Genomic DNA, 57,671 nt, shown 5'->3' on the forward strand with positions numbered 1-57,671 from the left:
GCCGGTAGCCAAATTCTCAATTGTTCTATTACAGATAATCTGCTTAGAAAAGCAGGTTATTTATTCTTCTCAGATTACTTGAAAACTGTAAAGGCGTAAACTTAGGAACCGCCGTATACCGGACGGTTCGTACGGTGGTGTGAGAGGTCGGGGAAATTATTTAATTTCCCCTCCTACTCTATTTGTAGGATTATACGAGGTCTTTCGATGAATCTGCTTATTTGCTGCTAAATAAGGTATAATTAGAAATATTATGCGATTGGAGAGACTTTTATGTTAAATATGAAATGGTTTTGGAGACAGTTTATTTCAGATTGGAACACCGGATTTAAGTCACACATGAGAACTGTCATTCTTTTTGTCGTTTTCAGTACATTATGGATTTTTGGCTCGGACTATTTTTTCGCTGTCCTGTTTTCTGATTTAAAGGTCTATGCGATGATTCAGTCCAGCAAGGGAATGTTATATGTCATTGTGACTGCAGTTTTTTTGGTTTTTCTATTATATACCGATTACAAGCGAATCACTTATTATATGGTTAATGCAGAGAGAAAGAGACTTCGATTGGATAATCCTGTAAAAGCAGGACTAAGATATACCTTCCGCCTGATCAACGAACTGATGACGGACGATCAATCTGACATCAAATCAAGTTCAATCGACGTATTCAAGGAGATATTCGAGCACTTGGAAGGTGTGGATATGGGCTCAGTGTATGTGGTCACCGATAAGAACGTGGAATACATACACACTGTTGGTTATGATATGGACCTGTTGAACAACTTGCCGTTTTTGCATGAAGAGTTTCAAGTCTTCAGCTTCAACCACAGCAAAAACCTGTCGCAGGAAAAGCAAATCAGAAAAATCCTGGGTAAATCAAATTACGAAAAGTATTCCAAGAGTTCGTCAGCAATTGCTGAGTCTGTAAGTGTTGCTTTCAGACTGGAGGACGACCTCTATTTAGGAATGAGTTTTGACATCAGTAAGATGCAGTTTGACACAACAAAACACGGATTTTCAGAAAATGAGATAAGAGAACTCAAGGAACTTCAGATTTTGCTTAATGCGACAATTGACATTAGAAAATATAACACCGAAAAGAAAGTGATTCAGAAGGATATCGTGAACACCTTTATCCATGCGATGGAATATCATGACTTTTCGAGTGAAGGACACTCTCAAGAAGTGGCGGACCTTAGTCATAAGATAGGCGTTGAATTGGGACTTTCTCAAAGCGAGCTGGAAGATCTGAAGTGGGCTTCGCTGTTACATGACATAGGCAAGCTGGTGATTCCTTTTGAGATTTTAAATAAGGTCATGCCTCTTACGACTGCAGAACGGAATATCATCAATGAACATGCTAGCGTAGGAGCCAGTTTTTTAGTGGAATCTGAATCGGTCAAGCATATCGCAAAGTTTATCAGACATCATCATGAACGATATGATGGTACCGGCTATCCCTCAGGACTTGAAGGGGTTGGCATACCGCTGATTTCAAGAATAATTTCTCTGACGGATGCCTGGCATGCGATTACAAACTCTAGACCCTATAAGGAAAAGCTTGAGTTTGTGGATGCGATCGAAGAGATCGAAAGCTGTAAGGGCACACAGTTCTGTCCTGAGGTTGTCGATGCGTTTTTAAGAATAATCAATGAAAAAGATAGATGACCGCGATGTGACGGGTCGTCTATCTTTTTTTAGTAGTTGTCCTTATCTCTGATGAAGTTGCTTGTACTTGGCTTGACTGCGGGGTTTTGATCAAGGTCTTGAATTTCCTGTTTTAAATACAGCATTCTGTCATCTAGCTGAGCGATCAGGTCGGCGCACTCTTGCAACTGCCCTTGAATACTGATGGGGGCTTTCTCTCGGTACTTGTAATAGATCTTATGTTCGATACTTGCCCAAAAATCCATACCGATGGTTCTTAGTTGAATTTCTACACGTGTAGGGACTGTACCGCTGCTTAGAAAGACTGGGTATTCGATATGCACATGAAGGCTTCTGTAGCCATTGGATTTTGGGTTTTGAATGTAATCTTTGATCGCTACGATTTTGATGTCGGATTGGCTTTCGAGCAAGTCGACGACGCGGTAGATGTCAGCTGAAAAGGCGCATATGATACGGATACCGGCGATGTCGAAGATATGCTCCTTTGCATTTTCAACGGTTGGTGCATGCCCCAATCTAACCAGCTTTTCCATGATGCTTCTTGTTTTTTTGACTCGGTGACGGATATGCTCTATTGGATTATAGTCATGGATGTTTCGAAATTCCTCATCCAGAATATTGAGTTTTGTCCTTATTTCTTCTACAGCGAACTTGTGGACAAGAAGTAAATCTCGCCAAGGCTTCATATCATCGGTCATTAATGTATCATACATCGCAGATCTCCTTTAGTCACAGGGATAGGAATTTATTTACTCATCATTTTTTGACGGCTCTGCTCGCTGAAAATGAAAGCGACTAGCTTCTTTTTTTCAACGGGAGACAGCTCCTCAAATGCGATTCGAAGTATAAAGGAAGCCTGATTTTCATGATTGATGGTTTCAAGCACGCGACCTTTAAAGGTGTATTCAAAAAGATCCAAGGTGACGATGATATCGAGCGTCTGACCTTCTTCGATTGGAGTCTGTATCATGCACCTCATGCCACCTGCGCTGATATTCTGAGTAACACCTTCAAGCACCTGATCGCCTAGCGCTGCGATCTTTACCTCACGTAAGATCGGAAGCCTGAAGTCTTCTCGTCTTTGGGTCTGTTCGATGTTATCGCTAAGCGAGACCACTAAAACAACTTCGTTGCCGTTTCGGTCCACTTGAGTGATGTGGCCGTTCATGTTTAAAATTCCAGTGGTTTCCTTTTGGGTGGTCAAGGAAACCGGCTTGTTGCTATAAAATGTTTGCTCGGCAGAGGTGAGTCTTGCGTTGATGACGATCTTATCGTTGTCGATTATCGTTTCAAGAGCGCTAAGCAGCGTATGTGTGTCACCAGAGTTTGTTCCTATATGTAATTGAAGCTGGTCACCTGTTTTGAGCATGCGTTTAAGGTTTTTTTTCATAAGTCTCCCCATTCTTTTTTCTAGTTATATCTTACATTAAATTGGCTTGTGAATCTATACAACCGACTAAGATTGAGCGATGTTTTAAACAAATGTTCACTATTTTCAGACTAAAATTTATGATAATATAGAATTTGAGGAAAAGGGGGTACCAAAGTGAAAAACATTGAAAAATACGCAGACCTGCTGGTGCAGGTGGGCATAAACATTCAAAAGGGTCAAACGCTTGTGATAAGCGCACCGATTGAAACCGCTGACTTCGCAAGACTTGCCGCTAAAAAGGCATATGAAGCAGGTGCGAAGGAAGTTGTAATGAGATGGCTTGATGAACAGTCGGCTAGAATGAGATTCGATATGGCATCCGACGAGGTATTCGACGAGGTAGCCGATTGGATTAAGCCGTTCTTTGACGGATATGCCGAAATGGGAGCCGCATTTTTAACGATCTCGGCATCTGATCCTGAGATGATGAAGGGTGTCGACCCAAAAAGAATGAGTAGGCAGCAGAAATCGTCTTCTCAAGCTTTACTCAATTACAGAACAAGAATGATGAGCAATAAGAATGTATGGTGCGTCGCTTCGATTCCTACTGAAGGATGGGCGGTCAAGGTGTTCCCAGGTGTTCCAAAAGAACAGGCGATCGACCTTTTATGGGATGCCATCTACAAGGCTGTCAGGGTGGATCAGGATGAGCCTATAAAGGCTTGGAGAGAGCATCAGGCAAATCTAAATGAGAAACTGGAGTTTTTAAATGGTCATCAATTTGAAAAACTGATTTATAAAAACAGTATCGGTACCAATGTGGAAGTGAAACTTCCTAAAGACCATTTATGGTTTGGCGGTGGAGACGAGTCTGTAGACAGCTATCTGTTTGTAGCTAATATGCCTACGGAAGAAGTGTTCACAATGCCTGATAAGGACGGCGTCAATGGTAGGATCGTTAGTTCGATCCCGTTAAACTATCACGGAAACCTTATTGAAGAGTTCTGGTTTGAATTTAAGGATGGTTTAGTGGTCGAGTATGGTGCTGCTAAGGGAGAAGATGTTCTTGCAGAGCTGCTAGCGACTGACGAAGGTGCTAGAAGACTTGGAGAAGTAGCTCTTGTTCCTTATGATTCACCGATTTCAAATCAAAAGATCCTGTTTTACAATACGCTATATGACGAGAATGCATCATGCCACTTTGCTGTAGGTAAGGCGTATCCTACTTGTATCAAGGGTGGAGAGGACATGTCAAAAGAAGAGTTGCTTTCAAGAGGAGCTAATGATTCCATTACCCATGTCGATTTCATGATAGGCACACCGGACTTGGAGATTGTGGGCATCAAATCGACCGGCGAATCGGTACCGGTGTTTATCAACGGTAATTTCTGTTAATGTTAAGGCATCTTCTTTACAAGGGAAGATGCCTTTTGACTAGGGGCGAAAATGGTGAAAAAATATGTTGCAGGTAAACCTGGACTGCTAAAAAAAATGAATAAGACAAGTATCATCAAATTGATTGTCAAGAATGGACAGATTTCAAGGTCCATGTTGTCTAAGAGGACAGGACTTGCGCTGCCAAGTGTGATGCGCTTAGTGGATGAGATGATCGAGGACAAGCTGATTGTCGAGATAGGAAAAGGATCTTCCACAGGTGGAAGGAAACCCAGCCTTTTGACAATCAACAGCCACTATGGGTATCTGATTGGTATTGAAATAGCGATAAAATGTTCTGTGATTATCACGGATTTTAGCGGGTGTATCCTCGCAAAATGGGAATCCGATGATCTTGGTACTTCGACTCCTGAAGAGGTGCTTGAAAAGCTTCTATATCAGATGGAAGTGCTTATTGATACGTGCAAACTTAATCATGACCAGATTCTGGGTGTTGGCATAGGAACTCCAGGATCTGACTTTAAGCATACGATCGATAAGAAGCGTGCAATTCTAAAAGGATGGAATACCATTGATATCAAAGGCTATTTCGAAGAGAACTCATCTTTTAAAATCGTAACCGAGAATGTTGCCCGTACAAGAACTCAAGCCGAACTTTGGTTTGGCCATGGTAGGACACTTGACGATTTTATCTATGTCTTCATCGATCAAGGTGTAGGAATAGGTATTGTCAAGAATGATTTGATCCACAAAGGTGACACAGGAGTGGCCGGTGAGTTCGGTCATACTACCATTGCCTATAAGGGCCGTGAATGCTACTGCGGTAATAAAGGCTGTTTAGAGATGTATGTATCGGCAGGTGCGATCATGAGGGCATTAGAGGAGAAAGGATACGATATTAGCGATCTGTCCTTTGACGGTTTAGTGGCTGGAGCGACCGATGACAGAATCCTGGCCGAGTTGCATGAATCCGGATCGATTTTAGCAACGGGAATCGCCAATCTGATCAATTTATTTAATCCCCATGCCGTCATACTTGGGGGAATCGTGCCACAAAGCAGTTCGATTGTGGTCGATCGGATAAAAACTCTCTTAAAGGAGCTTGTCTTTTCAAACGCGGCCAGACACACACCTGTCTATGTCAGTGAAATGAACCTTCGGCATGAGTGCTTGGGCAGCATCGCACTATTGCTAAGCGATTTTTTTTAAACACAGATAAATTCTGTGTTTTTTTATTTGATTTACAGTTAACTTATGATAATATGGGTTTGTTACATAATGTAACAAAGCGTAAATAACACGGATTGTCTCTTTGGAAAGTTAAAAAAAGGAGTAATGATGAAAAGATCGGATATAAATAATGCATTACAGTGGTCAAGGAATCTACTGGAAACTTATCAAATAAAACTACCGCCTTTTGGATACTGGACGATGGAAAAGTGGAACGAGAAGGACCCTGACGTCATCAAGTCGATTAGGGATGTGATGTTGGGGTGGGATATCACTGATTTTGGACAAGATGATTTCAAGCGACTGGGGGCTGTGCTGTTTACCCTTAGAAACGGATCGGTAAGCGACCGCTCGCTCGGCACACCCTATGCTGAAAAGCTTATCGTACTAAGCGACGGGCAAAGACTCCCCCTACATTGCCATAAGAGTAAGACGGAGGATATCATCAACCGTGCGGGAGGCGTTTTGGCAATTAAGATTTACAATTCAACACCGGATGGTGATGTTGATCACAGTAGCGATGTAGAGGTCTATCTGGATGGCGAGAAGCATTTGGTCAAGGCGGGAGAGGAGCTTAATCTGAACCCTGGCGAATCAATCACCCTAAAGCCCCATATGTATCATTTGTTCTGGGCAAAAGAAGGCTGTGGAGACTTGATCTGCGGTGAGGTGTCCAGCATTAATGACGACCGTACGGATAATTACAATGCGGAACCTGTAAGTAGGTTCACTAAAGTGGTTGAAGATGAAGCGATTCTGCACCCCTTATGTAACGAATACGAACATGTATTGAAGGAGAGAAATTAATGGATATTACTGCTATCGGTGAACTGTTGATGGATATGACGCCCAAAACAGATGAGGGTGTTACTTGTTTTGTGCCTAATCCCGGTGGGGCACCATGCAACTTTCTTGCGATTGCCAGTGTGACAGGAGTTTCCACCAGGTTTATTGGTAAAGTCGGTGATGACCGGTTTGGCGGTCTATTAAAGCAGACACTCGATTCTGCTGGAATATTGACCGATGGTTTGGTTTTGGACGCACGATATCCGACAACGCTTGCTTTTGTGCACCTCAATGAATCCGGTGAAAGAAGTTTCAGTTTTTATAGAAAATACTGTGCCGATGTATCGCTTGAACTTGATGATGTCGATCTTGAAACGGTTAAAAATACCAGAGTCATGCATTTCGGTTCACTTTCGTTTACGGACGAACCGATCAGGTCTACGGTACTTGAAGTGGTTAAGGCGGCCAAAGAATCAGGTGCGGTCCTTACCTACGATCCCAATTACCGTCCTCTGCTTTGGGATAATCCTCAAACGGCAGTGGAGGGTATGAAGCTGGGGCTTAGGTTAGCCGATATCGTCAAAGTATCGGACGAAGAAGCGCTTCTGATTTCAGGAAAACCGACTTTGGAAGAGGCGGTTGACGTCTTACTTTCTTATGGTGTTAAAATGATCTGCATGACCCTTGGTGGTGAGGGGGCGGCTATCTATACCAACAGCTACAGACGGCATATCGGCGGATTTGAATCAAAGGTGGTCGACACCACTGGCGCGGGGGATGTCTTCTTTGGCGCGTTTGTCAGTTATCTTGCCAAGAACACGACGTTTGATTTTCCTATAGGAGAAAGCCATGTGGTGAAAGCTGCGACATATGCGAATGCCGCGGCATCCTTGTGTGTGGAGTCTTATGGCGGAATACCTTCGATACCTTCATATGATGCGATTTTAGCTCGAATGAGCAATGGATGAACGCCATACTCTATTAGAGATTGATTAGAGAGATTAGAAAACGTTAAGATGAATTGATAAAGCCTTCATTACGGTGTAACATGTAATTGAGGAGATTTCATAATAGGTCACAAGGGATATTGCATAATAGATATTGGTATGCTAAAGATACTACTCTACTAGATACAGTGTGATCTTCTTTTGAATGTAATTATGCAATTTCCTCAATTAACAAGATGAAGAGAAGGAGTGAAGGCTGCTATGAAAACACATACAACTACAGCTCATCAAGCTGAGCAGGAACTAAATGCGTTACTTGGGCATGAAAATAGGATTTATAAGCCATGGCAACTTGAAAATCATGTGCTTGAACCGGTACGGCTAAAGGCGACTACGGATGAGATGTTGATGTTGACGTATGCCAACGCGTATGTAAGACCGCATTTTGAAGTAGATGAAAAGCGCGTGACTGTTCCGAATTTGGTATGTAAGTTGAATGGAGCTATTCATGGGTTTGTTCTTGATATGAAAGTAAAAGAGAAACAGCATCCCAATCTAATCACGATCTATTACGACTTTGGAAAGATGAATAAAAAGCCAAAAGCCGGGCACCTTAACAAAAAGCCGAAATGGTTTGATGAGATGTTGGGAATCAATGTCGATCAGGCGCTTCAGGCGGACTTATCTGGAATCAAGCATTTGAAACCCGCGTATCAAAGGACCTATCTCGAAGCGATCAACCGAGTGCTCAAGATTGTAAAGTCGAGCGCTTACAAGGGTGAGGCGCCTTCCAATAGGGAAGTGCTTGAAACCTTACTGTTCAATAGCAGAAAAATCGGCGATATGTTCCACGCGTTCGACTATCAGTACATGGTTCCAAAATTCTTAGTTGTCGATAAGCAAAAAAAACCCGCGTCACCTTATGCGGCAATCCGACTGATCATGATGAGCGTTTTGGGCTTTGATGTGTTTATCGCATCGGAAGACGCATATAGCTCAATTGAAAACTATGTGACGGAGGATGTCATCGATATCCACTATCTTACAGAGAGGGAGTTCGCTTATTCCGAAGTGCTTACGATCAGAAAGAAAAGAGTCAAGATGTTACTTTGGACGGCGCTTGCAGCAATTGTCCTATCGTTTATCTTTTTCGCTTTAAAAATTTACTGATATTTTCTAGAACGACTCCAAATTGATGGGTCGTTCTTTCATTTTTTTGTTATACTGTTGATGATAAGAAAGAAGGTAACGATGTTCAGAGATAAGATTCATTCAGCAGAAACCATCATACTTGTAGCGCTATTCACCACATTCATGGGGCAGATCTATATCAAGCCGTTTGCATCGGATTTTAGGTTGACCCTTGCGGTGGTCGTACTCAATATTGTGATGTTGACGTTCAAAGACATCAAGCCGATGTGGACGGTCAACACGGTTGGTGTGATGATGCTTCTTGTCAGAAGCACGGTGTACGCATTTACACACCAGGTTAGTTTTTTAGAGGGAATAAGCAGTTATTATCCTGTGCTTTTTTTCTATTTTTTCTATAGTGTTTTCTTCATCGCTTTCGATGTCAGAAATCGTGTGAAGAATCCAGTCACTTTGTTCCTTAGCTTATGGGTATGTGACAGTATTCCCAATATCATTGAGCTTGTTGTCAGACAGGACTGGCAATCGATACCTCTTGAGTCGGGCATCTATACCATCGTCACGATCGGTCTTGTTAGAACGGTCTTATCGGTACTGCTTGTCTATATCTCGATTTATTACTACGATATGGCAAAAAAGAGACAGAACCATCAGATTTTCGTCGACAAGATCGTCTTAATGGCCAACCTGAAGACGGAGCTGTTTTTTTTGAAAAAGTCGAAGAATGACATCGAAGACGCTATGAGAAGGAGCTATCAGATCTATCAGGATTTGCAGGAAGACCAGAACAAAGAAGCGGTTCTGATGGTCGCTAAGGATATTCATGAAATCAAGAAGGACTATACAAGGGTCATAGCGGGCCTAGAACGGTCTGTTTCTTCTGCGCCAAGATATGACATGTATCTGTCAGAGGTTGTCGACATCGTATGCGATGCGAATAAGAAGCTTTCTGATGCGGAAGGTAAAAAAATCAAGTTTACAAAAAATGTTTTTAAAAAATTGAAATCCTCCGAGTATTATGCGATTATCTCTGTGCTTAACAATCTTGTGGTTAACGCGGTGGAGGCCATAGATGAATCGGGATTAATCTCGTTGACGGTTTATCAGGAAGATGATCTGCTCAAACTAAAGGTAGAAGATTCGGGTGCCGGTATTTCTGATGGAGATTTGGGTATGATTTACTCGCCTGGTTTCTCAACAAAATACGACGGCATCACAGGCGTTATGAATTCGGGTGTAGGGCTGACCCATGTCATACAACTTGTCGAGACTTATTTTGGCGGTAGTCTTGAAGTGAATAGTGAAGTGGATCGAGGTACGGTCTTTACTGTAAGCCTACCTCTTGCAAACACACTTGAGAAGGAGAGAAACGGTGAACTATAATTTTTTTATTGTCGATGACGACCCGTCCGTACTTGCCATATTGTCAAAAATAATTGTAAACCGGAATCTTGGCGATGTGATAGGAACAAATCAGACCGGTGATTCAGCTGTACAAGAAATAAAATCATTGAAACCGGATATTGTGATTATCGACCTACTGCTTCCTAAAATCGACGGAATCACCCTTGTCAGGCAATTGAAGGATTATGATCCCGATCTTCCGCTTATTATGATCAGTGAGGTTCAAGCAAAGGATATGGTTTCAAAGGCATATGAAAGCGGTGTTGAGTTTTATGTGAATAAGCCCATCAATGTGATCGAAGTTGTCAATGTGCTTAAAAGAGTCGATGAGAAGATCAGTATGAAACAGGTGATTTCTTCATTTAAGAATGCCTTTCAGAGCATAGGAGCACTTGACGGATTTAGTGAAAATCCAAAAGAACAAAATCAGATTGTCGATCAGGCAAGGTCTATCTTAGCGGAGATCGGTGTTTTAAGCGAGGCTGGGGCGAAGGAACTTTTGATGATCGTTGAGTTTATCTACGGTATTTATGATAAAAAGCCCAAACGGGTGATGGATTATCGTATGATTGACCTATACGAGGCGGTACACGAGCGATATGAGAGCTTAAACGAAAGTGTACAAACCCGTACGATAGAGCAACGAATTAGAAGGACAGCCGCACAGGCGATGACCACGATCGCACAAATGGGTGTGGAAGATTTTGAGCATCAGTATTTTGTCCGTTATGCCCACTCACTTTTTGAATACAAGGAAGTTAGGCAAGAAATGATGTATATCGAAGGCCAGTCCAGGGATAGGGGCAAGGTCAATATCAAGAAGTTTGTCACTGGGATTATGCAAGAACTCAGATACAACAATCAATAGTGAGAAAATTAAAATTAATTTCGTAACATTTTGTAACATTTTGTCGAATAATGTCGTGTAACTGATTTCATTAAGGAGTCAGTTATTTTTTTTTATTAACCAAAGGGGGAAACACATGAAAGGCAAAGGCATAACGTTCAAGATTTTAGTCGCAATGGTACTGGGTATCGTGACAGGTCTTATTTTGAATCCAATGGCAGAAACGGTGATTGTGAAGGATTACGTCGTCGGTTTCGGACTCGTATTATTGGGATCCATCTTTGTGGCACTGATCAAAATGATGGTAGTTCCACTAGTGTTTGTTTCGCTCACAAACGGAGCGGCTCAAATTGGCGACATTAAGAAGTTGGGTCGAATCGGTGGAAAGACTCTAGGGTTCTACCTGTTGACTACTGCAATCGCTATTACAATCGCCATCATCTTAGCTTCTATCTTCTTACCGATGAGCGTTGATCCGATGGATGTAAGCAGTTATACGTTTGAAGCAAAAGAAAGTCCTGCATTTGTATCCGTTCTGATCGGTATGATTCCAACAAATCCGATTGATTCGATGGCAAAAGGCAACATGCTTCAGATCATTATCTTTGCACTTATCACAGGTACTGCGCTTAGTATGTTAGGTGACAAAGTAAATGGCATTAAAAAATTACTTGAAGAGTCGAATGAAGTGATTCTTAAAATGGTAATGCTGATCATGAAGTTCGCACCGATCGGTGTGTTCGCTCTGATTGCTAAAACGATCACACAACTTGGCTTTGATGCGATTCTTGATTTAGGAGCATACATGCTAGTTGTGGTTGCGGCACTGTTTGTGCATGCGCTATTCACTTACCAGGGTATGCTTTATGCGATTACAAAACTAAACCCAATACAGTTCTTCAAGAACTTCGCACCTGCAATGATGGTAGCCTTCTCTACATCTTCAAGTAGCGCGACGCTTCCTGTGACAATCGATACGGTTACAGAAAGACTAGGCGTAGATAGAAAATTGGCATCCTTCACCTTACCGCTTGGCGCGACCATCAACATGGATGGAACAGCGATCATGCAAGGTGTAGCGACTGTATTCATCGCAATTCTTTACGGTGTTGACTTGAGTCTTGGTGATTTCATCACAGTCATCGTCACAGCGACTCTAGCATCGATCGGTACTGCGGGCGTTCCGGGTGTTGGCCTGATCATGCTTTCGATGGTGTTAACACAAGTCGGATTACCTGTTGAGGCTATCGGCTTGATTCTTGGAATCGATAGAATCCTAGATATGACCAGAACCGTTGTCAATATCACAGGTGACGCGGTGTGTACGCTTATCGTCGCTAAAACAGAAAATGAGTTCGACGAAGCTGTCTATTACAACAACAATTCTCAATCGACAGTGAGTCAGGAAGTCGCATCATAAAACACGAAAGAGTCCGAAAGGGCTCTTTTTTTATGTTAAGAGAACCTTAAATTTGACGTCCGTCCATTTACAAAGGGTGGAATTGAAGTACAATAGGTATAGTAAAAGGGGGATTTTATGGAGAAACTTACTGTAGGACAGTTATTTGATAGGGCGATGGACTGGTTGAGGAAACATCTGACATCGCTCATTATTTTTAATCTAGGGTATTATGTGGTAGCATTTATCGTACTTTATATCTTTTTGCTTATTTTTACGATTGCCACGATTGCAACTAGCAGTGTAAGTAGCTTTGGATTCGGCATAGGCACTAAGTTGATGATAGCGGTCCTGGTGATTTTTGTACACGCCGTGGTACTAAACGGCAAGGTAGGAATAGCGAAGATCGCTTCATCTGAGTTGACCTTAAAGACGGTGAAGGCAAGTGAGGCGATAGGCAGTACCTTTAAGCATACCTTCAAGACAATCGGGCTTGTAACGGTGATGGATTTGCCGCTTATTGTAGTCTTATGGGTCTTTGCAGAACAGTTGATCAGTGGAAACCTCATAGAAGAGATATCCTTGTGGGTAGAAGTCTTTATCGCTTCATTTAACGATACCTTCTTCGGTACGGTCGTCTTTGCTATCGCGCTTACGCTCGGGATCTTGCTGCTGAACCTTTTGATGGCGGCTTATCTTGTATGGTTTACATTCGCTATTTATGAGATGTGCCTTGAAAATCAATCGATCAAAGGGGCGATCAAACGAAGTTTTAAACTGGTTAAGGTCAGATACAAGTCGATCTATCTGATTACTATCTTGATTTTACTGACACAGATGACCATACAGTACGGCATTAACGGAATCGGTCAGGGTGCGAATCTGATCAGTCAGTTTGCAGGTGAGATCTTGCCGCTCGATCAGCTGATTGGTTTGCAGGCGATTGTAGGTCTCAGTCTGATCATCGGCTTTGTGGCCAATTTCATATCAGGAACCTTTGGAGCCTTGGCAAGCCTGTCTCTTTATTGGCAGGTCCGTGTCACGCATGACGGCTATGATTTGTCGTATGAAGCAAAAAAGTTACAGATACAGTTAAAAAAAGGTGCCACAAATGAACAGGTTTTATGACAAACTAGGCGAGGTGGTCCTAAAACCAAAGTACTGGTCGCTTACCAATCCTGTGGCCGGGTTATGGTACAAGCTTAAAAAAGGTAGTATCAACTTGCTCAAATCCTTTTTTGAACGCATAGGAGAATTTGATTTTAGTGTCGACCAATTGGAAGGTATGGGGACTATTGTTGCGGTGATCGCCGCCTTGACCTTGTTTGCCATTGTGATAGGACTGATCATCTTGATTATGGGGTTATTTTCAAAAGAAGAACGGATTAAAAGAATTCTTGGTGAAACGATCGACGAGAACACCACAGCCCTGTCGATTCTCAATCAGTCGCTTATCTATAAAAGTGAAGGAAACTACAACGAATCGATTCGACTTTCCTTTATCGCCCTCCTCTTGCACTTGAACGACACGAGGGTGATCAAGCTGAGAGAGCCGTGGACCAATAAGGAAATCACGCTGGCTGTTGAATCCAGCGGTTTTAAGGAGAAAACTGAATTCAACACGTTGGCTTTGGCATTTAATCACTGGCACTACAGCGCGGATATCGCCACTGAAAAAGACCAGTTGATTTGGGATGGAACTTTCGATCGGGTTTGGGAGGACATTCAAAATGGCTAAGAAGAAAAGAAGCAAGGTTTCGGATTTGCTGTTTGTCATGGTGCTGATTCTGATTGCGATCACAGTGAGTGCCATTTATGGATGGAAGACGACTGCCTATTCGATTGATGGATCGGCCTTATCCGCTCAAAAACAAGGACTTAGCATTTGGAAGGATACCTTGATGCAGATGGGCGTGGATGTAAGCGTGAATGTGGATCCAGTGACGCATGACGATGTGCTGCATCTTGTGGTCAAAGGTGACGATGTCGCTGGGCTGAATACGATTATCGAAGCCATAGAAGAACTTGAGGACGATTACATACTGATTGATATGTCGACACTCAATAAGCTCTTTAACGAGAGTATATCGGAGAGTTCAGGGAGTTATACGATCGTTAATGGAAGGTATCTGCAAAACAATGCCATCGCCTTTGAAAGAGAGCGGGCATATGATATCACTGACATCGTTCTTGGCGACTTAAGCGCTTCAAAGACAATCGTATTCGAGGAGTCGCATATCCAAGATAAAGAGAGCGCTCCCAACTGGCTTTCTGTAGTGCCTGTGTGGATGAAGCTTGGCCTTTTGCAACTCTTCTTTGCCTTAGTGATGTACTTTTGGTACAAAGGCAAGAGGCTTGGTAAGGCGGTTGTCGACTTTGACGAAGTTGAACGGACTCAGGACGAGTTCTTTTGGGCGGCCAGCCGCTACTATGAATATACAGAGTGCGGCGATAAAATGCTTTTCGCCTATCAGCGCAAACTCAAAAGCCTGCTTCCAAATGATATGAGGCCTAGGGTGATGATTCTTGAAAAATTGGGTGTCAAATCGGTTGATGCTATCATGAGAATCCTAGAACTGAGTCATGAGGATATGTTGACGATGAATGAAAAACATCTTCTGAACACAATTGAAACTGTGAAGGATACGATAAAAAAACTTGCTGAAAAGAGGTTGAATAATGATTAATGTGAATATGGATGAACTGATTCTTGCTATTCAAAATGAAGTGAAAAAGGTGATCGTATCACAAGACGATGCGGTCAACGATATCTTGGTGGCCATGCTCTCAGAAGGTCATGTACTTTTAGAGGGTGTGCCAGGTCTTGCCAAAACGCTGATGGCGAAGGCTTTTTCAAAAGTGGTGGGAGTCGATTTTAAAAGGATACAGTTCACTCCGGATTTGTTGCCTTCTGACATTACAGGGACCAAGGTATACGATCTGACGACTCAGTCGTTCAATGTCGAACCGGGACCGATTGTTACAAACTTCCTGCTCGCTGACGAGATCAATAGGACTCCTGCAAAAACACAAGCTGGTCTACTGGAAGCCATGACGGAAGAACAGATTACGATTTCAGGTACCACGGTGAGGTTGCCAAAACCCTATATGGTTGTCGCTACACAAAATCCGCTTGAGTTTGATGGTACCTATTCGCTGCCAGAAGCGCTTGTGGACAGGTTCTTGCTGAAAGTATGCATGGATTACCCAGCAGAAGACGCAGAAGTACAAGTCTTAAGAAAACATCACAGCGGGGAGCTGAACAGTCATAACTCGATTGAACAGGTCGAGGTGGTTTGCACAGCCAACGAGCTGATACACTGCCAGATGGCCTGTGCCAAGGTAGAGGTAAAGGAAGAGCTGTTTGAGTACATGACAAAGATCGTTCGTGCGACAAGAGAACATGAGGCAGTCGATATCGGCGCATCACCTCGTGGTGCGATAGCACTCCTGAACGCATCGAAGGCTCAGGCGCTCATTCTTGGAAGGTCGTATGTGATTCCTGAAGATATCAAAAGGGTCTCAAAACCGGCCTTAAGACATAGGATTTTTATTAAACCCGAAATGGAAATAGAAGGTGTCCATGCCGATCATGTCATTTCTGATATCCTCAGTGCCATTGATGTACCAAGGTAATCGGGATGAATGTGACTAAAAGAACCGGGATGATCACACTTGTACTAACCGCTCCTCTTTTACTGGCTGGAATCTTGGGACTTGGCTGGTTTGCTTTTATTGTGATGAACGGTACGTTTTTGTGTGTCCTTGTGATCGATTATCTGATCTCGAGAAAGCATATCAGGTATAAATTGACTAGGGTAAGTTCCACTACGTATTCACTACACGCAAGAGAGCAGATGGGCTTTGAGTTTGAGAACAGGTGTCCTTATACGCTTAAGTTCGTTTTAAGGGATGAGAAACCTGATTTTGGACTGCAGTACCACTGTAATTATATTAATGGTCAAGTCCCTGCGGGTGAGGAAAAGCGATTCTTTTATGAGATCACACCAAAAAAACGCGGTGACCACAAGTTTAACAAGGTTTGGGTTAAGAAGACGTCCATGTTAGGACTGCTTGAACTGCATGATGAGTGGCATCTGCCCTTTGAAGTTCAGGTGTATCCCAATGTGAAGAAGTTGAGCAACTACAAAATGCGTCTTGTGAAGAGCAGACGATTTTTAGAGGCCATGAGACCCACAAGACTTAAGGCGAAAGGACACTCTTTTGAAAGCCTTAAGGAATATACTTCCGGTGATGATTATCGGTCGATCAACTGGCAAGCGACGGCACGTGCGATGCATCCGATAGTCAACGAGTATCAGCTTGAGAACAATCAAAGGATCTATCTGATGCTCGATATAGGAAGAACCATGAGCTATACCGTCAAGGGCTTTAGAAAACTGGATTTGGTGATCAACACAGCTGTCGTTCTTTCTGATATCATCAATCAAAGCAAGGACCTTGTCGGGCTGACCTCGTTTGATCATGAGGTGGCGACGTCTTTAGTACCCTCAAAGGGACCGATGCACCGTAAGAGGATTGTGGAAAGCCTTTATAAGGTAGAAGCTTCAATGAGTGAGCCCAATTATCAGCAAGCGTGGCTGTCGGTCTTAAAACGTGAGAAGCATCGAAGCATGATGATCCTCTTTACCGATTTTGAAACGCTTCAAGATGTGAATCGATTTGTTGAAGCTTCAGCGATCGTACTCAAAAAGCATGTGGTCATCGTACTGATGATTGAGGATGAGTCGATAAAGCAACATTCACTCAATGATAAAGAGAGCATTTTTGTACAAGGAACCGCGCTTGAACTGATGCATGAGAAAAAGAAGATTATAAAAAAGCTTGCAAGTCATGGCGTTTTTGCAGCAATGTGCAAGCCTGAAACGATTGAAATGACTGCGATTAATCATTATCTAGAAGCGAAAGCCAAGTTGACTGGGATGTAAAAGGTGATAAAAATGACCGAAGAACAATTCATTATGAAACATCAAGCGACATGGAAGAGGCTATCGGAGCTTGAAAAAGTGTTCAAGCACACCAAAAAATCTAAAATCGCGACAAAGGATGCGGATGATTTTTTAATGCATTACAGAGATGTGAGCCACGACCTTGCATTTGCACGTACCCATTTCCCGGGCAGCCGTACAGCTACTTATTTGAATCAACTGGTGGCATCTTGTCATGGCTTGCTTTATAAGCGGGAGAGAATCACCTTTAAAGGTCTTGTGCATGCTGTAGGTACAAAGTTTCCTTATGCGCATGGAAAGTTTGGACCACAAATCGTTTTGGCGGTTGTCATCTTCCTAATCGGCGCTACGGTTGCTGGTGTGATGACGGCGATCAATACTCAGTGGGCCGCCTTTTTCTTACCTCAGGCTTTTATCGATTCGGTGAGCCGTGGAGAACTTGGCGGGGGGGATTGGAATTATCCCTTGATGTCCTCTGTCATCATGACAAATAATATTTTAGTCGCCCTTAAGGCGTTTGTATTTGGAATCTTACTTGGAGTTGGGACCGTATATGTCTTGTTCTATAACGGCGCGATGCTTGGAGCGTTGACGATACTGGTCTACAGATTTGCCGATCCTTTTGTCTACTGGTCCTTGATCCTACCCCATGGCATCATCGAGCTTCATGCCATCTTCATCAGTGGTGCGGCAGGACTATTGCTTGCCAGGGCGCTTTTGATGCCAGGCCTTCTGAAACGCTCCCATGCGGTGATAAAGGTCGCAAAAGAGTCCATGCTTCTACTGCTTGGTGTGGTGCTTATGCTTGTTTTGGCTGGACTTATCGAAGGCTTTATCACCCCGCTAGAGCTTTCTGCAAGTCTTAAATACCTGTTTGCGTTTGTTACAGGGATGGGGTCTTTGTTTTTAAGTTTAAGAGGCATAAAGCTTTGGAAAGAGAGTGGAGAATGAGAAAATTACAAGTCATAACCCCTGAGCAAGTGTCGATCGACTACTCGATTGCAGATCTTGGATCGAGAGTGGGGGCTGTCGTGGTGGACATGCTGATACAGATGGTCGTAGTCATTGCCCTCGTGATGGCGGATCTGGCGATCATGACGTATTCCCCAGAGTTTTGGAGCGAGAAGTACGGGTGGGTGATCGGACTTAGCATCCTAGTCTATATGGTCATCTCCTATGTCTATTATATCTGGGCCGAGATCAACTTTGACGGACAGACGATCGGTAAAAAAATGATGTCCATCCGTGTGATCAGGCTTAACGGACAACCTGTCGGCGTAAAGCATATCGTGATTAGAAATCTGTTTAAAGTGTTGATCGATTCCATGGGATTTGGCGTATGGATGATCATTTTCAATAAGCAGTCAAGACGAATTGGAGATTTTGTGGGCGGTACCGTGGTAATTCATAAATTGAGTGTCGCCGCGCCAGAAATCATGGCTTTTGAGCCGCAGCCGGAAGGCCTTGAAAGGTTGCTGACAAAGGAAACAATCGACCTATATAGGCGGTATTCAGGTAGGAAGAATGGTCTGAATGAGAAGACTGACCTAGAAGATGAAGTAAAATCCTTGATGCTCATGCAGTGCGGTGACGATCACGAGTTAATCAGCAAGGTAGAGTCGCTATTTTAGGACCAGCCGGTAACAGGCAATAAAAAGGCAATAAACAGGCAATAAAAAGGCAGTGTATGATTGACATACACTGCCTTTTGAGTTGTCTTTAAAAATCTTCAAATCCGTTCACTTCTTTTTTTACAGGTTGTGATTGCTTGCTAAGGTAGGTGTAGAATACGCCGTTTGCAACAAACATATACGGAGTCAGCCAAAGGTAGCCGATACCGAAAGAAAGTGATGCAAGAATGATCCATCCGATGAAGGAGAGATTTAAAAGAAAGAGCTTCATCTTGTAGCCCATCATGATTTCCTTACTTCTTGAAAGAACTTCCATCGCAGTCAGTTCTGGCTCGTTGATCTTTACAAAGAAGACCATCGAATAGCTGTAGTATGCCATCATCGCGGGAATACTTAATAGGATCATCAGCGGGAAAGCGAAAAAGATCATCGATGCGCTTCCGAAGCTTGCTCCGACTGCGAACACGATCATCGGTATAAATGCGAGCAGTGACCACAAAAGGATGAAGACCCATCTTAACAATCCGATCAGGAATGCTTGACCGAAATCCTTGAAGCCGTCGAACATGTTTTCGATGTCTGCGTCGCCGTCGTTGATAAGGGTTAGGATCATGGAATGGATTCCAAGTGCCAGTGGACCGCTGATCGCTATAAGTGCAATCGATCCGATAAGCGGGATGAAATTCATGAACATGGTTATTGCAAAGTAGATGACGACAACAAGTATCGCTTTACCCCAATTACCTGCAAGTTTACGTTTTGCTTCTAGCTTTATGTCGCTAGACAGTACAGTACTAAAAACGTCCATTTCGACCTCCGATTGGTTATAAGTGCTTAATAAGTTCTATACTAGTTTAACCGAGCGGACTTGCCTAGTCAAAGGGTTATGGGGGATTGTAATCTAAAATTAAGGTTTCAAGTCATAGCTTAATACACCATCAGATGATAAACTGTACTTAACACTGTTGAAAAGGGGAGCGCTATGAAAAGAACATTTGCCTTATCGCTATTGGTTGTCATCGGTCTGTTAGCCGGTGCGTTTTTTAAACTTGTTTTCGACGACACCCTAAATAGTGGTGATATTTCGACTGTAGTACTTTACAAAGACGAAGAGGCGGTCTACACGTTTGACAAGAGTGATTTTGAACTCTGGTCGACATGGATCAACGCGGTGAGACTGATGGAACCCGCCACTGAGCATAATACCCGCGAGTTTGACTATAAGATTGTTGTAAGCTTAGGAGACTCTAGAGGTGACGAAAAAGAAATCGTACAGGAATTGTCTGTCGATTTTGATACCGGTACCGTCGGGATACAATCTGATGACAAAGAGGTCGGCGTGGACTTTTCACTACCCATCGTCGCTTCTTTTTTATCGCATCAGGCGATGAGACCTTATTATCCGGATTATACTGCGCCCAATCTGGTCTTGACCTATGGCGATTTGACCGTAGAACCATATCGGTTAAAAGAGCAATGGACCTATAGGCTTGTGAATGGACAGTATGTGTCTTCAGAAGCGAGGGAGCAAGCGACTGCCTATTTTGAGACTTTGACGGTTTCTGAAAAACATAGCGTCAAGGTGATGGAATCGGGCACGCATGGTACCATCGAGGTACGCGCCGTCACAAGTGATGGTGTAGTAGAAATCGAACTTTCAGAGGACGGATCCTTTGTACCTTTGGTTAGCGACGAAGCGGTGGACTATCAACTTATGTTGATTTATCCTGAGAATGATTTGGGCCTGCCTGTTGGAGAAATAGCTTACGACATGTCGATTTATGTGCATGTCAGTCCAAAAGTGCATTTATCGGATATGAATCTGACGCAAGGAGGCTTATTGAGAGTTCAAATAGAAAATATCAAGCCAGATCAGACTGTGGAATTTGATCAAACTATCGTTGATGAGGTGATACAGTACCGGATTGACAGGACAGTCTATGCGATGATACCTTTTATCTACTGGGTGGAAGACGGGCAGTACCCATTTATTATCAAGTTAGGTGATGGGGAGCAATCCTCTGTCATCTATGACTCTGTCCTACATGTGACGGACCGGGCGTTTTCTGTGCAAAATCTGACGGTGGATATAACAGTCGCCGCTGCAACGAGAAATGATGATGCCTATACCGAGTATCATGCGGAGTTTATGCCTGTCAGACAGACAAGTCATGACAAGCAGCTCTGGGATGGTCCTTTTATCCAACCGATCGAAGGGCGCTTGACTACCGATTATGGCACCAGAAGACGTGTCAACGGCGAACTGACCTCGTACAGGCATAATGGTATCGACTTGGCGGCACCGACTGGTACACCGGTAAAAGCCAGCAATAGCGGAAAAGTTGTTTTTTCGAAAAAGTTGATATTAACCGGCAACACGGTGATGATTGACCACGGACTTGGTCTTTTCACCTATTATCTGCACATGGACAAGCGCAATGTAGCGGTCGGTGACTTTGTGACTAAGGCGGATATCATCGGTGAAGTCGGGTCCACAGGTTTTTCGACTGGACCCCACCTGCACTTTACAGTATCATATCATTTAACAAATATTAATCCGCTCACGTTCCTTGAATGGGATGGCGAGTGGCCGAATTGATGGAGGAATTATGAATAGGGTAGCAGAAGAAATCAAACAGGCAAGAATCAAAGCGGGATTATCTGAAAAGGAACTGGCAAAAAAATGCGGACTGGCAGTAAGCTACATCATCCAGGTCGAATCTGGTAAAAAGATCGTAAAAGAGGAGATCGCTGAAAAGATACTGACGGCTTGCGGTAAGGAGCTGTCTTTTGTCAAGGTTGAAAAAGAACCTGAGCCAGAACCTGTCAAGGTGGTGGTTGAGCAAGTAAAGGCACCGACGAAATCGGTATCTCCAAACGCCCAGTGGTCGGACGCATTAGCCGGTGTGATCAGAAACTATCCTATCTTACGTGGTAAAAAGGTCGTAGGAGAAGAGCAGCTTGTGATCGCAGGAAAGAAGTTCGACGGTTTTCACCCAGACGACATCGTGTTTTTTGAAGCAATGGAAGACGACAAGAACTTCAGGCTTTTGAATAGGGATGTGATGATGGTTGGAATCACAGAATCTGTGGTGAATAATCAGCCCTACTTGATTGAATACTATGGCAAGCAAATGGTCAGGAGACTACGAAAAGAAAACAATAAGGGTCTTGTGATCATTCCCGGCCTAAATGGCGGGTCGCAGGAATCGGTGAGCCAAAATGACATAAAAGTCATCGGTCGCATACTAAAAGTAAGCTTTAAAATTTAGATTCAGGGTAAATACCTATTGGATACCTTTTGGGAGGTGCTAATATGGGAGTTCCTTATAGTGTCGACTTTTTAAAAAGCATGAAAGAAGGCGTTTATGTGGTCAATCGTGAACGCCAAATCACATTATGGAATGATTCTGCTCGAATTCTAACAGGCTTTTCAGAAGCTGAAGTGCTTGGAAAGCAGTGTTCTAAATACGTAAGGTGTCATGTGGATGATTCTGGAGAAAACTTGTGTGAAGAAAGTTGCCCGTTAAAAGAAGCGATGGTTACCGGAAAGCAAGTTGAAACTACTGCGTTTTTAAAACACAGGGATGATCATCTGATCAAGATGAATATCACCGCAGTCCCTTATCATAATAGTCAAGGATTTCTAGAAGGGGTCATCGAGATTTTCTCTCCTTTTGAAGAGGAGAAGTTCGATGCGCGCATTGAAGGATTCAACGAAAGGGTCAGATATACCGATCTTGAAACGGGGATGGTCAATCGAAATTTCATGGATGCCCATTACATGAATCTCTTAAATCAGAACTCAGTCAATTTCGAAATGGGGCTAATCCTTGTAGATGTGGCCTTTATTGAGGAATTTGTAAAATTGGAGGAACGCGAGCATGCGTTTGAGCTGATAACGAGACTTGGTGAAATCATTCAGGGAGTGGCGAACGGGCATGCGGATACCACTGCGGGCAGATGGTCTGAAAAAAGTTTTATTCTTATGCTGAACAATAGTCATCCGGAGCATATGAACCATGTGAAAGAAGAACTGGAAAGACGTATCAGGGTAGAAGTGTTTAATGGCGGTATGGACTCGGTTGAAATGACTTTTCAACTGATGACAACAATGATATCATCTGATGAACCACTCGAAAAAGTAGTGGACATCCTTCATTTACGTAGTGCCAAACTATATCAATGATCGATAGTAAAATATAAAAGGAACGTCCGAGGACGTTCCTTTTTGCTTGCCGCTAAACGGCTTCGATCATTTCTTTTTCGATAACTTGAGGTTGCTCCACTTTGGATTTGTAGAAGAGACTTTGAATGGCCACTGATAAACCAAGACCGATGACCAGTAAAAGGATAAATCCTATTTTTGAAATGTCAAAGTCTTCTGGAAGCGCTCTAGAAAGAATCACACTGATGCTGTTGTTCAGTGCGTGGATAAGGATACCCGCCCAGATACTGCCAGAGAAATATACAGCCAGTCCGATATTGAGTCCAAGGAAAAACGCCATAAAACCCTGTACCAGGTTCATATGATAAAGACCGAAGAGGGCTGCCTGAATGACAAGCACCGCTGCGATCGGCATATGTCTTTTTAGGTTTCTCATGATCGCCCCGCGGAACACGATTTCCTCTACGAAGGGTACGACTAAGCCGATGATGAAAAGAGTAGTCGGAAAACTCATGTTCATGACAAGACCCGCTACCGCTTCTGCTCCCTTGGGATCTTTTGCTGCCATGTCAAAAGTGCCGTTGATTCCTAAGGATAACATGTAGCCTGTTAGTGTGACTGCAATAGAAAGTCCAATGTGTTTTAAACTGATTTTTTTTAAGGTGTAGTCATTTGTAAAGGATTTGCCTTTTGCAGCCGAAGCTACAAAGAAAATAAATTGCGTTAAGATACTCGCCAGTCCGACAATAAGGGTTAGCTTGCTAGCGATACTGTTTTGTAAAGTTGCTTCGATAAATTCCTGTGACGTTCCTGACTGTGCGAGTTTGACAGCCATTTGGATCGCTAGTCCCATCGTTACGACAACCTGCATGACAACAGGTATGAGTAGGATCAGTAGTACTTTGAAAATAAGTTTAATATAGCGCATAATGGCCTCCTTTGGTTTGTTCTTTTGTAGGATAACTTCGATAGGACTAAAAGTCCATCGATTCCGATACGATTTAAGGTTAAATTAAGGTTGAAGGCGAAACCAGCACGTCACCCATTAGATGGACGACTATATTATTACTGTTCTATTTGTTATAATAAGTAAAAATGGATTTAGGGGGACAAAATGCAAACTGCTGTGAATAAAGAGGCTTACCATGAATTATTGCCACAGATGCTATGTAGGCACGGACTTATCACCGGAGCCACAGGGTCTGGTAAGACAGTCAGCATCAAGGTGCTCGCAGAAAGCTTTAGTGAACTAGGCATACCTGTATTTTTACAGGATGTGAAAGGGGACTTGTCCGGATTCATCGAAAAGGGTGTGGCGAGTGTTAAGTTTAAAGAACACCTTGAGCGTGTCGGTGTGGGTGAACCCGACTATCAAACGTATCCGACGGTGTTCTGGGATGTATTTGGAGAGCTCGGTCACCCGATGAGGACGACGATTTCTGAAATGGGTCCTCTCATGATGAGCAGGCTTTTAAAGCTTAACGACACTCAGATGGGGATTGTCTATACCGTGTTCAAGGTCGCCGACGACCAAAAGCTCCTACTTTTGGACTTGAAGGATTTCGTGGCGCTGCTTGATTATGTCAGTGCCAACCGCAAGGAACTGATTACAGACTACGGCATGATCACGATGCAGTCCGTAGCTGCAATCAAGCGCAAGCTTCTGATGTATGAACAAGACGGTCTGGCTTGCCTTTTTGGTGAACCTGCGCTGGATATGGCGGATTTGATGAAATGTGATCATGGAAAAAAGGGTACAATCCACGTTTTAAACGCGAAAGAACTGTCACACAACCCGAGCACCTATTCCGGTTTTCTCCTGTGGATGTTATCTGAATTGTATGAGCAACTTGAGGAGGTAGGTGAGCTTGAGCTGCCAAAGATGGTCTTCTTCTTTGACGAGGCTCATCTTATATTCAATCAGGCTCCACCTTACCTGCTAGAAAAAATCGAGCAGGTCATCAAACTGATCAGGTCCAAGGGTGTCGCTATCTTTTTTGTGACTCAGAGCCCTGCTGATGTTCCTGATGAGGTGCTTAGCCAGTTGGGGAATAGGATTCAGCATGTTCTGAGGGCTTATACGCCAAAAGAACAGAAGGCTGTGAGGGTTGCAGCGGATTCATTTAGAGCGAATCCGAAGTTTGATACCGCGACAATAATCACACAGCTTGGAGTCGGTGAGGCACTCATCAGCTTTTTGGATAAGGCAGGGGTGCCTAAGCCTGTGGAACGGGTATGGATGATGCCGCCAAAATCAAAAATCGGTTCGAGTGATGAAGCGTCGATATTAAGTAATATGAAAAATGATCGTATCGGTAGCAAGTACGATAGTGCAGTAGATAGGGAATCGGCTTTTGAGCTACTAAAGAATAGAATTGTTCAAAAGGAAACCGAAGCGCTTGAAATGACTCGAAGTAACAAGCATCAGTCCAAAACTAGAAAAAGAAGGACGGATACGCCGATGGACAAGATGCTAAAGTCCGCTGCGACCGCGATAGGATCACAAATCGGCAGAACTATCATCAGAGGAATCATGGGTTCGCTATCAAAAAGATAAATAGGTGAAATGTGCTCTGATGTCTGCTATAATTGAGTTATATAAAAACTGTTCGAGGGGGCAATTATGTTAGTTAAATGTGAGAAATGCGGTAAGTTTTTTGGTGCGGATGACAGCAGTCAGACACTGTGCTCTGCTTGCAGTACAGATGTATCTAAGGCTCAAAAAATATTTAAGACAGGTGATATAGAAGAACAGAAGTTCCTGCTTGCCAGAGACGTGGTCTACGACCATCCGGATATCGCTCCGGACGCTCTGATTGAACAGGTATCTGAAGCTGGTCTTGAGCTTTCGATCAAGGATGTACTGACTTATGTCAGAGACGGCCGTCTGACCATGAAAAGCGTTGAAGGCGGAGTGTTCTGCGAAGATTGCGGTAAGAAGATTTTTGGCGGTAGATTGTGTTCGTCGTGTAAATCGAAACTGGAAAAGGCGATTACCAGCAAAAACAAGAAAGATGCTGGAAGTACAAGAGAAGTCGATGGTGGCAGTCAGAGCCGTAAAAAAGCAGGTATGCACACTAGATCGGACGATTAAGCGAGGATAGCATGGACGAATATGTAAAGTCGATCAGTCAATTAAGAATAGATCGTACCATCGAAGCGCTTAAGAAGAACAATATGAACGCTTACTTCGTTGAACATCATGAAATGCTGGTGCAATTATTGAAAGACTTGATTCCTGAAAAATCCACAGTCGGCATCGGAGGTTCGATGACTCTTTTTGAGACTGGAACTGTCGATTTTTTAAGAAGTCATGACATCAACTTCTTGGATAGGTATCAACCAGACTTGACTCCTGAAGACATCAAACAGATCTATCGCGATTCGTTTAGCGCCGATATTTACATGACATCGAGCAACGCTGTGACAGAAAGCGGAAACCTATACAATGTTGACGGTAGAGGCAACAGGGTGGCAGCCATGATTTATGGACCTGACAAGGTGATAGTCGTTGTTGGAAGCAATAAAATCGTTCGGGACGATCAAGCTGCAATTTTAAGAAACAGGGAGATAGCCGCACCTGCCAATGCCAAGCGGCTAAGCAGGAAGACGCCATGCAATCACTTAGGATATTGTACGGACTGTGACAGTCCAGATCGAATTTGCGCCAACTTCGTATTTATGCGAAAGCAAATGGTCAAGGACAGGATTCATGTTTTGATTTTAGATGAGCAGCTGGGATATTGATCGAATGAAAAAAAGAGTCGCTATCTGATGAAGATAACGGCTCTTTCTGTTTTTACGCTATGTTTACTTGAACTTGACAGCCGTGCCGTAGACGATAACTTCTGCCGCGCCCTGCATGATGGCGCTTGAGGCGTACCTTATGTTTACAACGGCGTCCGCGCCTAGAGTGGCCGCTTCTTCGACCATCCGCTTTGTCGCGATCGCTCTTGCTTCGTTCATCATTTCATTGTAGGCAGTAAGCTCGCCGCCGACCATTGTCTTTAAGCCAGCTAGAATATCTTTACCCATATGCTTTGATTGAATAGTTGAGCCTTTTACGATAGTCAAGGTCTCGAGTTCTTTGCCACTGATGTATTCAGTATTTACTAAGATCATCCTTATCCTCCTTGTCGATTTCTTTTAGTCTAATAATCAATGTATAGATGATTGCTGCGATGAAGCCTAAGCCGATGGTTGGTATTAGAAGAACCAAAGCCTTTTCAATCCAGGCAGTTCCGTCACCGAAAACCGATAAGGGAATTATCAGATATAAGGTGAAGTAACTGATCATGATGATTGAGATAATAACAGGAATTGCTTTTTTCATAATCAACCTCCTTAACATTTACTATTATACCCAATTATATTCTATTGTTACATTAATATTTAATGAGAATAGTCTAAATAATGGACTGATCGTCCGTATGGAAAAATTTTTATGGTATAATGGATTATCACGGACGTTTAGTCTGTCTAAATAATTTACATCAAAGAATGAGGGGTGACACTTTTGTTACGTAAAGATCTAATTCAATCAGTTCTAAAAAGAGCACTAATCACCGGTGGTGATTTTGCCGAAATTTTTGTCGAAGACACTGTCACAGGCGCTGTGGCAATGATTGACGGCAAAGTGGATTCACTAAATTCAGGACGATCATTTGGCGTCGGTATAAGAATATTCAAAGGTCTTAAAAGCGTATATGCCTATACGAATGACGCGAGCGAGACAAGTCTGCTCGAAACAGCCCAGAAGGCTGCTACGGTTCTTGGTGAACTAAAAGAAGACTTAGATATCAATCTGACACTTACTGAACGTATACACACAAACGTTCATCCGATCCTTACTGTACCGTCTTCTGTCTCTTCCACTAAAAAAGTCGAGATGTTGAGAAGACTTCATCATGCCGCTAAAAATGAATCAAGTGAGATTGCACAGGTAGTGGCTAGAATGCTTGATATCGATCAGAAGATCATGATTGCGAACACAAACGGACTCTTGACTGAGGACCGTAGAATTAGAACGCGTGTGGTCGGTCAGGCGATCGCATCAAGTGCTACAGAGAACCAAGTCGGATTTGAAGCTCCCGGTAGACATATGGGCTTTGAACTCTTTGACAAGGTAGTCGATGTCGAAGCCCTAGGAAAAGAAGCTGCAAGAACTGCAATAACAATGCTGCACGCAAATCCGTGTCCTGCTGGGAATATGCCTGTAGCTATCGAGAACGGTTTTGGAGGCGTCATTTTCCATGAGGCCTGCGGACATTCGCTTGAAGCGACTTCTGTTGCCAAAGGAACTTCTGAGTTCACAGGCATGATCGGACAACAAATCGCCTCACCTGTAGTTACGGCGATCGATGACGGTACGATACCAAATGGATGGGGTTCACAAAATATCGATGACGAGGGTAATGTGACCCGTAAGAATGTCCTTATCGAAAAAGGGATCCTAAAGGGATACCTGATCGATACGCTAAACGGAAAACGTATGGGTATGGAAGCTACTGGAAGTGCGCGTAGGGAATCTTATAAGTACGCACCGACATCGCGAATGACCAACACGTATATAGCGAATGGTGAGCATAGGAATGATGAAATCATCGCGTCGATGGCAAATGGACTTTACGCTAAAAAACTGGGTGGCGGATCTGTCAATCCTGCAACAGGCGAGTTTAACTTTACGGTGCTTGAAGGGTATCTTGTAAAAGACGGAAAAATCACCGAACCGGTCAGAGGTGCAAGCTTGATAGGCAAGGGTTCTGAAGTACTCAAGAAAATTGATATGGTGGGACAAAACCTTGAACACGGAACAGGCATGTGCGGCTCTTCAAGTGGAAGTATTCCAGCACACGTAGGACAACCACTGGTACGTGTTTCTGAAATGATCGTTGGCGGAAAGTAGGAGGAATATCATGACTGAACAACTCTTTATAGATAAAGTATTTGCTCTAGCTAAAGCCGAAGGTTTTGATGCTTGGGAGCTCTTTTTTGAAACGGGCTCTTCGCTTGAGCTTCAATCATTTGAAAAAGAAATTATTAAATATTCGGATAGCACCACACGTGGTGTGAACTTTAGGGGTACTATCGGAGGCAATCCAGGCAGTTGCTTTTCGGAGATTCTTGATGAAGAGGCCATCGTCATGCTCGTCACTAGAGCTAAGGAAGCTGCTCTCTTGATTGAGTCGGATGATGAGGTAATCATCTATGAGGGTGGAAAACCCTACAAAGAACTGAATCTTTACAGTGATTCACTTAAATCGATCGACAACACAAGAAAACTAGACCTCGTCCTTGCTGAAGAGGCAAATGCGATGGATACTTGTAAGATAGACAAGGTATCGGGATCCTACTACGGAGACGGTGAGACGAGTTGTCGTCTTGTCAATTCCAAGGGTCTAGATATCACCTATAAGAGAAATCAAGCCTATTCGTATATCGGTGTCATCGCAAGCGATGAAAACGACAAGTATTCCGCATACGAGTTCAAGGTCGACAATGATTTTGAAGCGCTTGTAAATGCCAATAACGGAGAAAAAGCGGTTGAGAAGGCTGTAGAAAAAATGGGTGCCACTCAAGTGGGCACTGGTGAATATCAAGTCGTGTTTTCAAACGAAGCGTCATCCAGTCTTCTTGGGGTCTACCTATCTGCTTTTAGCGCGGAAGCCGCTCAAAAGGGAATGTCACTCCTTAAGGGTAAAATTGGTGAGACAATCGCGTCACCACTGATCACGTTGATTGACGATCCCCATATGGAGGGTGGTCTTAGTTCAACACCCTTTGATGGTGAGGGTGTTCCGACCTTTACAAAGTCGCTCATAGAAGAAGGCGTGCTAAATACCTTGCTACACAATTTGAAAACTGCAAAAAAAGACGGTGTAGAGACAACTGGTAACGCTTCTAGAGGAAGCTTCAAATCAACGATTGGCGTATCTTCTACAAATGCGTTCATAAAGCCTACTGACATGACAAAAGAAGCGCTGTTGGAGCAGGTTGGAAACGGTTTGTTCATCACAGAGCTAGATGGTCTCCATGCAGGAACAAATGCGATTTCTGGAGACTTTTCACTTGGTGCCAGAGGTTTTGTCATCGAAGGTGGAAAACTGGGTCATCCTGTGAAGCAGATTGTCTTATCCGGGAACTACTTTACGATGCTTAAGGACGTGACTGCTGTCGCAAACGACCTACAGTTTAAAACAGAACCGGTAGGCTCGCCTGCGATTCTTGTGAATAAGCTATCTGTTGCAGGCAAATAAGATTAGAATCTGATTAAACAAAGATACTTGCTGTGAAATTAGGGTATAATCAAATAAACTGGTACAGAATGGAGGTTTACAATGAAAAAGTTTTTAAAAGGAATTGCAATCGGTGCCGCAGGTGTAGGATTTGCCGCTAGCGCATATAAGACGGTCATGACAAAAAAGAGAATGGAACCATATCAAGACAAACTCGTATTTAAAGGGGAGTCTATCTCATTTGACGGACAGATATTCCAGTATGCTTCCTATGCTGCCGCATTTACAGGTCTCTCTATTGATTTTACCGGTGCGGACCTGCAAGGAAACATCGGTCGTCTTGATCTGTTTGGCGATAGTTCAGGCATACAGGTAATTGTTCCTGACAATTGGTGCGTTGAGGCCAAAGGACTTGCAAGGGCGTCTGGTGTGAACAATTCAGTAGAATCAGAGGCCAAAGTCAACCAACCGGTCTTGTATATCCATTACGACCTGAGAATGTCCGGACTTGACATCAGTTATAATAAGGCTGATGATGAGGATGAAGAAGAAGTTGAAATGATAGAAGAATAATCGATAGAGTAGACCGGATTACTGGTCTACTCTACTTTTATTATCGGAGGAACTATGGAACAGCAGCGTTTTTTTGAAATGATATATCAGAGGACCGGTCTTGAGTTGACCCTGACACAAAAGCAGATTATCACCTCACAAAAACCTGTGATTCAGGTGCTAGCCACCGCAGGTTCCGGGAAAACGACGACTGTTGTCTCTAAAATCGGGTACTTGCTGGCAGTGGATCAGGTAAGGGCCAATCAGATACTGGCGCTGACCTACTCAAGGTCTTCTGCAAAAGATCTGAAGGATCGGCATATGGCTTTGTTGGGACAGCAGGTGCAAGCGGTGAATTATTCAACACTTCACGCGTTCGCTTTTTCTGTGTTAAGGAGGGTGTATGCCAGAAAAAGGCAAAAGTTATCCCTTATCGACAGTGAAGAGAGCACCCTTAACAAGTATGCTATGATGGCGGATGCCTACAAGAAGACAAATGGCTCTTATGCGACTAAAGAAGTGCTGGACGAGTTATTCTCAGAAATTTCCTATGTAAAAAACGCCAGAATCAAACCCGAAAGCTACGGAGCGAAGACGACGGCTTTTTTGAAGCTTTTTACTACCTACGAAAAACTTAAAGTCGAACACGGAGTCATCGACTTTGACGATATGTTAAGCAATTGCCTGCTTGTTTTTGAGGAGCACCCAGAGATTGTTCGAATTTTAAGAGACCAGTATCGGTATATCGTTTTGGATGAAGCGCAGGACATCAACTGTGTTCAAGTAGAGTTGATGAAGGTGCTTTCAAAAGATGCGAAGCAGCTTATTGTGATCGGGGATGACGACCAGTCGATCTATGGGTTTAGGGCGGCTGATCCCAGCTATCTGATCTCGCTTGTAGCTTGTCATGAGGACGCGGTATCCTACGAACTTGGCTGCAATTACAGATGCCCGAGCAATCTTGTAGAAGAGGCGAAGAAACTGATTGTAAACAACTCACACAGGCTTGAAAAGGGAATAGAATCTTCAGATCAGAGACAGGGTATCATCGAACGGGTTCCTGTGATCAAAAGCGGTGCCCAGTATCGGTTTGTCCTGGATGGGCTGATCAAGGAGAGTCCTGAATACCTGCTCGACACGGCTATTCTTTTTAGGAACAACTACAGCATGGTTCCTATCATCGATCTACTCATAAAGGCGAAACTACCAATTTATATCAAGGAGCCTGTGACCACTTTTATGAATCATTGGGTGGTCAAGGACATCTTCATGATCCTAGATCTGATTGAGGACAGGTATGACCTTGCCCTGCTTATCAGGGTGCTACCCAAGGTGAGGATATTTGTCACCAAAGAGGCAAAAGCACGTATTTCGAAGTCGCAGCTGAGTGGTAGCGCCTTTGATTTTTTGAAAAATCAGTTGTCAGGAAAAGCAAGGACCGCATTATCCGACCTTGTCTATGAAATGAACGGATGTGAGCATCTTGAAATTCCAGACAAGATCGAACGGATCGTCACCCTCATGGGCTATGGTGAATACATGAACGATAGGGCGGACCGTGGTAATTACGGGCGGTCGATTCCGCAGACAATCGTACATGGCTTAAAGCTGATTTTGGACGGAGTAAGCTCTACCCAGCAGGCAAGGGAAAAGCTTCAGTCGCTTGTGAATGAGATGGAGCAGCTAAAGTATTCAAAAAAAGGCAGCGGTATTTCACTCCTTACGATGCACGGTGCAAAAGGGCTCGAATTTGACAATCTATTTCTGATCGACCTTGCGGATGACATCATCCCCATGAAGAACACCCATTTTGAAGATGACCTTCTTGAAGAGGAGCGAAGACTCTTTTATGTCGCGGTGACCAGAGCGAGAAAACAGCTGAAGCTCATCTATCCCGCCCATAATCCTTCAAGGTTTATCTTAGAAATGCAAGGGAAACCGGTTAAACAGGCAAAGCATATGCTGATCAACGCACCTAAAGGAAAAGTACATGCTGACTTTAAGAGGACAGGCACCTTTGTTACTGGCTATCACGAGCTTGAAGAGGGATTGACCATTATTCATCAGGTGTTTGGAACCGGAGTAATCAACAAGATCGTAAAAGACGATATCAGCCTGATGTTCGGTGACGACATCAAGGTGTTCAGTCTCGAACTGCTGGTCGACGGACGGTTGCTGAAAAAGTAATCGTTATGGTGATAGTAAAAGATAGGCGCCTCCTATAATGGGTATATTTATTCAAAATCCGTTAATTAAAAATAGAAAAAGGAGAAAACCGTGATTGAATTACCTGAAGCTGTAGTACTTGCAGAGCAAATCGAGGAAACCTTAAGTGGAAAACGGGTGGTAGACGTAGTGGTGAACCAGTCCCCCCATAAGCTGGTATGGTTCAGTGATGATGGAGCGGAGTATGTCAAAATGCTCGAGAATCATGTGATTGACAAGGCAACCTCCTATGGTGGCATCGTTGAAGTCGTTCTGGGGAACACTACTCTTGCTATAAGCGATGGGATCAATATCAGATATCTGCTAAGGCATGAGAAACTCCCATCAAAACATCAACTCCTTTTAAGATTTGACGATGAATCCGTTCTGGTGTTCTACGCACAAATGTACGGCGGTATTCTGTGTGCGGAGGACAGAGCTATCGACAATCCCTACTACCAGCTAGCGAAAGTGAAGCCATCTCCATTGTCGGCTGCGTTTGATCTGGATTACTTTATGGAAATGGCTGCTTGCGACCAGCAGCAAAAGAAAAGCCTTAAAGGACTTCTTGCAACGGAACAGAGCATACCTGGCCTTGGCAACGGCGTTCTACAGGACATACTGTTCAATGCGAAACTACACCCGAAACGCAAGGTGAACACCTTGTCAATAGGTGAAAAGGAAAGACTCTTCCATTCGATAAAGACCACTCTGCTGGAAATGGTCTCTATGGGGGGTAGAAATTCGGAAAAGGACCTTTACGGAGATGTATGCGGCTATCAGACAAAACTGAGCTCCAAAACCGTCAAACAACCCTGTAGCCTTTGCGGTGGAGTCATCGTAAAAGCAGCATACATGGGGGGGAGCATCTATTACTGCGAGACTTGTCAAAAGATCTAGGGTAATATAGTTGAAAAACAGATGCAACAGAGCTGAAAATCAAGCGTTACAGATTACAATTACCTTAAATCACGCCCATGGCGTGTTTTTTTTTGTAAAATAGACAAGGAAACAACTTCAGCGATAGGTCGGACAAAGGAAGGCGCTAATGGATGAAATCTTTTTAAAACTTATCAGACTGCTACCCTCAGCGACTCGTTAATAATAAATTTCCAAACGCGTTCCAGATGGTATCAGCTACCGTAGGGAGACTTGATTTGGTTTAATTGACAGGAGGATGTTATGAGTTTTAGTTCCCATGAAATTGTTTTTGTGACAGCGAATAAGGGCAAAATCGCTTATGCGAATGCTTTGATTGAAGGCGCCGAGGTTGTTCAATATGACGCGGAGCTAATCGAACCGAGAAGCGATGATGTGAAAGCCATCGCAAAAGAAAAGGTGAGACAGGCCTATGCGCTGACTCAAAAGCCATGTATCGCGATGGATATCGGTTTTTTCATCGAAGCCTTAAACGGGTTTCCAAGGGCCTATGTGAATCCTGTGCTCGAAACGATCGGTATTGAAGGAATCATCAAGCTCATGGACGGTGTGGACAACCGAAGTTGCGAGTTTAGGGAGTGCCTTGCATATTACGATGGTGATCGGTATGAGTTTTTTGAGAGTATAGGAAAATCAAAGCTTTCCACCGAGATCAGGGGAACTGAAAACACTAATAAGCTGTCAGACCTCTGGTATATTGTTGTCCCTGAGAAGAGCGAGAAGACACTTGCTGAGTTTTCGGATGCCGACTTTGAAAAGTTGAAGGAAGTTCAACAGGAATCCAGTTTGAGCCTATTTAGTAAATGGTATCGCAGGGTATATCAAGTCGATTCAGCCCGAACTTGAATTAGGTGTGCCGAAGTATCTGCAACTCGATTAAGTGTAAATACGATAGCGGCTGACGGAAAGATATCAGCCCTTCTCGACTCCATACGGAGAACATTGGGTATTAGTGGTATAGCGGATAAAGGAGGAGACGTGATGAGGAGTAAAGGTGAGTTGATCAGCCAACTGGTTGAGATGGGTCTTGAACCGACCGATGTCGTCATGATCCATAGCTCAATGAAAGCGATAGGAGAAGTAGAGGGTGGAGCGCAAGGTGTCCTCGATGTATTGATGGACTATTTCAAAGAGGGTTTGCTGCTGCTGCCGACCCATACCTGGGCAACGGTCATCGACTCGCAACCCGTGTATAATCCGGCGACAGAACCTTCTTGTGTTGGAATTCTCAGCAATCTGTTTTTGAAACGCGATAAGGTATACCGTTCATTGCATCCCACCCATTCCGTGGCTGCCTTTGGAAGGGATGCCAAAGCGTATGTTCAAGGAGAAGAAAGGTTTCATACACCTTGTCCGCGCGAGGGTTGTTGGGGAAGGCTTGTTGACAGGCGTGCGAAACTACTGTTCATCGGAGCGACACTTAAGACCAATACCTTCATCCACGGCATTGAGGAATGGATGATGATTCCCCAGCGCCTGAGCGCTTCGACCCATACCATGTATATCGACCTTAAGGACAGACGAATTGAAAAACACATGAACAGGCATGATACACCGGGCATTGACGTTTCTAAGCAATATGACAAGGTTGAACCGCTCCTTTTAGCCAGAGGAGCTGCGACTATCGGCCGCTTTGGTCAGGCCAAGACCTATGTGCTTGACGCCGTGAGAACCTATGAGCTTGTGTCGTCGTTACTCAAAGAACAACCAGACACGTTCGCACACGTCGGACCGCTTGAGAATTGGGAGCATATAAGATGAAAATTGAACGAATAAGCGATTTTGAAAGCTTTTGTACGGAACTGAGTAAAATAGGATTTTGCTTAAGCGGCGACAATGGCGAAGGGGTATTTTCACTCGAGCCCTACTATGCTGAGGATATCGAGTTCCATACGGGCGATGATGAAAAGGACCCCTGGCAGTGGAGAATTCGCGCAGTAAGGGAGAAGGATTCGATCAGCTATGGCAAAGTATTTCTTAACAAGTCAGGGTGGATCACTAAGGAATGGATTCCTCATTTCATATCGATGCGAAGAAAAAGCATGTCGATGGACAAGCTCTATAGTGACGGTCTGATTCCGGCGATGGACAAGGCGGTCTATGACCATATCGTAGCTAACGTTAAGTCCTCCTTGATCGACCTGCAGTTAAGATTCGGTAAAGAGAATAAATCAGAAATCGTCAAGAGTCTAGTCAATCTTCAGATGAAGCTGTTGATCACCACTTGTGATGAGACAACCAAGATATCAAGCAAGGGTGAGCCCTACGGATGGCCTTTAACAGTATTCTGCACGATAGAAGAAAAGTTTGGTGAAGAAGTGCTCGAAGAAGCGGAGAACCTTGACCCGAAGGTCGCCTATGATGATATAGTCAAACAGATCAGGCTGCTTAAGGCCGATGTAGATGAGAAGAAAATGTGCAAGTTCATCAAACGGATGCCATAGAGGAAAACACGGCCATACTTTTTTAAGAAAGTATGGCCGTTTCTAATAATGGCTGACATTTGATATTACCATTTTTTATGTAAGAAGTGCTATTTAACAGTAGATGCTTTTATTATAATAAGGAAGTAAGTTTTTAAGTAAGTTTTTTAAAGAGAGAGAAAGGGGTCTATATGTTTAAAGAGATAAAAGAACTTTTGGAGTGTCCAGCTTGTCATGGTGAGTTGACATGGATGATTCAGGAGCATACAGAAGAACGAATTGTAAATGCACAAATCAAATGCACGGAATGCCATGCTGATTATGAAGTGAAAGATGAGATAGGGATGTTCTTAACGCCTGATTTGGTAAGAAACGACTTATGGGAAAAGGTGGATGGCGTAATCGTCAACTTTTTTAATGAAAATCCAGACATTTTCAAAGAACTTGAAAATGCCGATCCTCATACGATGAATGGCACTGATTTATGGTACCTTGCCTCCTATTACGAATCGAAGGAAAACTTTGACAAGTCCCAAGCCTTGTTTGACATAGCATTTCCTAAGATTTATGAGGCCGACTATTTAAGCGCATGGCGTTCTGGGATGGATTATATCACAGACAGCTTGCAGCCTGAGAAGATCATGGTGGACATCGCTTCGGGTAAAGGGTATCTTGTAAGACGGACGCTTGAGAAGACGACAAACAAAGTGGTGGCTACCGATTTTAGCCCGACCGTACTTGTTCGAAACAAAGCTTATTACAAGCATTTAGGGCTGTATGATCGGTTGAGTTTGGTGGCGTTTGATGCCAGAAGAACACCGTTCAAGAATGAATCGGTGGAACTTATGACGACAAACCTCGGATTATCGAATATCGAGAATTCGGGTACGATCGCCAATGAAATCGACCGTATTTCAAAATCGAAGGTGATGTTCTATTTGGAGTTTTTAGATGAGTCGGACAAAGCCCATGTCGATTTTTTAAATGAGTATAAAATGGCAGATATGAACCTTCGCTCTAATTGCCTTCAAGTTTTTGAGGATAAGGCATTTACGATCAGTTTTGACAATGATATCGAAGTGTTAAAGTCGCCTACACCAAAAGGAAACATAATCGAGGGTGTCGGAATTGACAGTTTACCGCTGCATCCAATCAAATACAGCTGTTGCGTGATGGTCGGAGAAAAGTAATTTTAAAAGAGGTGTCGGATGAAACAGTATAAGAAGGATTTTATCGAATTGATGATCGAATCTGGTGTGCTGACTTTTGGTGAGTTCACGACTAAAAGCGGCAGGTTGTCGCCGTTTTTCATCAATGCTGGTAATTTTAAATTTGGCAATCATTTGAGGCGCTTAGGTGAGTTTTACGCTCAAGCGATTGTAGAGGAGTTCGAGAGTTTTGACGTGCTTTTCGGTCCCTCTTATAAGGGCATTCCACTGAGCGTGGCTACGGTGATGGCTCTGGATTCGATGTATGGAAGAAACGTCGAGTACTGTTCTAACCGTAAAGAAATGAAAACCCATGGCGACACTGGTATTCTACTTGGCAGTACTCTTAAGAAAGCAGATCGCATACTCATGATCGAGGATGTTACAACTGCGGGCACTTCAATTTACGAGACGATGCCCATTTTAAAAGACCTTAGTGATGCCGAAATTGTAGGGCTGATCATTTCGGTGGACAGAATGGAAAAAGGAAAAGGCGAGAAGTCTGCGATTGAAGAACTTACTGAAACATATGGCATGAAAATCAGTTCGATTGTCACGATGAAAGAAGTAATAGAGTACTTAAGCGCCACACCTATCGGGGGCAAATTGTTGATCGATACAGCACTAAGGACGAAAATCGATGCGTATTACGCTGAATATGGCATCAACTGATTAAAACTTGACCTGAAAGGCTGCGCTAGGATTCTAGCGCAGCCTTTTAATGAAGGTGCTGTGTTCATTTTGCGTTGCTTTGAGTGCTTCTAGGTCGTTGAAAGCAGGATGGACGGTGATCAGATCCTCAAAAGCCTTCGGTTTTTCTGCTCGTCTGGTTTCCCAAAAGATGGTCCAGTAGTGCGTATAACCCGCTCTCAATAGGGATTCATAGCGGTGGTTTCCATCGGTCAGTTCAAGCGCGCCTTTTTCAAGGTTCACCAGCAGGGGTGGCATTTCGTAGCCGGACACAATCGCCTGTTCTATGGATTTGACTCGTGCTTCAAAGTTGCCTGTCGGTTCGTGATGCTTCATTTCAGGTTCTGGACCGCAGCATCTGTTAAATGTTTTTAGGTCCACAAGGACCGGTCCTAGGTAATTCCGCGGTTCGATCCTTAGTCCGCTTGCAAGTCCTGGATTGTTTCCGATGCCAGATAAAAAATTTGTAAGCCAAGTTTCGATCAAGTCGTTTTGAGCGTACTTGATTGCTTCTGAAATTGAAAAAGTATAAGTTGATTTCTCCTGTGTATTCATAGTAGCCTCCTTGTAAAATTATACTGGATATAGATTTTTTTTTGTGCTACAAAATAAGTATACTGATTTTTTCTATTTTACGAGATAACCCAAGATAGGCGGATCGCCTTGCCGAAGCGCATTAAAGAGGAGGGAATAATGTTTGAATTTAAAGAAATGAACATGTTGACAGATGGAGAAATAGATTTGAGAATCCATAAGAAGACACCTGCTGAACCTGACAAGGGATTTGTACCGGCGTACCATTACCATATCACCCTGCACGGTAGCGAAAATCCTATCGGATCAATTGATATTCGCATTGGCGACAACGAAAACCTTTACTATGGTGGCCATATCGGGTATAGCATTAAGGAAGAATTTCGTGGTATGGCTTATGCTGCAAAGGCATGCAGGATCATCAAAGAAGTAGCGATCGTTCATAAGATGAATAAGCTGATCATTACCTGTAATCCAGATAATTTCGCTTCAAGAAGAACTTGTGAAAAGGCGGGGCTTAACCTTGTCGGTGTGGTCGATTTACCTGATTACAATGATATGTATCAAGATGGGGAAAGACAAAAGTGTATTTATGAATGGGATTTAAACTGAAAACAGCTGCACTGATCTAAACTCAGTGCAGCTGTTCTTATTTTATCTCCGTTTTCACCAATATTTCGTGCGACGGTTTTCTTTGCTTTTCTTTGGGTACTACGCATGTTCCGGTCGCTTTTGCTACGACGACCGGTTCTGTTAGTACCTCGCAAGCCGAGTCGTGAAAACCTGCTACAGGCGCGATTACTTTTCGTGCTTCGAACTTCATTTTTCTGGATGAATTGCCTACATGGACGATTTCACCGACCGCTTCGATATAATCACCCGCATAGACAGGTGCGGTGAACTGTATGTCGTCGTAGGCGACAAACAATCCTTCATCCCCGTCGTGTCTAATTAGAAGTTCGGTTGCCACGTCACCGAATAAGTTTAGCATTTTTGCTCCGTCCACAAGATTTCCTGCGTAGTGCGCGTCGTGCTGACCCATGCGAAGTCTGATCATTGCGTTCATTCATGTGCTCCTTTCAAAGTGCTGTGGCCTTAGGCGGCATTACAAGCGCTGTACCGTCGACTACAACTTTTCCGTTACTGTTTGTACAGATCGTGTTTACGGATATCCTGTTTTTTTCTAGGTCCATTTCAGTGACTGTGACAGTCGCCTTGATGGTATCACCGATTTTCACCGGTGCCATGAATCGCAGGTTCTGCCCTAGGTAGATAGTGCCAGGACCGGGGAGGTGCATTCCAAGCACCGTGCTTATTAAACTGCTGACAAGCATTCCGTGTGCGATTCTACCTTGAAACAAGCTTTCTTTTGCTATGGATTCATTGATGTGTACCGGGTTAAGGTCGCCTGTGATGCCTGCGAACATATACACATCTGTTTCTGAGATGGTTTTTTCAAAATGTGCATGATCACCGATCTTGATTTCGTGAATGGTTTTTCCAATCATAAGCCCACCTATATGTTCTTAGCTTTGTAAGCTTTAAGTTCTGTGACGACAGCATTTACGACCTTGTGCACATCGCCTACGATGCCTAAGTCGGCTACTTCGAATATCGGTGCGTCGGGGTTCTTGTTGATCGCCAGGATGAATTCGGATTCTTCCATACCGGCCACATGTTGAATAGCGCCTGAAATACCGCATGCGACATATAGATTTGGACGGACGGTTTTTCCTGTCTGACCGACTTGCCTGTCTTTATCCACCCAACCTAGGTCGATTACAGCTCTTGAACCCGAAACTTCGCCCTTGAGCTCTGAGGCGAGTGATTCAATCGTTACGACACCATCTTTTGAACCGATGCCGCGGCCTGCTGAGATCAATGTAGTGGCTTCCTCGATATTGATCCGTTTCTTTTCTACTTTTACCACTTCAAGAAGCTCGACGTTCATGTCCTTTGGAGATAGATCCGCTTCAACTGTGCGAATCGAACCGGATAGCGAGGTGTTTCTGACCGGCTTTTTCATGACACCAGGTCGGACAGTGGACATCTGAGGCTTGTGATCCGGACAAATAATGGTCGCCATAATATTTCCACCGAATGCCGGACGTGTCATCAATAGATTTTTTGTCTCGGGATCGATTTCAAGAGAGGTGCAGTCGGCGGTAAGGCCCGTATGCAGTCTTGCAGAAACTCTAGGTCCCAGGTCTCTACCAATGGCAGTCGCCCCCATAAGTACGATATCCGGTTTATGCTCGTTGATTACGGCTGACAGCGCCTTGGTGTAAGGTTCTGTCATATAATGCGAAAGGGAAGGGTCGTCCACGACATATACTTCTTCAGCACCGTGGTAAACCAGTTCCTCTGAGAGGTGGGTGATATGGCTACCAAGCAGCACACATGTCAACTTCTCGTCAAGTTCTTTTGCAAGATCCAGACCTTTTCCAAGCAGTTCCAGCGAAACCTTTTGGATTTCGCCTTGACGCTGTTCGATATAGACCATCACGCCTTTATAGTTTGAATGATTCATAAGTGCCTCCTTTTATATGATGAATTTTTCTCTCAGCTTTTCCACAATCACCTGAGCCGCTTCTGTAGGTGTACCGTCAAACAACTTACCCGCTGTTTTAGCTCCCTTGGTGAAGGATTTTTTAACCTTTGTAGGAGAACCTTTAAGACCCAAGTTGCTTCTATCCACAATGATGTCGTCGACACCCCAAACTTCGACTTCGCGCTCCTTGAAGGCGTCATAGATTCCGCTTACACGCATGTATCTTGGTTCTGCCAGTTCTTTAAGTGCAGTGATCAGACAAGGGAACTTTACTTTGATTCTGTGATAACCGTCCTCGAAAGCCCTGTTCAAAATAAGTCCGCCCTCTGTAGCTTCAATCTGCTGCACATAGGCGACCGACGCAAGCTTGAGGTGTTCTGCAATCTGCGGACCGACTTGTGCTGTATCGCCATCGATGGCTTGACGGCCGGTTACGATCAAATCGTAGTCAATCTTTTGTATCGCACCTGCAAGGGCAGAGGATGTCGCCCAAGTGTCTGCTCCTGCGAATGCGCGGTCTGTAAGGAGTATGGCTCTGTCGGCTCCCATCGCTATTGCTTCTCTAAGGGCCAAGTCCGCCTGTGGAGGACCCATTGTGATGACTGTCACGTGCGCGCCGTGTTGCTCTTTTAGTCGAAGCGCCGCTTCTAAACCGCTCTTGTCATCGGGATTGATGATACTCGGCACGCCGTCTCTTATGAGTGTTCCGGTTGTAGGGTCTAGTCGTACTTCATTTGTGTCGGGTACTTGCTTTATGCAAACGATAATCTTCATGATTGTCCTCCTTATTTAAGGTACGCTGCAGAAATAACCATGCGCTGTACTTCTGAAGTTCCTTCGTAAATTTCTGTGATCTTCGCATCGCGCATCATTCGCTCGACATCGTATTCTCTTGTGTAACCATAACCTCCATGTAACTGAACCGCTTTGGTTGTGACGCTCATCGCGGCCTCAGAAGCGAAAAGCTTAGCCATCGCAGCCTCTTTTGCATAGGGCAAACCCATGTCCTTAAGCCATGCAGCCCTGTAAACGAGCAGCCTAGATGTTTCTACCTGGGTGGCCATATCAGCAAGCATGAACTGGGTATTTTGGAAGGCGCTGATCGGTCTGTTGAACTGCTTTCTTTCTTTTGTGTAGGAGAGGGTCGCGTCAAGTGCTCCCTGGGCGATGCCGAGCGCCTGCGATGCGATGCCGATACGTCCGCCGTCGAGTGTTTTCATGGCGATCTTAAATCCATGCCCTTCTTTTGCAAGCAGATTTTCTTTTGGAACTCGTACGTTTTCAAAGATCAGCTCGCTAGTCGCAGAACCCCTGATGCCCAGTTTTTTTTCCTTGGGACCAAAGGTGAAGCCTGGGGTGCCTTTTTCGACGATAAAGGCAGAGATACCTCGTGTTCCTTTTGTCTTGTCTGTCATAGCCATAACGATGTAGGTGTCTGCGTATTCGGCATTTGTAATAAATATCTTGGAACCGTTGATGACATAATGGTCCCCATCTAGAACCGCTGTGGTCTGCTGCGCCGAGGCGTCCGTGCCGGCGTTTGCCTCTGTCAGGCCGAAAGCGCCCAGTTGCTGACCTTTTGCCAGAGGAACAAGGTATTTTTGTTTTTGCTGCTCTGTTCCGAACTCATAAATCGGTGAGGCTCCAAGCGATACGTGAGCTGACAGAACCACGCCTGTTGTCGCACATGATCTTGAAAGTTCTTCGACTGCCATAGCATAACCCAAGTTGTCTCCGCCTGCGCCTCCGTACATTTTAGGGAAGGGGATACCCATCAAACCGATCTCAGCCATCTTAGGGAGCGTTTCTATAGGAAACCTTTCAAGTTCGTCCACTTCCTTCGCGAGTGGCTGTACTTCGCTATTCGAAAACTGGCGAAGCATATCACGTAACATCTGATGTTCTTTAGATAAACCGAATTCCATAATAATCCTCCTAATAGTTATATATTTAACGTAAAAGCATATATTGCAAGAGGTATGCCAAAAATGTTTGACTGCCTAAAACCTTGTATTTCAATGAGTTTGATAGTTTTTAATTATCTGGAAGCCAATATAATGGGGTTTTGTGTATAAAATATAGACATTCTTTGTTAAATATGTGACAATTGATGTATAAAGAATGGACACGTATGCCAAGAAAGTCCATGAAAATGTGAAACCACCTAGGAGCATAAGCGGTAGTGTGTCTAATGAATAGACACTTTAGGAGATTAGGATGAAAATAAACGGGTGCAAACATCACAGTGAATGCATGGATGTACGATTTGATGCGCTGGATATGATGCTCAACCACACCAATGAGTGGTATGTGATTGTTGATGCTGTGGGAACGATCATCGCGATCAGTCAGGCTTATAAGGAGTTCATAGGCGCAGAGAATCCTGAAGGTAGGTTTGTTGGTGATGTCATAGAAAACACCAGAATGCACCTCGTACTTGAAACGGGTGTCCCGGAGTATGATCAGGTACAGGTGATCAGGGGGAATAAGATGATCGCTTCGAGGGTGCCTCTGATTGTAGACGGAAAGGTCAGGGGAGCCATCGGAAAAGCGACCTTCAAAGATATTGACGATCTGTACACCTTGTATAACCGAGTGAAGAAGAACCATAAGGAAATCAGTGTCTATGTCGAACTCGGCAAGGGTGTGAACAGGCCCAAATACACCTTCGAGCATATCAGTGGTGCTGGCTGCACGACAAAATGCACGAAGGAACTGGCTAAAAAAGCTGCAAAATCGGAATCGAACGTTCTGATCGTAGGGCCTAGCGGAACAGGCAAGGAACTCTATGCCCATGCGATCCATGGAGCGAGCCATCGTTCGAAAGGACCCATGGTCATGGTCAACTGTGCCGCCATACCGGAAAACCTGCTGGAATCGGAACTGTTCGGATATGTGAAGGGCGCATTTACTGGAGCCAGCCAATCTGGTAAAAAGGGCAGGTTTGAACTTGCGCATAGAGGCACTCTATTTTTGGATGAAATCGGCGATATGCCACTGGATATGCAAGCGAAGCTGTTAAGGGTGATACAGTCAAAAGAAGTGGATCCTGTCGGTGGCGAAGTCCCCATTGAGGTGGATGTAAGAATTATCGCTGCGACAAATCGGAATGTCGAGCAGCTTGTGCAGCGAGGAAAATTTAGAGAGGACCTGTATTACCGCTTGAATGTCATGCGAATTGACCTAGCACCCCTAAAAAAGAGAAAAGAGGAAATTCCTCAGATTGCCAAGGATGTGCTAATGAAGCTTTCGCAGCAGATGGATGTCGTCGTACATGGCTTTACACCGGATGCCTTATCTGCACTAATGGATTACGATTGGCCGGGTAACATCAGGGAGCTTGAAAATGTCTTGGAGCGAGCCATCAACCTTATGGAAGAGGATCTGTACATCGATGCGTGCGCTTTGCCAGAACACATGGAAAACCGGGCAGAAAAGAAGGATGTTCAAAATCTTAAGCTTGAAAGCATGACTGACATCACAGAAAAGGAGTTCATAAAAAGAGCGCTCATAAGGACAAAAGGGAACAAAAAGCAGGCAGCTATGGAGCTCGGTATCAGTCGGGCCGGGTTTTACAATAAGCTGAAGAAGCATGGATTTTAAAAGTAGGAAGGTCAAATAATCTTAAACGGGAAGAAAAATAGTAATTATTTACAACTAATTTCATCTGTGATACAACATTCTTAGTACGTTAATAATATAACAAACTTAGAAATGAGGTAGAAAGATGAGCTTGAATGGAAAAGTGGTACTGATCACAGGCGGCGCGAGAGGGATCGGTAAGGAAACTGCACTCAAATTCGCATCGCTTGGATCAATGGTGGTTGCAGTCGATCTGAACAAGGAGCTGCTGGATAGTTTAGTGTTTGAAGTGACTCAAAAGGGTGGTTCCTGCATGGGTGTCACATGTGATGTGACGAACAGATCAGAAGTGACAGCGCTTGTGGAATCGGTGGAACGACAGTATGGAAGAGTCGATGTCTTAATCAATAACGCTGGCATCACAGCCGATGCGACTCTGATGAAGATGGGCGAGGACGAATGGGACCGTGTGGTCGATGTAAACCTGAAGGGGGTCTACTTGTGCGGTCAGGCTTGTGCGAGGTCCATGGCCGAAACAGGTGGTGGTGTGATCTTGAATACATCTAGCGTTGTCGGAATCTATGGCAACTTCGGTCAGACCAACTATGCTGCGACAAAATGGGGCGTGATTGGAATGACAAAAACCTGGGCCAAGGAACTTGGAAAAAAAGGGATTCGTGTGAATGCGGTCGCTCCAGGATTCATCATGACCGAAATGACTGAAAAGATGCCTGAAAACGTGCTTGACATGATGAAAAACAAGTCGCCGCTAAAGTCGCTTGGACAGCCTTCGGATATTGCGGCGGCATTTGCCTACCTGGCTTCGGATGATGCGAAATTCATCACAGGAACGGTGCTGCAAATCGACGGAGGGGCAGTGCTTTAAAGGGAAAAAAAGACCATGGAGAATATCCATGGTCTTTGTAATTTAGCTAGATTTAAGTTTAGATAGACACTTCAGACAGCTCGACGCCTTCATTACGTTCGGCGACGTGCCTGATCGACCATTCGCTCTGGAAGAGTACTGCCGGTTTGCCTTTGTCTGTTTCAACAAGCATGGTATCCATTGTTTTGGAGAACCTTGTAAAGTTGAAGTTGTCCATCTTGATCCATCTGATGTGTTTGTACGGCTGTCTTTCCATGATGATGTCGACACCGTACTCGTTTTTGAGACGGTATTCGAGGACTTCGAGTTGAAGGACTCCGACAACGCCGATGATCAGTTCCTCGACACCGATGTTAGGGCGTTTGAAGACTTGGATCGATCCTTCTTCGGATAACTGCTGGATACCTTTAAGGAACTGCTTTCTTTTTAACGCGTTCTTTGTATAGACTTTTGCAAAGTGCTCCGGCGGGAAGGAAGGAATACCTTGATACACGATCTTATTGCCGTTTTCACAAAGCGAGTCGCCGATGTTGTAGATGCCCGGGTCGTGTATTCCTATGATGTCGCCTGGGTATGCTTCTTCTACTATTTCACGGTCCTGTGCCATAAACTGCGTCGGCTGGGACAGTCTTACTTTTTTATCCTTTTGAACGTGGTTGACTTGCATTCCCTTTTCAAACTTTCCTGAACAGATTCTAAGGAAGGCGATTCTGTCTCTGTGCTGTGAGTTCATGTTGGCCTGGATCTTAAAGATGAATCCTGTGAAGTTTGGTGTGTTGGGATCGATCAGGCCTTCATTGCTCATTCTTGGAGACGGAGGAGGCGTGATTTTTAAAAACGATGACAGGAAGGGCTCGACACCGAAGTTTGTCAAAGCACTACCGAAAAACACAGGTGTCAGTTCGCCGTGAAGGATGGCATCTAGTGAAAAGTCATCGCCTGCGATATCGAGTAATTCGATGTCTGCGAGTAGTTTTTCGTGAAGCTCCTCACCGAGTAGTTCTTCGAATTTTTTGTCTGTGATATCACCTTTGACAGTGCCTGTCTTAGCCATACCGTGATTTCCACCGTCAAAGAGTTCAATCTCTTCTTTTTGTCTGTCGTAGACGCCTTTAAAGCCTCTACCTTCGCCGATAGGCCAGTTGATAGGATAAGATTTGATGCCCAACACCGTCTCGATATCTTCTAAAAGGTCGAAGGGGTCCTGTCCCATTCTGTCCATCTTGTTGATGAAGGTGAAGATTGGAATTCCACGCATTTTACATACTTGGAATAGTTTTTTTGTCTGTGGTTCCACGCCTTTTGCACAGTCGATGACCATAACAGCTGCATCGGCTGCCATGAGCGTTCTGTAGGTATCCTCAGAGAAGTCCTGGTGACCTGGCGTATCAAGAATATTGATGCAATATCCGTCGTAGTTGAACTGAAGTACGGATGAGGTTACAGAGATACCCCTTTGCTTTTCGATTTCCATCCAGTCGGATACGGCGTGCTTTTGCGCTCTTCTTGATTTTACCGATCCAGCTTCTCTGATCGCTCCGCCGTAGAGCAGGAATTTTTCAGTCAGTGTCGTCTTACCGGCGTCCGGATGGGAGATGATTGCAAACGTCCTGCGTTTGTCTACTGCTTCTTTAAATGATAATTTTGACATGTTGGTCCTCTTTCATCTATATAAACCTAGTGTTTGATTCGATATAACCTACTTTGATGCTTGAAAAGAAAATCTACCTATATGATGTTATAGGTTTTATAGCCTGTTGTCAATTGACTCTTTCGTTATAGTTGTGCATACTTGATGTATGACATTCAAGGACACATTGGAGGACGCTATGATTTTAAGCGCAAGCAGACGCACGGACATACCTGCGTATTATATGAAGTGGTTTATGAAAAGACTTGATGAAGGCTTTTTTCATGTCAGAAACCCAATAAACAGAAGACAGGTCAGTGAAGTAAGTATCAGTAGGGAGACCCTTGACTGTATCGTGTTTTGGACAAAGAATGCACTACCCTTTGAACCCTATATGGATGAGCTTGATGACTACATGTATTACTTCTTATATACGATCACAGGTTACGACAGCGGCATCGAACGATACTTACCGCCTCTTGAGGATCGAATCGAGAATTTCAAACGGATCTCAAACCGAATCGGCAGCGAGCGCATGATCTGGAGATATGATCCCATACTATTTACATGCCAGCTAGACCTTCAAACACATATAGCTAGGTTTAGCGAGTTATGTGAAGCGCTTGAGGGCTACGCAAACAAGGTGGTAGTCAGTTGGTTGGATGAATACCCCAAAATCAAAACAAATCTCGGAAAAATAAATTATGTCGAGCCAAGTCCCGAGCAGGTGAGCTTTTTAACGCAGAAGTTATCCGAAATCGCAAAGCGCCACAATCTCGACATCGCAAGCTGCGCAGAGGGGACCGATTACTCAGAGCTGGGCGTTATACCAAACCGCTGCATCGATGACCAGTTGGTTGCCAGGCTGACGGGAAATGCAATCAAGGTGTCTAAGGATAAGAATCAAAGGGCCAGTTGCGGCTGCGCCACAAGCATAGAGATAGGAGCCTATAATTCCTGCAAGAACGGTTGCCTGTACTGCTATGCGAACTATTCAGATCAGAGGGTCGGTGAAAACGTGCTGGAACACGATGATGAGTCCAGTCTGCTGATCGGTAGGGTGGATGAGCGTGACAAGATCACCAAGCGTCTTGTGGGAACTTTAAAATGTGAACAACAGTTAACAATGTTTGATGACAGATAGGTTACAAGCGGCAGTTTATTGTTTATAATTAGAAGGAAGTATAAACTATTATGGGGGAATTTATGGGGAATCTATCATCGAGAAAAAAGAGTTTAATGTCGGATGTGAGTCTTTTGTTTGTCGCTGCGGTTTGGGGTGGCGGATTTGTCGCCGTGAAGGATGCGCTTAATACGATAACGCCCATGTACCTAATGGCGTTCCGATTCGTGTTGGCAGCGATCTTCTTGTATGTTTTTTTATTCAAATGGATCGGCAAACTGAGTAAGGACGACATGAAAAAGGGTAGTGTGGTCGGAGGATTCTTATTCTTAGCCTTTGCCGCTCAAACCTATGGGCTGCAGTATACGACAGCTAGCAAGCAGGGTTTTCTTACAGCTGTCTATGTCGTTGTCGTGCCGCTCCTTTATTGGCTGCTGTATAAACGACAACCGGGTATCAAAGCCTTTGTCGGCAGCTTTTTAACCATTATAGGAATTGGGCTGATCAGTCTTGAGGGAAGTCTTTCGCTTAATCTGGGAGATATGCTGACACTCTTATGTGCCGTACTCTTTGCCGCTCATATCATATCGATCGAATACTTTGCAAAGGATATGAATACAGTCAAACTCGCCTTTGTTCAGATTTCAGTTGCAGCCGTATTGTGTGTGGTCACAGCGCTCTTGACTGAACCTATGCCGGCAGCGGTTTCAGGTAGGGCTTGGCTGGCGATCGTCTATCTGGCGTTCTTCTCAACTTTCGCCTGTTTCACAGTGCAGACCATCGCACAAAAGTACACGTCAAGCTCTCATGCATCGATCATCATGAGCCTTGAGTCGGTGTTTGCCGCGGTCCTTGGTGTGGCGATTCTTGGCGAGGTGATGAGTGTTAAGATGATTATCGGTAGTGCGATCATTTTCTCAGCCATTCTGATTGTAGAAGTGGATTTTAAGTTTTTAACTAAAAAATCGGTAAAAGTATCGTCTATATCCGAAAAAGTATAATATAATTAAAAAGCAGACTAGGCGTCTGCTTTTTTTATTAACTAGGTGAACTCACCTGACATAGAAAGGTATTCCAATGAGTAAACAACTGATTATCGCCGAAAAACCGTCTGTAGGCAAAGAAATCGCACGTGTACTTGGTGCGACAAGCAGCCGGGACGGTTTTATAGAAGGAAACAACAAGATCGTCACATGGGCCTACGGCCATTTGGTCACCCATGCGGGTCCGGATGAATACGACAAGAAGTATGCGGACTGGCATCTGGATGATCTTCCGATCATCCCTGAGCATATGAAACTCACCGTAATCAGGCAGACGAGCAAGCAGTACAAGACGGTCAAAAAGCTCCTTGAACGAGGAGATGTGACAGAAGTCGTCATCGCGACGGACGCAGGACGAGAAGGCGAACTGGTCGCACGTTGGATTCTTGAAAAAGCAGGATGTAGAAAAACGATAAAAAGACTGTGGATTTCTTCTGTCACCGATAAGGCCATCAGGGACGGGTTCAACCACCTAAAGCCCGGCAAAGACTACGAGAATCTCTATAAGGCCGCTGTTGCAAGGGCCGAAGGAGACTGGATCGTAGGAATCAATGCGACAAGGGCCTTAACCACAAAATTCGGCACTCCGCTTAGCTGTGGAAGGGTGCAGACACCTACACTTGATATGGTAAAGACCCGCGAGGATCAGATCAGAAAGTTTGTGCCTAAAACATTTTATGGTCTTCAGGCGACGACTTCTGAACTTAACTTCACATGGAAAAATAAAGCTAACCAGACCCAGTCCTTTGAGAAGTCCGATGTCGATAAGGTCTATCAGGCGGTGGAAGGTAAGCCGCTTGTTGTCACCTCGATCAAAGAGTCTATCAAAAAGGAATATGCGCCTAAATTATATGACCTGACTACACTCCAGAAGGAGGCCTTTGACAGGTATGGCTATTCACCCAAAAAGACGCTTTCGATCATGCAGAGTTTGTATGAGAAGCACAAGGTGCTGACTTATCCAAGGACCGATTCGAACTATCTGACAAGCGACATGGTAGGAACACTGACAGAACGGCTTCGGACGGTATCGGATCCTGAGTATAGACCCTTTGCCAATCAGATCATAAAAGAAGGCATAAAAGCAGGCAAGCATTTTGTTGACGATGCTAAAGTATCAGACCACCACGCGATTATTCTCACTGAAGAGGCGCTACCTAAAAATGGCGTGGACCGTGAGGAATGGACGATTTACGAGATGGTGCTTGTCAGGTTCCTAAGCGTCCTTTTGCCTGCTTGCGAGAGTGCCGAGACACTTATCACGGTATCCGCAAGCGGCGAGGAGTTTACCGCCAAAGGAACAAGAAACATCAAGCTTGGATTCAAGGCCTTGCCCGGTATGAAACCGAAAAACCATGAGCTTCCTAAGTTTGAAAAGGGCCATGTGGTCGAGCCTGTCAATTATAAGGTCACAAGTGGTCAGACATCGGCCCCGAAGCACTTCAACGAAGGATCCCTACTTGCTGCGATGGAGAATCCGGCAAAATTCATGGCGGGTGAGGACGAGAGCCTTAAGCATGTTTTGACTGAAACAGGCGGACTTGGAACGGTGGCTACAAGGGCGGACATCATCGAAAAGCTCTTTAACAGCCAGCTGATAAAAAAAAGCGGGAACAATATTACAGTGACGTCCAAGGGAAGGCAGCTTCTTGATGTGGCTCCAAGCGATCTTAAGTCTCCTAAACTGACGGCCGAGTGGGAACTCACACTCGAGAAGATCGCCAAAGGCAAGTCGAGCAGCACAGCCTTTGTAGGCGAACTTAAAGCATACACTCGAAAAGTGATAAACGACATCAAAGGTTCTACAACCGAGTTTAAGCACGACAACTTGACGAACACCCCATGCCCTGATTGCGGCAAGAAACTTTTAAATGTCGAAACCAAAAACGGCAAATCGCTGGTGTGTTCCGATAGGGAATGCGGTTACAGAAAAAACATGGAACGAACCACAAACGCAAGGTGTCCGGAGTGCAAGAAAAAGATGGTGCTTCGCGCTGCAGGCGATGACAAGATGTTCGTCTGCAAATGTGGTTTTAGAGAAAAGTTAAGCGTGTTCGAGAAAAAGAAAAAGGAACTTGGAAACAAGGGCGGCAAAAGGGATTATGTCGAGTACCAAAAAAAACAGGCTGAGATCGATGCGAAAAAAGCCGCCGAGAGCAATCCTTTTGCCAAAGCCCTAGCAGGTCTAAACTTAAAGGAATAAGCGATTTAAGGAGTGTAATAAGGGGTGTGAGCGTGTGTTACCTATAGAAAAGTTTAAAGAAGAGATCAAGAACATTTGGGACAACAAGCAGAACTATATCATTTTGGATACGGAGACGACCGGCCTATCAAAAACAGATGAGATCGTTGAGATCGCCGTGATCAACCTTGATGGAAAAGTGCTACTCAACACGCTGGTGAAGCCTAAGAAGAGGATTCCCGACCACGTGATAAAAATACACGGGATTACCAATGAAATGGTCGAGCATGCGCCGGTCTGGGAAGATGTGTGGTTCACATTGATGCCTTATCTGATGTCAAAGACGATGATCGCCTACAATGCCATGTTCGATGTCGGCATGATCAGACAGTCCTGCGAGATTCATGGCATCAAAGCCCCCTATATCAAACAGCTCGACATGATGGCCATTTGTAAGAATTTAAAAGGATACCGGCCGAAGCTTGAGTCCTTCGCAACAAAAAAACAAGAACACAGGGCTCTTGCCGATACCTTGATCATCTTAGAGGATATCATTTTGGCAAATCTTGATGTTGAGTAGTTAAACTGGCATTATATCCATATCAACAAGAAAAGGAACAGTAGATGAAATATGCGATTTTAAGAAAACCCCATCAAAATGTGAGGTATTTTGAAGCAATAAAAACACTAATGGTCAACGAGGTCATCATCACGGCCAAGGGACTAAAAGCTCAGATCAGCGTACCTGTCTATGAATCAATAGGTGGCTTGGAGCTGCTTACCTTTACCTGCGATGAACTGACACCAGAGTTTCAGTCCGCCCTTGGGAGGGTCTCTTCGAACCTGATTCTTTTTGAAGTGGTGGGAGAACTCCTGAGACCTGTGATGGACGGACTCAAGACCTACTTCCCAGAGGACCTGTCACGAATTTTGAAGTACAACGGCAAGACCAATGAGGACTTTACGAGCCTGATGCTTACCGTCGCTGTTATGAGCAGTGATTTTGCTGGTGAGTTCGATCAAAAGCTATCCATTTTGGATCCCATGTGCGGTAGAGGAACCACGCTCTATGAATCACTTATCAGAGGCTACGACAGCGCCGGTGTCGAACAGGACAAACAGGCTGTTTCTGAAGTAGACAAATATTTGAAACGCTACCTGAAATACGGCAAGTACAAGCATGAAGCAAGCCATCAGACGATTCACCTGAGTGGAACAAAGAATGGAACCAAGTATACGATTGAAACCGCTGACTCCGCCGAGCATTTTAAGGCGAAAGACAGAAGAACGGTTCAGTTCGCCAGCGGGGACACTGCTGAGGTGAATAAATTCTATAAGAAGAACAGTTTTCACAGCGTACTCACAGACCTTCCTTATGGTGTTCAGCATAAGGGTGGAGAAAGAGGCGTGTGGGTGGATCTGACACAGACACTGAAAAAAGCCGGTCCCGAGTGGTTTAAGATGTTAAGACGCGGCGGAACGCTTGTGATCGCGTACAACACCTATCACCTAAAACGATCAGAGCTTGACCCTATCTTTGAAGCAGCTGGTTTTACAGCTTTAAATACTGGTGTTTACGCCAATTTCGAGCACTGGGTCGAGCAAGCGGTCAACAGAGACATACTGGTTTACAAAAAATAATAAATGGGCTGACGTAATGTCGGCCCATTTTCCCTAAAGCGATTGGTGCACCTCTCGATGTCTTCCACTGAGGATAGTGTATCAGAAAATTCAGTAAAAAAAAGTGCCGGGTTACATATTTAAGGTTTAATTAAGGTTAATCTAATAAAGGAGTTTTTTATGACACCTGAAGTGAAGGATTTATTGAATCGATTGTTAAGATCAATCGATTATGAACGCGACGAAGAACGGGAACGCCATTTGGAGGAAATGAAAAAGCTAAGTGGAAAGGCCCGTGAATATAAAGGCAGGGCGATTGTCGAACTTAAAAAGAAAAAGATAGGCAGAAGCTTAGGCGGGGATTATCTGTACCTCTTCAGAAAACAACGCGGCGGTTACTTGCCCGACACAGAAATAGGTAACGGCGATCAGGTGATTATCAGCCAGTACGACCCGCTTGATGTTGAAAATCCCAAAGGTACTGTCTATGAGATGTCCAACACATCGATCACCATAGCGATGTCCAGTCAGCTGAGCATGAGCAACACAAGGCCCATACGGATCGATTTGTTCGTAAACGATATCACCTATATGAGGATGGAAACCGCACTTTCGAATGCGAAGTCTCATCAGTACAGCAGACTACATGCCTTGCTCTCGGGATTTTACAATGCAAATACCAAACCCTTTGACTACGAGAACAACGAGCTAAACCAGATGCAGGTGCAAGGGATCAGACTGGCGCTTGGCAATAACGGATATTACAGCATTCAGGGGCCACCCGGAACAGGTAAGACCTACACAGCGGGATACCTCATACAGCGGATGGTGCAGACCAATCACCGCGTGCTGATCACAGCGGACTCCAACGCCGCTGTCGACAACATGATCAGAAAGCTTGTCGAGCTGGGCGAGAATCCACTTCGCATAGGAAACCCGATCAGGGTCAACCAGGACCTGAAGGAGTATACGCTGGATTACAAGGTGATGCAGCATGCTCTCTTTAATGAAATCGAAACGATCGAAAGCAAGATCGATATGGAAAAAGAGGCACAGAAGCATCTCGACAAACCAAGCATGAAGTACACCAGAGGGTTGACCCACAAGGAAATCATGGAGCTGATTGAAAAACGACAGTCTGCTAGGGGTATTCCAAAACAGGCGCTTAAGGAAATGAAACCCTGGGTCAAGTCCCAACTGACTATCGACGACTTGTATGATAAGTTGAAAGAGGTAAGAGATGAGATCAGGTCTCAACTGATCAGCTCGCATAACATCATCGCGACGACAAACTCGACAGCGGGCTCTGAGCTGCTGCTTTATGATCATTTTGACTGGGTCATCATCGATGAGGCGGCTCAAGCGTCCATTCCTTCTTCGCTGATTCCCATTTTAAAGGGGGAGCGCTTCGTGCTTTTAGGCGACCATTTTCAGTTGCCGCCTGTGGTGCTCAATCGAGAAGCGAAAGAACTGGGCCTTGCTGAATCATTGATGGATTACTTGGCAAAGAAGTACCCGTATCAGATGACGATGCTGACGGTTCAGTACAGAATGCATCAGAAGATCAACGATCTGGTTTCGCAACTGTTTTACGACGGCCTTGTGGAACCGCATAATTCAGTGGCCCATAGGAAACTGGATTTTGGAAAGAAAGTTATCGAGTGCATCCACGTCGAGGGAGACGAACAGATGCAGTCTGATTCCAAATCGTATTTCAACGAGCTGGAAATGAGCAAGGTCGAAAAAACAATCGAGCGTCTGATGGCGAAGGGGCTCACAGAAGATCAAATCGCTGTCATCAGTCCCTACAAGGCGCAGGCTACCCAGCTTAGGAAACGCCTGTTAAATCGATTTGAAATAGATACCGTCGATGCGTTTCAGGGTAGAGAGAAGGATGTGGTCATCCTATCCTTTGTCAGGTCGAACGAGGATGAACGGATCGGCTTTTTAAAGGATTATCGTAGGCTTAATGTGTCTATCTCAAGGGCCAAGAAAAAGCTGATCATGATCGGTAATTTTAAAACGCTGAAGACCGATAGGTTGTTCCGTGAAATGCTCGAACTTGTCGAAGTGATCGAAGGCTGATGCAAGCCTTTTGAAGGAGGAGTTATGAAAGCGATTATCACCACTAAATACGGCGCGCCCGATGTCCTTAAGGTAAAGGAGATCGCCGTGCCAGTGATCAAGTCGAATGAAATGCTTATTAAAGTGAAAGCCACAACCGTTACTCAAGGCGACTGCGAGATGCGAAGCTTTAAGATGCCCATGTGGCTGTGGCTACCGCTTCGCTTATATATGGGTGTCTTTAAGCCGAGGGTTAAGATTCTTGGTCAGGAAGTTTCGGGTATTGTAGAAAAAGTTGGTAAAGAAGTATCCAAGTTCAGGGTCGGAGATGAAATTTTTGCGACAACCGATCTTCGCCTTGGCGCATATGCCGAGTATATTGTGCTACCCGAAGAGGGCGCGATTGCGATCAAACCCAAGTCCATCAGTTTTGAAGAGGCTGCGGCGATTCCAGTGGGAGGACTCAACGCCCTTCATTATATGAGTCAGGCACAAATTCAAGAAGGACAGAAGGTGCTGATTTACGGCTCAACAGGAAGCATCGGCACAGTTGCGGTACAGCTTGCCAAATATTACGGGGCTGAGGTTACCGCGGTGTGCAGCACCGAAAAGATCGAGCTCGTAAAATCCATGGGCGCTGACAAGGTGATTGATTATAAAAAAGAGGATTTCACTGAAAACGGCGAGCGATACGATGTTGTTTTCGAAACGGTTGGAAAAACAGACTTTAATAAGAACCTTGCATCTGTAAAAGATGGGGGATATTATCTGATTGGCAATCCTGTTTTCGCAGATTTTGTCAATGCTAAAAAACTGTCAAAGAAGACCGGTAAACATATCATCGCAGCAACTGCGAGTTATCAGCCGGCCGCACTTGAGTACCTGTGTGATCTCTATAAAAAAGGACACATCCGATCGATTATCGACCGGACGTATCCGCTTGAGGAGATGGTAGAGGCTCATACCTATGTGGAGCTTGGCAGAAAGAGCGGCAATGTGGTGATCAGAGTGGAGCATGAAGGGAACTAGGCTGCCGAGCGATCTTGTGCAGGCTATTCTATTCTGTAAAACACGGTCCACTGAACGTATCTTAGAGACTTTATTTTTCCCATCAGATTGAGCAGTCCTACTTTTGGATGGTTCTCGTCGAAGTAGGACCAGTCCTCGATCAACTTGAAGTGAGGCGAAAGTGATTCCAAATCATCGGACTGCTTTAGTCCAAAATGGTAGGATACGTCGCCGCTGACGCCGAACTCCTTTCGTAGTTTGAATTCGACCATTTTCTTGTTGAATCCCCTCGTATATTTTTCTACGACGGTTTCGAACAGGAGATATGACCCTGAAAAGTCGTCTGCAAGTCTTATCAGCCATGGATTAAGTTCATCAGGACTTAGGTACATGAAGAGTCCTTCTGCGATAAATAGTTTTGGACCTTCAAGATGCAGAACTTCTTCGAGCCATGCGCTGTCAAAGATGGACTGACCTATCATTCGGTATTCCTTGGTTTGCTCGACTAGCTCTCTTTTGATGGCGATCATCGGCTCCAAGTCGATATCCAAAAATAGTTTTGGCTTTTGAGTCAAGCGGTGGTATCTTGCATCCAGGCCGCAGCCTAGGTTGATGATGGTACCGTCCGGGTGGTCCTTTACAAAGGAGTCGGCGTAGGAATCGTATTTCTTTGCTCTAAGCGCTATGTGATAGACAAGCTGCCTGTTCAGCTTGTGGTCAGCCAGTTTTTTAAATAGTCTGACCTCGGAGCGGCTAAAGGGTTCTGACAGCGCTTTTGTGAGTTCAACTGCTGTTGGATCTGAAAGAATCGGTTGTTCTGACTGGCTTTCGATACTGTGTGCGTAAATGGTAAGCAGTGCTGTCTTAGATGTCGAACTGATTTGATCGATAAGTTGATTGTTCATGTTAACCTCCATTAGGTATTTTATGTACAGCTTGATACCCTAAAAGGGAACGTTTATGTCGTCTATATGCAATTGTTGTATTATGTCCTATTCCAATGACAGGTAAGTGAGAAACAGATGAAAAAATCAATCGTAACAATAGGTGTGATCGTTGCTCTGATTGGAGCTTGTGTTTATCTTCAAATCTCTTTGTTTTGGGGATTCTTAGTGTCGAATGTCGTTCTGCTTCTCATGTCAGGAGAAAGGCTTGTGAGCATGAAGGCGGGAATCAAGGGCCTCATGCAAGTAAAGATGTTGTATTTTATTATCCTACTCTTGGGTGCGA

57 protein-coding genes and 1 pseudogene (1 of these 58 running past the window's edge) are annotated in these 57,671 nt (G+C 44.3%); 43 read left to right on the forward strand and 15 right to left on the reverse strand.

Annotation, left to right across the window (positions count from 1 at the left end; all coding sequences use genetic code 11):
* Nucleotides 1-273 precede the first annotated feature (273 nt).
* The gene (locus tag DWB64_RS07580) at nucleotides 274-1,668 is read left to right on the forward strand and encodes an HD-GYP domain-containing protein (protein ID WP_129487618.1); all 1,395 of its coding nucleotides are present in this window, start codon (nucleotides 274-276) and stop codon (nucleotides 1,666-1,668) included.
* A gap of 29 nt (nucleotides 1,669-1,697) precedes the next feature.
* On the opposite strand, the gene DWB64_RS07585 is transcribed toward DWB64_RS07580, so the two are convergent.
* Complete coding sequence (locus DWB64_RS07585; RefSeq protein WP_129487619.1) at nucleotides 1,698-2,381, reverse strand: GTP pyrophosphokinase family protein; 684 nt, start codon at nucleotides 2,379-2,381, stop codon at nucleotides 1,698-1,700.
* Nucleotides 2,382-2,413: 32 nt separating this feature from the next.
* On the reverse strand, nucleotides 2,414-3,058 hold the full coding sequence (locus DWB64_RS07590; protein WP_164980302.1) for a flagellar brake protein: 645 nt from the start codon (nucleotides 3,056-3,058) through the stop codon (nucleotides 2,414-2,416).
* A 156-nt stretch (nucleotides 3,059-3,214) separates the two neighbouring features.
* On the opposite strand from DWB64_RS07590, the gene DWB64_RS07595 reads away from it, so the two are divergent.
* The 15 genes from DWB64_RS07595 to DWB64_RS07665 all read left to right on the forward strand — a co-directional run bounded on the left by DWB64_RS07595 (nucleotide 3,215) and on the right by DWB64_RS07665 (nucleotide 18,798).
* Entirely contained in the window at nucleotides 3,215-4,435 is a 1,221-nt protein-coding gene (locus DWB64_RS07595; protein ID WP_129487621.1) for an aminopeptidase, read from the forward strand.
* 54 nt (nucleotides 4,436-4,489) lie between these two features.
* Nucleotides 4,490-5,644 carry an ROK family protein gene (locus tag DWB64_RS07600; protein ID WP_164980303.1) on the forward strand — a complete coding sequence of 385 codons (1,155 nt, stop codon included), beginning with the start codon at nucleotides 4,490-4,492 and terminating at the stop codon, nucleotides 5,642-5,644.
* Nucleotides 5,645-5,773: 129 nt separating this feature from the next.
* The gene (locus DWB64_RS07605) at nucleotides 5,774-6,472 is read left to right on the forward strand and encodes a D-lyxose/D-mannose family sugar isomerase (protein ID WP_164980304.1); all 699 of its coding nucleotides are present in this window, start codon (nucleotides 5,774-5,776) and stop codon (nucleotides 6,470-6,472) included.
* Entirely contained in the window at nucleotides 6,472-7,419 is a 948-nt protein-coding gene (locus tag DWB64_RS07610) for a carbohydrate kinase (protein ID WP_129487624.1), read from the forward strand. The genes DWB64_RS07605 and DWB64_RS07610 overlap by 1 nt, the downstream gene beginning before the upstream one ends.
* A gap of 240 nt (nucleotides 7,420-7,659) precedes the next feature.
* Nucleotides 7,660-8,568 (forward strand): YceG family protein, encoded by a 909-nt coding sequence (locus DWB64_RS07615; protein WP_129487625.1) that lies wholly within the window; start codon nucleotides 7,660-7,662, stop codon nucleotides 8,566-8,568.
* Nucleotides 8,569-8,649: 81 nt separating this feature from the next.
* Nucleotides 8,650-9,930, forward strand: coding sequence for a sensor histidine kinase (locus DWB64_RS07620; protein WP_164980305.1), 1,281 nt, complete (start codon nucleotides 8,650-8,652; stop codon nucleotides 9,928-9,930).
* The gene (locus DWB64_RS07625; protein WP_164980306.1) at nucleotides 9,920-10,819 is read left to right on the forward strand and encodes a response regulator; all 900 of its coding nucleotides are present in this window, start codon (nucleotides 9,920-9,922) and stop codon (nucleotides 10,817-10,819) included. Before DWB64_RS07620 ends, DWB64_RS07625 begins: the two co-directional genes overlap by 11 nt.
* A 115-nt stretch (nucleotides 10,820-10,934) precedes the next feature.
* Nucleotides 10,935-12,218: a dicarboxylate/amino acid:cation symporter gene (locus DWB64_RS07630; RefSeq protein WP_129487628.1), complete on the forward strand. Its 1,284-nt coding sequence runs from the start codon at nucleotides 10,935-10,937 to the stop codon at nucleotides 12,216-12,218.
* A 117-nt stretch (nucleotides 12,219-12,335) separates the two neighbouring features.
* A complete protein-coding gene (locus tag DWB64_RS07635; protein ID WP_129487629.1) occupies nucleotides 12,336-13,325 on the forward strand; it encodes a hypothetical protein in 990 nt (329 codons plus the stop codon).
* Complete coding sequence (locus DWB64_RS07640) at nucleotides 13,309-13,935, forward strand: hypothetical protein (RefSeq protein ID WP_129487630.1); 627 nt, start codon at nucleotides 13,309-13,311, stop codon at nucleotides 13,933-13,935. The genes DWB64_RS07635 and DWB64_RS07640 overlap by 17 nt, the downstream gene beginning before the upstream one ends.
* Nucleotides 13,928-14,884 (forward strand): hypothetical protein, encoded by a 957-nt coding sequence (locus DWB64_RS07645; RefSeq protein WP_129487631.1) that lies wholly within the window; start codon nucleotides 13,928-13,930, stop codon nucleotides 14,882-14,884. The genes DWB64_RS07640 and DWB64_RS07645 overlap by 8 nt, the downstream gene beginning before the upstream one ends.
* Nucleotides 14,877-15,833 (forward strand): MoxR family ATPase, encoded by a 957-nt coding sequence (locus DWB64_RS07650; protein ID WP_129487632.1) that lies wholly within the window; start codon nucleotides 14,877-14,879, stop codon nucleotides 15,831-15,833. Before DWB64_RS07645 ends, DWB64_RS07650 begins: the two co-directional genes overlap by 8 nt.
* A 5-nt stretch (nucleotides 15,834-15,838) precedes the next feature.
* The gene (locus DWB64_RS07655) at nucleotides 15,839-17,146 is read left to right on the forward strand and encodes a DUF58 domain-containing protein (protein WP_129487633.1); all 1,308 of its coding nucleotides are present in this window, start codon (nucleotides 15,839-15,841) and stop codon (nucleotides 17,144-17,146) included.
* A gap of 12 nt (nucleotides 17,147-17,158) precedes the next feature.
* The gene (locus DWB64_RS07660; RefSeq protein WP_129487634.1) at nucleotides 17,159-18,118 is read left to right on the forward strand and encodes a stage II sporulation protein M; all 960 of its coding nucleotides are present in this window, start codon (nucleotides 17,159-17,161) and stop codon (nucleotides 18,116-18,118) included.
* Nucleotides 18,115-18,798, forward strand: coding sequence for an RDD family protein (locus DWB64_RS07665; protein WP_129487635.1), 684 nt, complete (start codon nucleotides 18,115-18,117; stop codon nucleotides 18,796-18,798). The genes DWB64_RS07660 and DWB64_RS07665 overlap by 4 nt, the downstream gene beginning before the upstream one ends.
* A gap of 88 nt (nucleotides 18,799-18,886) precedes the next feature.
* On the opposite strand, the gene DWB64_RS07670 is transcribed toward DWB64_RS07665, so the two are convergent.
* Nucleotides 18,887-19,606: a DUF975 family protein gene (locus tag DWB64_RS07670; RefSeq protein ID WP_129487636.1), complete on the reverse strand. Its 720-nt coding sequence runs from the start codon at nucleotides 19,604-19,606 to the stop codon at nucleotides 18,887-18,889.
* 174 nt (nucleotides 19,607-19,780) lie between these two features.
* On the opposite strand from DWB64_RS07670, the gene DWB64_RS07675 reads away from it, so the two are divergent.
* The 3 genes from DWB64_RS07675 to DWB64_RS07685 are packed head-to-tail and all read left to right on the forward strand — an operon-like array spanning nucleotide 19,781 to nucleotide 22,987.
* Complete coding sequence (locus DWB64_RS07675) at nucleotides 19,781-21,397, forward strand: M23 family metallopeptidase (protein ID WP_206736656.1); 1,617 nt, start codon at nucleotides 19,781-19,783, stop codon at nucleotides 21,395-21,397.
* Between the two features lie 10 nt (nucleotides 21,398-21,407).
* Nucleotides 21,408-22,070 carry a helix-turn-helix transcriptional regulator gene (locus DWB64_RS07680; RefSeq protein WP_164980307.1) on the forward strand — a complete coding sequence of 221 codons (663 nt, stop codon included), beginning with the start codon at nucleotides 21,408-21,410 and terminating at the stop codon, nucleotides 22,068-22,070.
* Between the two features lie 44 nt (nucleotides 22,071-22,114).
* Entirely contained in the window at nucleotides 22,115-22,987 is an 873-nt protein-coding gene (locus DWB64_RS07685) for a PAS domain-containing protein (protein WP_129487638.1), read from the forward strand.
* Between the two features lie 52 nt (nucleotides 22,988-23,039).
* Here DWB64_RS07685 and DWB64_RS07690 read toward each other — a convergent pair whose 3' ends face one another.
* Complete coding sequence (locus tag DWB64_RS07690) at nucleotides 23,040-23,894, reverse strand: CPBP family intramembrane glutamic endopeptidase (RefSeq protein WP_129487639.1); 855 nt, start codon at nucleotides 23,892-23,894, stop codon at nucleotides 23,040-23,042.
* A gap of 186 nt (nucleotides 23,895-24,080) precedes the next feature.
* Here DWB64_RS07690 and DWB64_RS07695 point away from each other — a divergent pair, with 186 nt between their 5' ends.
* The 3 genes from DWB64_RS07695 to DWB64_RS07705 all read left to right on the forward strand — a co-directional run bounded on the left by DWB64_RS07695 (nucleotide 24,081) and on the right by DWB64_RS07705 (nucleotide 26,713).
* Nucleotides 24,081-25,523, forward strand: a complete 1,443-nt coding sequence (locus DWB64_RS07695) for a helicase HerA-like domain-containing protein (protein WP_129487640.1) — start codon at nucleotides 24,081-24,083, stop codon at nucleotides 25,521-25,523.
* A gap of 66 nt (nucleotides 25,524-25,589) precedes the next feature.
* A complete protein-coding gene (locus DWB64_RS07700) occupies nucleotides 25,590-26,060 on the forward strand; it encodes a hypothetical protein (RefSeq protein WP_129487641.1) in 471 nt (156 codons plus the stop codon).
* Between the two features lie 11 nt (nucleotides 26,061-26,071).
* Nucleotides 26,072-26,713, forward strand: coding sequence for a lactate utilization protein (locus tag DWB64_RS07705; protein WP_129487642.1), 642 nt, complete (start codon nucleotides 26,072-26,074; stop codon nucleotides 26,711-26,713).
* A gap of 63 nt (nucleotides 26,714-26,776) precedes the next feature.
* Here the strand turns inward: DWB64_RS07705 and DWB64_RS07710 are convergent, their stop codons facing one another.
* Complete coding sequence (locus DWB64_RS07710; RefSeq protein ID WP_129487643.1) at nucleotides 26,777-27,088, reverse strand: YbjQ family protein; 312 nt, start codon at nucleotides 27,086-27,088, stop codon at nucleotides 26,777-26,779.
* Nucleotides 27,069-27,299: a hypothetical protein gene (locus DWB64_RS07715; protein WP_129487644.1), complete on the reverse strand. Its 231-nt coding sequence runs from the start codon at nucleotides 27,297-27,299 to the stop codon at nucleotides 27,069-27,071. Before DWB64_RS07715 ends, DWB64_RS07710 begins: the two co-directional genes overlap by 20 nt.
* A gap of 183 nt (nucleotides 27,300-27,482) precedes the next feature.
* Here DWB64_RS07715 and DWB64_RS07720 point away from each other — a divergent pair, with 183 nt between their 5' ends.
* From DWB64_RS07720 to pyrE, 10 genes are all read left to right on the forward strand, one after another.
* The gene (locus tag DWB64_RS07720; protein WP_129487645.1) at nucleotides 27,483-28,871 is read left to right on the forward strand and encodes a TldD/PmbA family protein; all 1,389 of its coding nucleotides are present in this window, start codon (nucleotides 27,483-27,485) and stop codon (nucleotides 28,869-28,871) included.
* A gap of 10 nt (nucleotides 28,872-28,881) precedes the next feature.
* Nucleotides 28,882-30,222: a TldD/PmbA family protein gene (locus DWB64_RS07725; protein WP_129487646.1), complete on the forward strand. Its 1,341-nt coding sequence runs from the start codon at nucleotides 28,882-28,884 to the stop codon at nucleotides 30,220-30,222.
* A gap of 81 nt (nucleotides 30,223-30,303) precedes the next feature.
* Nucleotides 30,304-30,774: a hypothetical protein gene (locus tag DWB64_RS07730; RefSeq protein ID WP_129487647.1), complete on the forward strand. Its 471-nt coding sequence runs from the start codon at nucleotides 30,304-30,306 to the stop codon at nucleotides 30,772-30,774.
* 54 nt (nucleotides 30,775-30,828) lie between these two features.
* Complete coding sequence (locus DWB64_RS07735) at nucleotides 30,829-32,940, forward strand: ATP-dependent helicase (protein WP_129487648.1); 2,112 nt, start codon at nucleotides 30,829-30,831, stop codon at nucleotides 32,938-32,940.
* A gap of 90 nt (nucleotides 32,941-33,030) precedes the next feature.
* The gene (locus DWB64_RS07740) at nucleotides 33,031-33,858 is read left to right on the forward strand and encodes a DNA-formamidopyrimidine glycosylase family protein (protein ID WP_129487649.1); all 828 of its coding nucleotides are present in this window, start codon (nucleotides 33,031-33,033) and stop codon (nucleotides 33,856-33,858) included.
* Between the two features lie 282 nt (nucleotides 33,859-34,140).
* Nucleotides 34,141-34,743 carry a non-canonical purine NTP pyrophosphatase gene (locus tag DWB64_RS07745; protein WP_129487650.1) on the forward strand — a complete coding sequence of 201 codons (603 nt, stop codon included), beginning with the start codon at nucleotides 34,141-34,143 and terminating at the stop codon, nucleotides 34,741-34,743.
* Nucleotides 34,744-34,878: 135 nt separating this feature from the next.
* Nucleotides 34,879-35,658 carry an AAC(3) family N-acetyltransferase gene (locus DWB64_RS07750; protein ID WP_129487651.1) on the forward strand — a complete coding sequence of 260 codons (780 nt, stop codon included), beginning with the start codon at nucleotides 34,879-34,881 and terminating at the stop codon, nucleotides 35,656-35,658.
* Nucleotides 35,655-36,341: a hypothetical protein gene (locus tag DWB64_RS07755; protein WP_129487652.1), complete on the forward strand. Its 687-nt coding sequence runs from the start codon at nucleotides 35,655-35,657 to the stop codon at nucleotides 36,339-36,341. Before DWB64_RS07750 ends, DWB64_RS07755 begins: the two co-directional genes overlap by 4 nt.
* Nucleotides 36,342-36,511: 170 nt before the next feature.
* On the forward strand, nucleotides 36,512-37,510 hold the full coding sequence (locus DWB64_RS07760) for a methyltransferase domain-containing protein (protein ID WP_129487653.1): 999 nt from the start codon (nucleotides 36,512-36,514) through the stop codon (nucleotides 37,508-37,510).
* An 18-nt stretch (nucleotides 37,511-37,528) separates the two neighbouring features.
* Entirely contained in the window at nucleotides 37,529-38,200 is a 672-nt protein-coding gene (gene pyrE, locus DWB64_RS07765; protein ID WP_129487654.1) for an orotate phosphoribosyltransferase, read from the forward strand.
* Nucleotides 38,201-38,233: 33 nt separating this feature from the next.
* On the opposite strand, the gene DWB64_RS07770 is transcribed toward pyrE, so the two are convergent.
* Complete coding sequence (locus DWB64_RS07770; RefSeq protein ID WP_129487655.1) at nucleotides 38,234-38,773, reverse strand: ParB N-terminal domain-containing protein; 540 nt, start codon at nucleotides 38,771-38,773, stop codon at nucleotides 38,234-38,236.
* A gap of 138 nt (nucleotides 38,774-38,911) precedes the next feature.
* On the opposite strand from DWB64_RS07770, the gene DWB64_RS07775 reads away from it, so the two are divergent.
* Nucleotides 38,912-39,364, forward strand: a complete 453-nt coding sequence (locus DWB64_RS07775) for a GNAT family N-acetyltransferase (protein ID WP_129487656.1) — start codon at nucleotides 38,912-38,914, stop codon at nucleotides 39,362-39,364.
* A 37-nt stretch (nucleotides 39,365-39,401) separates the two neighbouring features.
* On the opposite strand, the gene DWB64_RS07780 is transcribed toward DWB64_RS07775, so the two are convergent.
* Genes DWB64_RS07780 through DWB64_RS07800 form a run of 5 tightly spaced genes read right to left on the reverse strand, consistent with a single transcriptional unit; the run spans nucleotide 39,402 to nucleotide 43,228 of the window.
* Nucleotides 39,402-39,818, reverse strand: coding sequence for a hotdog domain-containing protein (locus DWB64_RS07780; protein WP_129487657.1), 417 nt, complete (start codon nucleotides 39,816-39,818; stop codon nucleotides 39,402-39,404).
* A 13-nt stretch (nucleotides 39,819-39,831) separates the two neighbouring features.
* Entirely contained in the window at nucleotides 39,832-40,260 is a 429-nt protein-coding gene (locus DWB64_RS07785) for a MaoC family dehydratase (protein ID WP_129487658.1), read from the reverse strand.
* An 8-nt stretch (nucleotides 40,261-40,268) separates the two neighbouring features.
* Nucleotides 40,269-41,282 (reverse strand): electron transfer flavoprotein subunit alpha/FixB family protein, encoded by a 1,014-nt coding sequence (locus DWB64_RS07790; protein WP_129487659.1) that lies wholly within the window; start codon nucleotides 41,280-41,282, stop codon nucleotides 40,269-40,271.
* Between the two features lie 12 nt (nucleotides 41,283-41,294).
* Nucleotides 41,295-42,077: an electron transfer flavoprotein subunit beta/FixA family protein gene (locus DWB64_RS07795; protein ID WP_129487660.1), complete on the reverse strand. Its 783-nt coding sequence runs from the start codon at nucleotides 42,075-42,077 to the stop codon at nucleotides 41,295-41,297.
* A gap of 11 nt (nucleotides 42,078-42,088) precedes the next feature.
* Complete coding sequence (locus tag DWB64_RS07800; RefSeq protein ID WP_129487661.1) at nucleotides 42,089-43,228, reverse strand: acyl-CoA dehydrogenase; 1,140 nt, start codon at nucleotides 43,226-43,228, stop codon at nucleotides 42,089-42,091.
* A 292-nt stretch (nucleotides 43,229-43,520) separates the two neighbouring features.
* Between DWB64_RS07800 and DWB64_RS07805 the strand changes: the two genes are divergently transcribed.
* Both DWB64_RS07805 and fabG read left to right on the forward strand, forming a co-directional pair.
* On the forward strand, nucleotides 43,521-44,906 hold the full coding sequence (locus tag DWB64_RS07805) for a sigma-54-dependent Fis family transcriptional regulator (protein ID WP_129487662.1): 1,386 nt from the start codon (nucleotides 43,521-43,523) through the stop codon (nucleotides 44,904-44,906).
* Between the two features lie 124 nt (nucleotides 44,907-45,030).
* Nucleotides 45,031-45,771, forward strand: a complete 741-nt coding sequence (fabG, locus tag DWB64_RS07810; RefSeq protein ID WP_129487663.1) for a 3-oxoacyl-[acyl-carrier-protein] reductase — start codon at nucleotides 45,031-45,033, stop codon at nucleotides 45,769-45,771.
* 58 nt (nucleotides 45,772-45,829) lie between these two features.
* Here fabG and DWB64_RS07815 read toward each other — a convergent pair whose 3' ends face one another.
* Nucleotides 45,830-47,422: a peptide chain release factor 3 gene (locus tag DWB64_RS07815; RefSeq protein ID WP_129487664.1), complete on the reverse strand. Its 1,593-nt coding sequence runs from the start codon at nucleotides 47,420-47,422 to the stop codon at nucleotides 45,830-45,832.
* Between the two features lie 178 nt (nucleotides 47,423-47,600).
* Between DWB64_RS07815 and DWB64_RS07820 the strand changes: the two genes are divergently transcribed.
* The 3 genes and pseudogenes from DWB64_RS07820 to DWB64_RS07830 form a co-directional block, all read left to right on the forward strand.
* Nucleotides 47,601-48,545, forward strand: coding sequence for a DUF1848 domain-containing protein (locus DWB64_RS07820; RefSeq protein WP_164980308.1), 945 nt, complete (start codon nucleotides 47,601-47,603; stop codon nucleotides 48,543-48,545).
* 62 nt (nucleotides 48,546-48,607) lie between these two features.
* Complete coding sequence (locus DWB64_RS07825) at nucleotides 48,608-49,525, forward strand: DMT family transporter (protein WP_164980309.1); 918 nt, start codon at nucleotides 48,608-48,610, stop codon at nucleotides 49,523-49,525.
* A gap of 76 nt (nucleotides 49,526-49,601) precedes the next feature.
* Nucleotides 49,602-51,686: pseudogene (locus DWB64_RS07830) on the forward strand (DNA topoisomerase III); the annotation flags it as partial.
* On the opposite strand, the gene DWB64_RS19625 reads toward DWB64_RS07830, so the two are convergent.
* Nucleotides 51,668-51,739 (reverse strand): hypothetical protein, encoded by a 72-nt coding sequence (locus tag DWB64_RS19625; RefSeq protein ID WP_371682600.1) that lies wholly within the window; start codon nucleotides 51,737-51,739, stop codon nucleotides 51,668-51,670. The pseudogene DWB64_RS07830 and the gene DWB64_RS19625 overlap by 19 nt on opposite strands.
* 65 nt (nucleotides 51,740-51,804) lie before the next feature.
* Here DWB64_RS19625 and DWB64_RS07835 point away from each other — a divergent pair, with 65 nt between their 5' ends.
* The 4 genes from DWB64_RS07835 to DWB64_RS07850 all read left to right on the forward strand — a co-directional run bounded on the left by DWB64_RS07835 (nucleotide 51,805) and on the right by DWB64_RS07850 (nucleotide 56,462).
* Nucleotides 51,805-52,329, forward strand: coding sequence for a 3'-5' exonuclease (locus DWB64_RS07835; RefSeq protein ID WP_129487668.1), 525 nt, complete (start codon nucleotides 51,805-51,807; stop codon nucleotides 52,327-52,329).
* A 44-nt stretch (nucleotides 52,330-52,373) separates the two neighbouring features.
* Nucleotides 52,374-53,390, forward strand: a complete 1,017-nt coding sequence (locus tag DWB64_RS07840) for a TRM11 family methyltransferase (protein WP_129487669.1) — start codon at nucleotides 52,374-52,376, stop codon at nucleotides 53,388-53,390.
* 159 nt (nucleotides 53,391-53,549) lie between these two features.
* On the forward strand, nucleotides 53,550-55,454 hold the full coding sequence (locus DWB64_RS07845) for an IGHMBP2 family helicase (RefSeq protein WP_129487670.1): 1,905 nt from the start codon (nucleotides 53,550-53,552) through the stop codon (nucleotides 55,452-55,454).
* A gap of 24 nt (nucleotides 55,455-55,478) precedes the next feature.
* A complete protein-coding gene (locus tag DWB64_RS07850; RefSeq protein WP_129487671.1) occupies nucleotides 55,479-56,462 on the forward strand; it encodes an NAD(P)-dependent alcohol dehydrogenase in 984 nt (327 codons plus the stop codon).
* Between the two features lie 23 nt (nucleotides 56,463-56,485).
* Here the strand turns inward: DWB64_RS07850 and DWB64_RS07855 are convergent, their stop codons facing one another.
* The gene (locus DWB64_RS07855) at nucleotides 56,486-57,346 is read right to left on the reverse strand and encodes a class I SAM-dependent methyltransferase (RefSeq protein ID WP_164980310.1); all 861 of its coding nucleotides are present in this window, start codon (nucleotides 57,344-57,346) and stop codon (nucleotides 56,486-56,488) included.
* A 117-nt stretch (nucleotides 57,347-57,463) separates the two neighbouring features.
* On the opposite strand from DWB64_RS07855, the gene DWB64_RS07860 reads away from it, so the two are divergent.
* Nucleotides 57,464-57,671: the start of a Na+/H+ antiporter NhaC family protein gene (locus DWB64_RS07860; RefSeq protein WP_129487673.1), read on the forward strand. Its footprint extends 1,160 nt past the window's final position; 208 of the gene's 1,368 nt are visible here — the first part of the coding sequence; its start codon is at nucleotides 57,464-57,466; the stop codon falls past the right edge of the window.

This window comes from Fusibacter sp. A1 (genome assembly GCF_004125825.1).
GTDB lineage: Bacteria > Bacillota > Clostridia > Peptostreptococcales > Acidaminobacteraceae > QQWI01.

Coding starts and splice junctions, on each gene's coding strand:
- DWB64_RS07780 (WP_129487657.1), bottom strand. CDS start 39,818: ATGAACGCAATGATCAGACTTCGCATGGGTCAGCACGACGCGCACTAC.
- DWB64_RS07795 (WP_129487660.1), bottom strand. CDS start 42,077: ATGAAGATTATCGTTTGCATAAAGCAAGTACCCGACACAAATGAAGTA.
- DWB64_RS07615 (WP_129487625.1), top strand. CDS start 7,660: ATGAAAACACATACAACTACAGCTCATCAAGCTGAGCAGGAACTAAAT.
- DWB64_RS07715 (WP_129487644.1), bottom strand. CDS start 27,299: ATGAAAAAAGCAATTCCTGTTATTATCTCAATCATCATGATCAGTTAC.
- DWB64_RS07745 (WP_129487650.1), top strand. CDS start 34,141: ATGAGTTTTAGTTCCCATGAAATTGTTTTTGTGACAGCGAATAAGGGC.
- fabG (WP_129487663.1), top strand. CDS start 45,031: ATGAGCTTGAATGGAAAAGTGGTACTGATCACAGGCGGCGCGAGAGGG.
- DWB64_RS07855 (WP_164980310.1), bottom strand. CDS start 57,346: ATGAACAATCAACTTATCGATCAAATCAGTTCGACATCTAAGACAGCA.
- DWB64_RS07700 (WP_129487641.1), top strand. CDS start 25,590: ATGTTAGTTAAATGTGAGAAATGCGGTAAGTTTTTTGGTGCGGATGAC.
- DWB64_RS07710 (WP_129487643.1), bottom strand. CDS start 27,088: ATGATCTTAGTAAATACTGAATACATCAGTGGCAAAGAACTCGAGACC.
- DWB64_RS07755 (WP_129487652.1), top strand. CDS start 35,655: ATGAAAATTGAACGAATAAGCGATTTTGAAAGCTTTTGTACGGAACTG.
- DWB64_RS07850 (WP_129487671.1), top strand. CDS start 55,479: ATGAAAGCGATTATCACCACTAAATACGGCGCGCCCGATGTCCTTAAG.
- DWB64_RS07585 (WP_129487619.1), bottom strand. CDS start 2,381: ATGTATGATACATTAATGACCGATGATATGAAGCCTTGGCGAGATTTA.
- DWB64_RS07610 (WP_129487624.1), top strand. CDS start 6,472: ATGGATATTACTGCTATCGGTGAACTGTTGATGGATATGACGCCCAAA.
- DWB64_RS07640 (WP_129487630.1), top strand. CDS start 13,309: ATGAACAGGTTTTATGACAAACTAGGCGAGGTGGTCCTAAAACCAAAG.
- DWB64_RS07690 (WP_129487639.1), bottom strand. CDS start 23,894: ATGCGCTATATTAAACTTATTTTCAAAGTACTACTGATCCTACTCATA.
- DWB64_RS07820 (WP_164980308.1), top strand. CDS start 47,601: ATGATTTTAAGCGCAAGCAGACGCACGGACATACCTGCGTATTATATG.
- DWB64_RS07645 (WP_129487631.1), top strand. CDS start 13,928: ATGGCTAAGAAGAAAAGAAGCAAGGTTTCGGATTTGCTGTTTGTCATG.
- DWB64_RS07660 (WP_129487634.1), top strand. CDS start 17,159: ATGACCGAAGAACAATTCATTATGAAACATCAAGCGACATGGAAGAGG.
- pyrE (WP_129487654.1), top strand. CDS start 37,529: ATGAAACAGTATAAGAAGGATTTTATCGAATTGATGATCGAATCTGGT.
- DWB64_RS07730 (WP_129487647.1), top strand. CDS start 30,304: ATGAAAAAGTTTTTAAAAGGAATTGCAATCGGTGCCGCAGGTGTAGGA.
- DWB64_RS07680 (WP_164980307.1), top strand. CDS start 21,408: ATGAATAGGGTAGCAGAAGAAATCAAACAGGCAAGAATCAAAGCGGGA.
- DWB64_RS07695 (WP_129487640.1), top strand. CDS start 24,081: ATGCAAACTGCTGTGAATAAAGAGGCTTACCATGAATTATTGCCACAG.
- DWB64_RS07840 (WP_129487669.1), top strand. CDS start 52,374: ATGAAATATGCGATTTTAAGAAAACCCCATCAAAATGTGAGGTATTTT.
- DWB64_RS07735 (WP_129487648.1), top strand. CDS start 30,829: ATGGAACAGCAGCGTTTTTTTGAAATGATATATCAGAGGACCGGTCTT.
- DWB64_RS07750 (WP_129487651.1), top strand. CDS start 34,879: ATGAGGAGTAAAGGTGAGTTGATCAGCCAACTGGTTGAGATGGGTCTT.
- DWB64_RS07685 (WP_129487638.1), top strand. CDS start 22,115: ATGGGAGTTCCTTATAGTGTCGACTTTTTAAAAAGCATGAAAGAAGGC.
- DWB64_RS07725 (WP_129487646.1), top strand. CDS start 28,882: ATGACTGAACAACTCTTTATAGATAAAGTATTTGCTCTAGCTAAAGCC.
- DWB64_RS07665 (WP_129487635.1), top strand. CDS start 18,115: ATGAGAAAATTACAAGTCATAACCCCTGAGCAAGTGTCGATCGACTAC.
- DWB64_RS07705 (WP_129487642.1), top strand. CDS start 26,072: ATGGACGAATATGTAAAGTCGATCAGTCAATTAAGAATAGATCGTACC.
- DWB64_RS07815 (WP_129487664.1), bottom strand. CDS start 47,422: ATGTCAAAATTATCATTTAAAGAAGCAGTAGACAAACGCAGGACGTTT.
- DWB64_RS07580 (WP_129487618.1), top strand. CDS start 274: ATGTTAAATATGAAATGGTTTTGGAGACAGTTTATTTCAGATTGGAAC.
- DWB64_RS07825 (WP_164980309.1), top strand. CDS start 48,608: ATGGGGAATCTATCATCGAGAAAAAAGAGTTTAATGTCGGATGTGAGT.
- DWB64_RS07800 (WP_129487661.1), bottom strand. CDS start 43,228: ATGGAATTCGGTTTATCTAAAGAACATCAGATGTTACGTGATATGCTT.
- DWB64_RS07790 (WP_129487659.1), bottom strand. CDS start 41,282: ATGAATCATTCAAACTATAAAGGCGTGATGGTCTATATCGAACAGCGT.
- DWB64_RS07655 (WP_129487633.1), top strand. CDS start 15,839: ATGAATGTGACTAAAAGAACCGGGATGATCACACTTGTACTAACCGCT.
- DWB64_RS07650 (WP_129487632.1), top strand. CDS start 14,877: ATGATTAATGTGAATATGGATGAACTGATTCTTGCTATTCAAAATGAA.
- DWB64_RS07775 (WP_129487656.1), top strand. CDS start 38,912: ATGTTTGAATTTAAAGAAATGAACATGTTGACAGATGGAGAAATAGAT.
- DWB64_RS07770 (WP_129487655.1), bottom strand. CDS start 38,773: ATGAATACACAGGAGAAATCAACTTATACTTTTTCAATTTCAGAAGCA.
- DWB64_RS07590 (WP_164980302.1), bottom strand. CDS start 3,058: ATGAAAAAAAACCTTAAACGCATGCTCAAAACAGGTGACCAGCTTCAA.
- DWB64_RS07675 (WP_206736656.1), top strand. CDS start 19,781: ATGAAAAGAACATTTGCCTTATCGCTATTGGTTGTCATCGGTCTGTTA.
- DWB64_RS07670 (WP_129487636.1), bottom strand. CDS start 19,606: ATGGACGTTTTTAGTACTGTACTGTCTAGCGACATAAAGCTAGAAGCA.
- DWB64_RS07760 (WP_129487653.1), top strand. CDS start 36,512: ATGTTTAAAGAGATAAAAGAACTTTTGGAGTGTCCAGCTTGTCATGGT.
- DWB64_RS07805 (WP_129487662.1), top strand. CDS start 43,521: ATGAAAATAAACGGGTGCAAACATCACAGTGAATGCATGGATGTACGA.
- DWB64_RS07785 (WP_129487658.1), bottom strand. CDS start 40,260: ATGATTGGAAAAACCATTCACGAAATCAAGATCGGTGATCATGCACAT.
- DWB64_RS07620 (WP_164980305.1), top strand. CDS start 8,650: ATGTTCAGAGATAAGATTCATTCAGCAGAAACCATCATACTTGTAGCG.
- DWB64_RS07845 (WP_129487670.1), top strand. CDS start 53,550: ATGACACCTGAAGTGAAGGATTTATTGAATCGATTGTTAAGATCAATC.
- DWB64_RS07635 (WP_129487629.1), top strand. CDS start 12,336: ATGGAGAAACTTACTGTAGGACAGTTATTTGATAGGGCGATGGACTGG.
- DWB64_RS07630 (WP_129487628.1), top strand. CDS start 10,935: ATGAAAGGCAAAGGCATAACGTTCAAGATTTTAGTCGCAATGGTACTG.
- DWB64_RS07605 (WP_164980304.1), top strand. CDS start 5,774: ATGAAAAGATCGGATATAAATAATGCATTACAGTGGTCAAGGAATCTA.